Annotated in this window: 48 protein-coding genes, 1 tRNA gene and 1 other RNA gene; 26 read left to right on the forward strand and 24 right to left on the reverse strand. The window is 62.0% G+C overall.

Features of this window, described 5'->3' with window-relative positions; all coding sequences use genetic code 11:
- The 3 genes from CMN27_RS12750 to CMN27_RS12760 form a co-directional block, all read left to right on the forward strand.
- The coding region (locus CMN27_RS12750) for an NAD-binding protein (protein ID WP_293626974.1) at window positions 1-999 on the forward strand (999 nt) is incomplete at its 5' end.
- A 19-nt stretch (window positions 1,000-1,018) separates the two neighbouring features.
- Window positions 1,019-1,660 (forward strand): alpha/beta fold hydrolase, encoded by a 642-nt coding sequence (locus CMN27_RS12755; RefSeq protein WP_293626976.1) that lies wholly within the window; start codon window positions 1,019-1,021, stop codon window positions 1,658-1,660.
- Window positions 1,660-2,106: a TerB family tellurite resistance protein gene (locus CMN27_RS12760; protein WP_293626978.1), complete on the forward strand. Its 447-nt coding sequence runs from the start codon at window positions 1,660-1,662 to the stop codon at window positions 2,104-2,106. Before CMN27_RS12755 ends, CMN27_RS12760 begins: the two co-directional genes overlap by 1 nt.
- Window positions 2,107-2,139: 33 nt before the next feature.
- Here CMN27_RS12760 and CMN27_RS12765 read toward each other — a convergent pair whose 3' ends face one another.
- Genes CMN27_RS12765 through proC form a run of 5 tightly spaced genes read right to left on the reverse strand, consistent with a single transcriptional unit; the run spans window position 2,140 to window position 5,746 of the window.
- Complete coding sequence (locus CMN27_RS12765; protein WP_293626980.1) at window positions 2,140-2,532, reverse strand: DUF4426 domain-containing protein; 393 nt, start codon at window positions 2,530-2,532, stop codon at window positions 2,140-2,142.
- Between the two features lie 32 nt (window positions 2,533-2,564).
- On the reverse strand, window positions 2,565-3,200 hold the full coding sequence (gene metW / locus CMN27_RS12770) for a methionine biosynthesis protein MetW (protein WP_353224907.1): 636 nt from the start codon (window positions 3,198-3,200) through the stop codon (window positions 2,565-2,567).
- Window positions 3,197-4,348: a homoserine O-acetyltransferase gene (locus CMN27_RS12775; protein ID WP_293626982.1), complete on the reverse strand. Its 1,152-nt coding sequence runs from the start codon at window positions 4,346-4,348 to the stop codon at window positions 3,197-3,199. Before CMN27_RS12775 ends, metW begins: the two co-directional genes overlap by 4 nt.
- A gap of 4 nt (window positions 4,349-4,352) precedes the next feature.
- Window positions 4,353-4,916: a YggT family protein gene (locus tag CMN27_RS12780; protein WP_293626983.1), complete on the reverse strand. Its 564-nt coding sequence runs from the start codon at window positions 4,914-4,916 to the stop codon at window positions 4,353-4,355.
- A 5-nt stretch (window positions 4,917-4,921) separates the two neighbouring features.
- A complete protein-coding gene (gene proC, locus CMN27_RS12785) occupies window positions 4,922-5,746 on the reverse strand; it encodes a pyrroline-5-carboxylate reductase (protein ID WP_293626985.1) in 825 nt (274 codons plus the stop codon).
- Between the two features lie 145 nt (window positions 5,747-5,891).
- On the opposite strand from proC, the gene ilvA reads away from it, so the two are divergent.
- From ilvA to CMN27_RS12800, 3 genes are read left to right on the forward strand one after another with little or no spacing between them, the layout of a single operon-like run.
- Window positions 5,892-7,469 carry a threonine ammonia-lyase, biosynthetic gene (gene ilvA, locus CMN27_RS12790; RefSeq protein WP_293626986.1) on the forward strand — a complete coding sequence of 526 codons (1,578 nt, stop codon included), beginning with the start codon at window positions 5,892-5,894 and terminating at the stop codon, window positions 7,467-7,469.
- Between the two features lie 59 nt (window positions 7,470-7,528).
- Window positions 7,529-8,497, forward strand: a complete 969-nt coding sequence (locus CMN27_RS12795; RefSeq protein WP_293626988.1) for a cation diffusion facilitator family transporter — start codon at window positions 7,529-7,531, stop codon at window positions 8,495-8,497.
- Complete coding sequence (locus CMN27_RS12800) at window positions 8,494-9,555, forward strand: glycosyltransferase family 9 protein (RefSeq protein WP_293626990.1); 1,062 nt, start codon at window positions 8,494-8,496, stop codon at window positions 9,553-9,555. The genes CMN27_RS12795 and CMN27_RS12800 overlap by 4 nt, the downstream gene beginning before the upstream one ends.
- Here CMN27_RS12800 and CMN27_RS12805 read toward each other — a convergent pair.
- The 12 genes from CMN27_RS12805 to CMN27_RS12860 form a co-directional block, all read right to left on the reverse strand.
- Window positions 9,552-9,938: a nuclear transport factor 2 family protein gene (locus tag CMN27_RS12805; RefSeq protein WP_293626992.1), complete on the reverse strand. Its 387-nt coding sequence runs from the start codon at window positions 9,936-9,938 to the stop codon at window positions 9,552-9,554. The genes CMN27_RS12800 and CMN27_RS12805 overlap by 4 nt on opposite strands.
- A gap of 39 nt (window positions 9,939-9,977) precedes the next feature.
- Window positions 9,978-10,454 (reverse strand): EVE domain-containing protein, encoded by a 477-nt coding sequence (locus CMN27_RS12810; protein ID WP_293626994.1) that lies wholly within the window; start codon window positions 10,452-10,454, stop codon window positions 9,978-9,980.
- Window positions 10,455-10,499: 45 nt separating this feature from the next.
- Window positions 10,500-11,096 (reverse strand): 5-formyltetrahydrofolate cyclo-ligase, encoded by a 597-nt coding sequence (locus CMN27_RS12815; protein ID WP_293626996.1) that lies wholly within the window; start codon window positions 11,094-11,096, stop codon window positions 10,500-10,502.
- A gap of 43 nt (window positions 11,097-11,139) precedes the next feature.
- A non-coding RNA gene (ssrS, locus tag CMN27_RS12820) (6S RNA) lies at window positions 11,140-11,321 on the reverse strand.
- 130 nt (window positions 11,322-11,451) lie between these two features.
- Window positions 11,452-11,778, reverse strand: a complete 327-nt coding sequence (locus CMN27_RS12825; protein WP_293626998.1) for a cell division protein ZapA — start codon at window positions 11,776-11,778, stop codon at window positions 11,452-11,454.
- Window positions 11,779-11,790: 12 nt separating this feature from the next.
- Window positions 11,791-11,988, reverse strand: coding sequence for a hypothetical protein (locus tag CMN27_RS12830; protein WP_293627000.1), 198 nt, complete (start codon window positions 11,986-11,988; stop codon window positions 11,791-11,793).
- 122 nt (window positions 11,989-12,110) lie between these two features.
- Window positions 12,111-13,520 (reverse strand): DegQ family serine endoprotease, encoded by a 1,410-nt coding sequence (locus tag CMN27_RS12835; protein WP_293627002.1) that lies wholly within the window; start codon window positions 13,518-13,520, stop codon window positions 12,111-12,113.
- A 137-nt stretch (window positions 13,521-13,657) separates the two neighbouring features.
- Window positions 13,658-14,713 carry a protease SohB gene (gene sohB, locus CMN27_RS12840; protein WP_293627004.1) on the reverse strand — a complete coding sequence of 352 codons (1,056 nt, stop codon included), beginning with the start codon at window positions 14,711-14,713 and terminating at the stop codon, window positions 13,658-13,660.
- A gap of 58 nt (window positions 14,714-14,771) precedes the next feature.
- Window positions 14,772-15,773 (reverse strand): ferrochelatase, encoded by a 1,002-nt coding sequence (gene hemH / locus CMN27_RS12845; RefSeq protein WP_293627006.1) that lies wholly within the window; start codon window positions 15,771-15,773, stop codon window positions 14,772-14,774.
- Window positions 15,774-15,880: 107 nt separating this feature from the next.
- A complete protein-coding gene (locus tag CMN27_RS12850; RefSeq protein WP_293627007.1) occupies window positions 15,881-17,221 on the reverse strand; it encodes a sodium:alanine symporter family protein in 1,341 nt (446 codons plus the stop codon).
- A gap of 44 nt (window positions 17,222-17,265) precedes the next feature.
- Window positions 17,266-18,603 carry a sodium-dependent transporter gene (locus CMN27_RS12855; protein WP_293627008.1) on the reverse strand — a complete coding sequence of 446 codons (1,338 nt, stop codon included), beginning with the start codon at window positions 18,601-18,603 and terminating at the stop codon, window positions 17,266-17,268.
- Window positions 18,604-18,907: 304 nt separating this feature from the next.
- Window positions 18,908-20,194, reverse strand: coding sequence for an acetyl-CoA C-acetyltransferase (locus tag CMN27_RS12860; protein WP_293627009.1), 1,287 nt, complete (start codon window positions 20,192-20,194; stop codon window positions 18,908-18,910).
- Window positions 20,195-20,484: 290 nt separating this feature from the next.
- On the opposite strand from CMN27_RS12860, the gene groES reads away from it, so the two are divergent.
- The 4 genes from groES (at window position 20,485) to CMN27_RS12880 (ending at window position 26,632) form a co-directional block, all read left to right on the forward strand.
- Window positions 20,485-20,772, forward strand: a complete 288-nt coding sequence (gene groES, locus CMN27_RS12865; protein ID WP_006913560.1) for a co-chaperone GroES — start codon at window positions 20,485-20,487, stop codon at window positions 20,770-20,772.
- Between the two features lie 53 nt (window positions 20,773-20,825).
- On the forward strand, window positions 20,826-22,475 hold the full coding sequence (groL, locus tag CMN27_RS12870; protein WP_293627010.1) for a chaperonin GroEL: 1,650 nt from the start codon (window positions 20,826-20,828) through the stop codon (window positions 22,473-22,475).
- A 365-nt stretch (window positions 22,476-22,840) separates the two neighbouring features.
- A complete protein-coding gene (glnE, locus tag CMN27_RS12875; protein ID WP_293627011.1) occupies window positions 22,841-25,606 on the forward strand; it encodes a bifunctional [glutamate--ammonia ligase]-adenylyl-L-tyrosine phosphorylase/[glutamate--ammonia-ligase] adenylyltransferase in 2,766 nt (921 codons plus the stop codon).
- 66 nt (window positions 25,607-25,672) lie between these two features.
- On the forward strand, window positions 25,673-26,632 hold the full coding sequence (locus CMN27_RS12880) for a glycosyltransferase family A protein (RefSeq protein ID WP_293627013.1): 960 nt from the start codon (window positions 25,673-25,675) through the stop codon (window positions 26,630-26,632).
- A 131-nt stretch (window positions 26,633-26,763) separates the two neighbouring features.
- Here the strand turns inward: CMN27_RS12880 and CMN27_RS12885 are convergent, their stop codons facing one another.
- Both CMN27_RS12885 and CMN27_RS12890 read right to left on the reverse strand, forming a co-directional pair.
- Window positions 26,764-27,855, reverse strand: coding sequence for a glycosyltransferase family 2 protein (locus tag CMN27_RS12885; protein WP_293627015.1), 1,092 nt, complete (start codon window positions 27,853-27,855; stop codon window positions 26,764-26,766).
- Window positions 27,856-27,933: 78 nt separating this feature from the next.
- On the reverse strand, window positions 27,934-29,184 hold the full coding sequence (locus tag CMN27_RS12890) for a glycosyltransferase (RefSeq protein ID WP_293627017.1): 1,251 nt from the start codon (window positions 29,182-29,184) through the stop codon (window positions 27,934-27,936).
- A gap of 630 nt (window positions 29,185-29,814) precedes the next feature.
- On the opposite strand from CMN27_RS12890, the gene CMN27_RS12895 reads away from it, so the two are divergent.
- Window positions 29,815-30,789 carry a UDP-glucuronic acid decarboxylase family protein gene (locus tag CMN27_RS12895; protein WP_293627019.1) on the forward strand — a complete coding sequence of 325 codons (975 nt, stop codon included), beginning with the start codon at window positions 29,815-29,817 and terminating at the stop codon, window positions 30,787-30,789.
- Window positions 30,790-31,032: 243 nt separating this feature from the next.
- On the opposite strand, the gene CMN27_RS12900 is transcribed toward CMN27_RS12895, so the two are convergent.
- Window positions 31,033-31,857, reverse strand: coding sequence for a sulfotransferase family 2 domain-containing protein (locus CMN27_RS12900; protein ID WP_293627021.1), 825 nt, complete (start codon window positions 31,855-31,857; stop codon window positions 31,033-31,035).
- Window positions 31,858-32,468: 611 nt separating this feature from the next.
- Between CMN27_RS12900 and CMN27_RS12905 the strand changes: the two genes are divergently transcribed.
- Window positions 32,469-33,437: a glycosyltransferase family 2 protein gene (locus CMN27_RS12905; protein ID WP_293627023.1), complete on the forward strand. Its 969-nt coding sequence runs from the start codon at window positions 32,469-32,471 to the stop codon at window positions 33,435-33,437.
- Between the two features lie 30 nt (window positions 33,438-33,467).
- Entirely contained in the window at window positions 33,468-34,706 is a 1,239-nt protein-coding gene (locus tag CMN27_RS12910) for a glycosyltransferase family 4 protein (RefSeq protein WP_293627025.1), read from the forward strand.
- Here the strand turns inward: CMN27_RS12910 and asnB are convergent.
- Complete coding sequence (gene asnB, locus CMN27_RS12915) at window positions 34,703-36,616, reverse strand: asparagine synthase (glutamine-hydrolyzing) (RefSeq protein WP_293627027.1); 1,914 nt, start codon at window positions 36,614-36,616, stop codon at window positions 34,703-34,705. The two genes, CMN27_RS12910 and asnB, sit on opposite strands and share 4 nt — an antisense overlap.
- 176 nt (window positions 36,617-36,792) lie before the next feature.
- Between asnB and CMN27_RS12920 the strand changes: the two genes are divergently transcribed.
- The 9 genes from CMN27_RS12920 to CMN27_RS12960 all read left to right on the forward strand — a co-directional run bounded on the left by CMN27_RS12920 (window position 36,793) and on the right by CMN27_RS12960 (window position 45,591).
- Window positions 36,793-38,004, forward strand: a complete 1,212-nt coding sequence (locus CMN27_RS12920; RefSeq protein ID WP_293627029.1) for a glycosyltransferase family 4 protein — start codon at window positions 36,793-36,795, stop codon at window positions 38,002-38,004.
- Between the two features lie 11 nt (window positions 38,005-38,015).
- On the forward strand, window positions 38,016-38,849 hold the full coding sequence (locus CMN27_RS12925; RefSeq protein ID WP_293627031.1) for a sulfotransferase: 834 nt from the start codon (window positions 38,016-38,018) through the stop codon (window positions 38,847-38,849).
- A 141-nt stretch (window positions 38,850-38,990) separates the two neighbouring features.
- On the forward strand, window positions 38,991-40,127 hold the full coding sequence (locus CMN27_RS12930; RefSeq protein WP_293627033.1) for a glycosyltransferase family 4 protein: 1,137 nt from the start codon (window positions 38,991-38,993) through the stop codon (window positions 40,125-40,127).
- A gap of 79 nt (window positions 40,128-40,206) precedes the next feature.
- A complete protein-coding gene (locus CMN27_RS12935) occupies window positions 40,207-40,821 on the forward strand; it encodes a YrbL family protein (protein WP_293627035.1) in 615 nt (204 codons plus the stop codon).
- The gene (locus tag CMN27_RS12940) at window positions 40,775-41,641 is read left to right on the forward strand and encodes a lipopolysaccharide kinase InaA family protein (protein ID WP_293627037.1); all 867 of its coding nucleotides are present in this window, start codon (window positions 40,775-40,777) and stop codon (window positions 41,639-41,641) included. Before CMN27_RS12935 ends, CMN27_RS12940 begins: the two co-directional genes overlap by 47 nt.
- On the forward strand, window positions 41,631-42,725 hold the full coding sequence (locus tag CMN27_RS12945; protein WP_293627039.1) for a glycosyltransferase family 4 protein: 1,095 nt from the start codon (window positions 41,631-41,633) through the stop codon (window positions 42,723-42,725). The genes CMN27_RS12940 and CMN27_RS12945 overlap by 11 nt, the downstream gene beginning before the upstream one ends.
- A gap of 93 nt (window positions 42,726-42,818) precedes the next feature.
- Entirely contained in the window at window positions 42,819-43,793 is a 975-nt protein-coding gene (gene rfaD / locus CMN27_RS12950; protein WP_293627041.1) for an ADP-glyceromanno-heptose 6-epimerase, read from the forward strand.
- 111 nt (window positions 43,794-43,904) lie between these two features.
- The gene (locus CMN27_RS12955) at window positions 43,905-44,828 is read left to right on the forward strand and encodes a branched-chain amino acid transaminase (RefSeq protein WP_293627043.1); all 924 of its coding nucleotides are present in this window, start codon (window positions 43,905-43,907) and stop codon (window positions 44,826-44,828) included.
- Window positions 44,829-44,862: 34 nt separating this feature from the next.
- Window positions 44,863-45,591 carry a 3-deoxy-D-manno-octulosonic acid kinase gene (locus tag CMN27_RS12960; protein WP_293627045.1) on the forward strand — a complete coding sequence of 243 codons (729 nt, stop codon included), beginning with the start codon at window positions 44,863-44,865 and terminating at the stop codon, window positions 45,589-45,591.
- Here CMN27_RS12960 and CMN27_RS12965 read toward each other — a convergent pair.
- Entirely contained in the window at window positions 45,567-46,523 is a 957-nt protein-coding gene (locus CMN27_RS12965; protein ID WP_293627047.1) for a hypothetical protein, read from the reverse strand. The genes CMN27_RS12960 and CMN27_RS12965 overlap by 25 nt on opposite strands.
- 124 nt (window positions 46,524-46,647) lie before the next feature.
- Between CMN27_RS12965 and hldE the strand changes: the two genes are divergently transcribed.
- The 4 genes from hldE to putP all read left to right on the forward strand — a co-directional run bounded on the left by hldE (window position 46,648) and on the right by putP (window position 53,213).
- Window positions 46,648-48,090: a bifunctional D-glycero-beta-D-manno-heptose-7-phosphate kinase/D-glycero-beta-D-manno-heptose 1-phosphate adenylyltransferase HldE gene (gene hldE, locus CMN27_RS12970; RefSeq protein WP_293627049.1), complete on the forward strand. Its 1,443-nt coding sequence runs from the start codon at window positions 46,648-46,650 to the stop codon at window positions 48,088-48,090.
- 35 nt (window positions 48,091-48,125) lie between these two features.
- Complete coding sequence (locus tag CMN27_RS12975; protein ID WP_293627051.1) at window positions 48,126-49,421, forward strand: 3-deoxy-D-manno-octulosonic acid transferase; 1,296 nt, start codon at window positions 48,126-48,128, stop codon at window positions 49,419-49,421.
- 79 nt (window positions 49,422-49,500) lie between these two features.
- Window positions 49,501-51,426: a CotH kinase family protein gene (locus tag CMN27_RS12980; RefSeq protein WP_293627053.1), complete on the forward strand. Its 1,926-nt coding sequence runs from the start codon at window positions 49,501-49,503 to the stop codon at window positions 51,424-51,426.
- A 293-nt stretch (window positions 51,427-51,719) separates the two neighbouring features.
- Window positions 51,720-53,213 (forward strand): sodium/proline symporter PutP, encoded by a 1,494-nt coding sequence (putP, locus tag CMN27_RS12985; protein ID WP_293627055.1) that lies wholly within the window; start codon window positions 51,720-51,722, stop codon window positions 53,211-53,213.
- Between the two features lie 246 nt (window positions 53,214-53,459).
- Here putP and putA read toward each other — a convergent pair whose 3' ends face one another.
- Both putA and CMN27_RS12995 read right to left on the reverse strand, forming a co-directional pair.
- Complete coding sequence (gene putA, locus CMN27_RS12990; RefSeq protein WP_293627056.1) at window positions 53,460-56,657, reverse strand: bifunctional proline dehydrogenase/L-glutamate gamma-semialdehyde dehydrogenase PutA; 3,198 nt, start codon at window positions 56,655-56,657, stop codon at window positions 53,460-53,462.
- A gap of 334 nt (window positions 56,658-56,991) precedes the next feature.
- A tRNA-Glu gene (locus CMN27_RS12995) sits at window positions 56,992-57,067 on the reverse strand.

Raw genomic sequence — 57,067 nt, forward strand, 5'->3', positions numbered from 1 at the left:
ATATTCCTGGCCACCGCCTTCACCGACATGAACTGGCGCGACCGTACCCTGGTGGCCTGGATCGCGCCGCGCGGTATCGTCGCCGCGGCCGTGGCCGGCGTGTTTGGCCCGCGTATGGTTGAAGCGGGCTATGGCGGCGCCGAGCAGCTGTTGCCGCTGATCTTCGCCATCGTGTTCTCGACGGTCATCCTGCACGGCTTTTCGATCGGGCGCGTATCCCGCTGGCTGCGGTTGTCGGCCGAACCCAACGGCGTACTCATCGTGGGCGCATCGCCCTGGTCGACGGAGCTCGCACGCGCGCTCACCAACGAGCTCAATATGCAGGTGTTGCTGGTGGATTCGTCCTGGCACCGCCTGCGCACGGCTCGTCTGGCCGGTGTTCGCGTGCTCTATGGCGAGGTGCTGTCAGACCAGATCCAGCAATCGCTGGAGCTCAACGAAATATCCTGCCTGCTCGCGGCGACCAGCAACGACGCCTACAACGCACTGGTGTGCTCGCATTTCGTCACCAGCCTCGAGCACGACCGCGTGTTCCAGCTGCCGATGTATGCCGCCGACGAGGACAACGAATCCAAGGTGGTGGCCCGTCCGCTGCGCGGTCGCCCGGCCTTCCACGAAAATGCGCAGTACGAAGAGCTGTGGCGCAAGCATTTCCAGAGCTGGCAGTTCTACAAGACACGCCTGACCGAGGGTTATACGCGCGAGGATTTCCGTCGCGACTGCCCGCCCGATGCCGTGATCATCGCCACGCTCTTTGCCGACAACACCGTGCTGTTCCATGCCGCCGGCGCCACGCCGCGTCCGGAAGAGGGCGATACGGTGATCTACTACGCGCCCAAGAAGAGTGCGACTGAACGCCGCCGTGCCCGCGCCGAGCGCGCGGAAGCGGTAAGCGAACGCGCAGCGGCCGCTCAACTGTCGGCCGACGGCTCGCAGGCGCCCGAGGGCGGCCCGGCGGGCAGCGGCGCGCAGCGTAACGAAAGCTCCGACCCCACTTAACCAATCGCGACAGGATTTCATGCTCGAATGGCCCCAAGCCGGCGATAGCGCCAGCGGACAGATCGACGGCCCGGCCGGCGAACTGCAGATCGATATCGACATGCCGGAAGACACCGCGCGCGGTGTCGCGGTGATCTGCCACCCGCATCCACAGCACGGCGGCACCAAGGACAACAAGGTGGTATTCATGATCGCCCGGGCGGCCGTCATGGCCGGGCTGGCCGCGGTGCGGTTCAACTTCCGCGGCGTGGGCGAAAGCCAGGGCAGCTACGACGAGGGCGTGGGCGAGGTCGACGATGCCCAGGCCGTTCGCGACTGGGCGCTCGATGCCTCCGGCCTGCCGCTCGCCGCGCTGTGCGGCTTTTCCTTCGGCTCGGCGGTGGCACTGCGCCTGGCCGATCGTGAGGCGCCGCCCAAGCTGGTCACCGTGGGTTTTCCCAGCAGCTATTTCGATAAGGCACCGCCGCGTCCCTCGAGTGAATGGCTCGCGGTCTTCGGCGACGCCGACGACGTGATCGATGTCGATACCTCCATCGCCGCCGTGCGCGAACTCGAGCCGGCTGTCGATGTCCAGATTCTCGAAGGCGCCGGCCACTTTCTGCATGGCCGGCTCACGGACCTGAGAAAGCGCGTGGTCGCGCATTTGAACGAGAGTGACTGATGGGATTGTTTGAACGGTTGAGCCAGGCGCTCAACCCGCAGGTGGACGAGCCGCGCGACGTCGAGCGCGCCCAGCGCATCGCGGCCGCAGTGCTGCTGCTGGAAATGGCCCATGCCGATCATCGTCACGACGATGCCGAATACGCCGAGATACGGCGGCAGCTACAGGGCCACTTCGGACTCGACGCGGCCGAAACTGAAGAGCTCATTTCCGACGCTGCGCCCCGGGCCGAACAGTCGGTATCGCTCTATAAATACCTCAAGACGCTCAACGACGGCCTGAGCGAGGGCGAAAAGCGCCAGGTCATGGAAATGTTGTGGCGGGTGGCGTATGCCGACCACCATATCGATGCCCATGAAGAGCATCTGCTGCGCGAACTTTCGGAGTTGCTCTACCTGCCGCACGAACAGTTCATACGGGCCAAGCTCGCCGTTCTCGGCGAATGAGCAGTGCGACCATCGCGGGGCCGGCGCGTATAGCTAGCGCGTATAGAACGTCTGATTGAAGCGCACCGGAACCGTGGCCCGGCCGTCGGCGGCACGCACGTTCAGGTCGAAGGTGAGCGTCTGCTCATCGTCGATCGCCACCGGCGCCAGTGAATACACGCTGCCCGCGCTTTCCACGCGCTTGAAGGTCAGCGTCTTGCGTTCGCCCATGAGCGAGCGGGCCGTGCCGGTCACGTTGGCGGGCACGGCGTTCAGGGGCGCGTCGGCGGTTGGCTTTTGCAGCGTGATCATCACGATGGCCGTGTCGCCGGCACGCTCTATACCGTTGGCCTTGGCCACGGCCTGCGGGATCTGCAGGCTGTTCACCGCGCTGTAGTGCACGACGTAGTCGCCGCTGTTGATGCTGCCGCCGGCCAAGGCGGGCATTGTGAACAGCAGGGCCAGAATCGCGAATGCGATCAGGCCGTGTCGTGATGGCGCAGCTGATAGAGGGCGATTTCGCCGAGCAGATTGGGGAAGGTGCGCATGCCGATGTTGCTGCGATGCGCGTGATTGACCACGTGCCTGCGCACGATGTCCACCTGTTTTTGCCGACATAAGGTTTCGAAATCCCGCACGGTGCAAAGATGGATGTTCGGGGTATCGTACCACCGGTTCGGCAGTGAGCCGGATACCGGCATCAGCCCGCGCAGGCCAAGCGAAATGCGTGGCTTCCAGTGGCCGAAGTTGGGGAAGGTCACGATCGAGTCGCGGCCGATTCTAAGCATTTCGTCGATGAGTTCGTCGGGGCGCCGTACTTCCTGCAGCGCGCTGCTCATGACCACGAAGTCGAAGCTGTTGTCTTCGAACTGTTCCAGGCCGGCGTCGAGATCGAGCTGGAGCACGTTCACGCCCGCCGCCACGCATTCGATCACGTTGTCGGCATCGATCTCCAGGCCGTAGCCGCTGACCTGCTTGTGGGCCTGCAGATGGGCCAGCAGCGCGCCGTCGCCGCAGCCGAGGTCCAGCACCCGAGCGCCGGGGGTGATCCAGTTCGAAATCAGGGCCAGATCGTCGCGCAGGCCGTCGTGACTGTGGGTGGTCTGTGTGTTCATGCGCCGATCTCGACCGCCGCGCGGTTCAGATAGGCCCGCAGCGTGTTCACGTAGTGGGGCATGGTCAGCAGAAAGTCGTCGTGGCCGAGGTCGGAGGTGACTTCGGCATAGGAGACCTGCTTGCCGGCGTCCACCAGCGCGTCCACGATCTCGCGCGATCGCGCGGGGGCAAAGCGCCAGTCCGAGGTGAAGGAGATCACCATGAAGCGGGCGGTGACCGGGGCGAAGGCCTTGGCCAGATCGCCGCCGTGGGCATGGGCCGGATCGAAATAATCCAGCGCCTTGGTCATCAGCAGATAGGTGTTGGCATCGAACCGATCCACGAACGACGCCCCCTGGTAGCGCAGATAGGATTCCACCTGGAATTCCACGTCGAAGCCATAGGAAATACGCCCGTCGCGCAGATCGCGGCCGAACTTGGCGCGCATGGCCTCATCGGAGAGATAGGTGATGTGGCCGAGCATGCGCGCCAGCATCAGCCCGCGCCGGGGCACGACGTCGTGCTCGTAGTAGCGCCCGCCGTGGAATTCCGGGTCGGTGACGATGGCCTGGCGCGCGATTTCATTAAAGGCGATGTTCTGGGCGGAGAGCTTGGGCGCGGCGGCGATGACCACCGCATGGCGCAGGCGATCGGGAAAGTCGATCGACCACTGCATGACCTGCATGCCGCCCAGACTGCCCCCGATCACCGCACACCACTGTTCGATACCCAACGCGGCGCGCAGGATGTCCTGCGAACGTACCCAGTCGCCGACCGTGACCACGGGAAAATCCGGCCCGTAGTGGCGCCCGGTTTCCGGATGCGCGCTATGAGGGCCGGTGGAGCCGTTGTAGCCGCCCAGATTCGCCGGGCAGACGACGAAGAAGCGATCGGTATCGATCATCTTGCCGGGGCCGATGCATTTATCCCACCAGCCGGGCTTGGGATCGTCCTCGCTGTGATAGCCGGCCGCGTGGTGGTTGCCGGACAGCGCGTGGCAGATCAGCACCGCGTTCGAGGCATCGGCGTTGAGCCTGCCGTAGGTCTCGTAGACGAGATCGAACTGCGAAAGCTGCTTGCCGCAGTCCAGCGGCATCGGGCCGTCGACATGCAGGGTCTGGGGCTCGACCAGGCCGACCGAGCCGGGGAAATCCGCGTGCGTGGTCATATCGCTAACGGAACAGGCCCGGCAGCGGCAACAGGCGGCTGATGACCTGCAGGCCGATGATGACCACCAGCGGCGACAGGTCCAGCCCGCCCACCGCGGGTATGAGATTGCGCACCGGACGCAGCAGCGGCTCGTTGATGGTCCACAGAATCGCCGTGGCCGGCGAATGCTGCCCGGGCGATATCCAGGACATCAGCGCCTGAATGAGGATGGTGAAGAAGTAGAAGTTGCACAGCAGTACCGCGGCCTTGAGCACCGCCCACCATAGCGCCAGCACCGGTTGGGCACCGTACTGGGGCGCGGCCAGGGCCAGATCGATCTCGATGTTGATGAAGCAGAGGATGACCGCGAACACGAGCGCTGGAATATCCAGATTGCGCCAGCGCGGGATCACCTTGCCTAGCAGGCCGACCGGCATGCGCGTGGCCTGCCATACGAACTGCGAGATGGGGTTGCGAAAATCGGCATGCACCCACTGCAGCAGCACGCGCATGAGCACCACCACGATATACAGCGCAAAGACCGTATCGATGAGGAAAAGCAGGGCATCGTTGGCGTTGTTGAGCATGGGGTCTACTTATCGAGCAGTTCGGTGGCAAGGCTGTCGGCCCGGCCCGCGGCCGCCTGCATGGCGCGGGCGACGAGGGCGTTCAGGTCGCCGGCGGCATATTGTTCCAGCGCGGCCGCCGTGGTGCCGCCCGGCGAGGTGACTTTCTCGCGCAGGGTGGCCGGGTCGTCGCCGGATTCGATGGCCATGCGTGCAGCGCCGAGCGCGGTATGCAGTACCAGCTCGCGCGCGGCGGCTTCGTCCAGACCGAGTTCGACCGCGCCGGCCTGCATGGCTTCCATGAAGGCAAAGAAATAAGCCGGGCCGCTGCCGGAGGTCGCGGTGACCGCATCCAGCAGCGATTCCTCGGCCACCCAGGCCGTCATGCCGGCCGTTTCGAGAATGCTGTCGGCCAGGCTGCGCTGGGCATCGGTTACGCCGTTGTCGGCATACAGGCCGGTGGCGCCGGCGCCGATCAGCGAGGGGGTATTCGGCATGCAGCGCACATAGGCATGGTCTGCGCCCAGCCACTGGCGAAACGCGGCGATCGGTACGCCGGCCGCGATCGATACCACCAACGGCTTGCGATCGCCCAGTGGTTCGACCAGGCCTTCGCACACCTCGCGCATCATCTGCGGCTTGACCGCGAGCACGATCACATCGGCGTCCAGGCTCTGGGAATCCGCACTGGATGCCACGTTGACGCCGTAGTCTGCGCGCAGCTTTTGTGCCTTGGTATCGTCGGGTTCGATCACGGTGATGCGCTCGCCCGACCAGTCGGCGTGGCGCAGGCCGCTGATCAGGCTGGTGGCCATGTTGCCGCCGCCCACGAAAACGATGCTGGTGTTCATTTCGACCCCGGTCGATTAACTGGCCGCATGATACGCGATGGCCCACGCCTGTCGCGACCCGCCGGCCACCGGAAAGGGCATCGCCGCGATGGTCTGCAAGCACGCAAGGGTTTAGCATTACGGCTTGTTCTAACCCTTGCGATCCATGACCAGCAGCCTGAAACAGACCGCCGAATCATCGTCCGCGCCGGCCGTCGATATCGGCGATGCCGATTATCTCAAGCGCATCAATACCGCGCGTGTCTACGATGTGGCCATCGAGTCGCCGTTGATGCAGGCCAATCAGCTCAGCGCGCGTATCGGCAACGCCGTTTATCTCAAGCGCGAGGACCTGCAGCCGGTTCACTCGTTCAAGCTGCGCGGCGCCTATAACAAGATTTCCCAGCTCACGCCGGAAGAGCGCGAACGGGGCGTGATCTGTGCGTCGGCCGGCAACCATGCCCAGGGCGTGGCTCTTTCGGGGCGCAACATGGGCATTCGTGCGGTGATCGTCATGCCGCGCACGACGCCAGAGATCAAGGTGCGTGCCGTGGCCGGCTTCGGCGGCGAGATCGTGCTCCATGGCGACAGCTACGACGAAGCCGCCGCCCATGCCGCCGAGCTGCAGGCCCGCGACGGACTGGTCTATATCCACCCCTACGACGATCCGGACGTCATCGCCGGCCAGGGCACGATCGGTATGGAGATCGTGCGCCAGCACCCGCAGGATATTCATGCGGTGTTTGTCTGCGTGGGTGGCGGCGGCCTGCTGGCAGGCGTGGCGGCCTATATCAAGAGCGTGCGCCCGGATATCCGCGTGATCGGCGTCGAGCCCGAGGACGCGGCCAGCATGGGCGCGGCCCTGGCGGCCGGTGAACGCGTGGCGCTGCCCGAAGTCGGGCTGTTTGCCGACGGCGTGGCGGTCAAGCAGGCCGGCAAGGAGACTTTCCGCCTGTGCAGCAAGCATGTCGACGCGATGATGACGGTCAGTGTGGACGAAATCTGTGCCGCGGTGCGCGATATCTATGAAGATACGCGCGCGCTGGCCGAGCCGGCCGGCGCACTGGCGGTTGCGGGCGCCAAGAAATACGTCGCCGAAACCGGCATCGAAAACCAGGATCTGGTCGCCATCACCTCCGGGGCCAACGTCAACTTCGACCGGCTGAGCTATATCGCCGAGCGGGCCGAACTCGGCGAGCGCCGCGAAGCACTGCTGGCGGTCACCATCCCGGAGCGGCCCGGCTCGTTTCGCGAGTTCTGCATGCGCATCGGCGATCGCTCGATCAGCGAATTCAGCTATCGCTATGCCGACGCCCAGCGCGCCCAGGTTTTCTGTGGGGTCAAGCTGACCAACGGCGTCGCCGAGCGCGATGCATTGATCGCCGACCTCGAGGTCGACGGCTATGAAGTGGTCGACATGAGCCGCAACGAAATGGCCAAGCTGCATGTGCGCCATATGGTCGGCGGCCGGGCCCGCGGTGCCGGTGACGAAGTACTGTTTCGGGTTGAGTTCCCCGAGCGGCCCGGCGCGCTGCTGAAATTCCTCAACAGTGTGGGCGATCGCTGGAACATCTCGCTGTTTCATTATCGCAACCACGGCCATGCCCACGGGCTGGTCCTGGTGGGCATGCAGGTCGCCCCCGATCAGCAGGCCGACTGTCGGGCCGCGCTGGATGCGCTCGGCTACGACTATGCCGAAGAAAGCCAGAACCCGGCCTACCAGCTGTTTCTGCACTCGCACTGATCGATCGTTGAAGCCGTCGCCCTCACGGCGGCGGCCGTCTGCTTTTCAGGGATTACGCCATGGCCTCGGGCTCGAAAACCGTCATCATCGCCGCACTCACCGGCAATCTGCTGATTGCAGTGACCAAGTTCATCGCCGCCGCGTTCACCGGCAGTGCCGCGATGATGGCCGAAGGCATCCACTCCACCGTGGATACCGGCAATCAGGGGCTATTGCTCTATGGTATGAAGCGGGCCAAACGGCCGGCCGATGCCAAATTTCCCTTCGGCTACGGCAAGGAGATTTATTTCTGGAGCTTCATGGTCGCGGTGCTCATCTTCGCCGTGGGGTCCGGCATTTCGATCTATGAAGGCGTGAACCGGCTGCTGCATCCGCACCCCGTCGAAAGCCCGATGATCAACTACGTGGTGCTTGGTCTGGCAATGCTGTTCGAAGGCGCGGCATGGTTTGTCGCGGCCAAGGAATTCAATCGCGTGAAGGGCAAGTGGGGCGTGTTCGAGGCCGTGCGTCGCGGCAAGGATCCGGCCACGTTCCTGGTCTTGTTCGAAGACAGCGCGGCCATGCTCGGCCTGGTGATTGCCTTTACCGCGCTGCTGGCTGGCCAGCTGACCGGTATCGAGATCTTCGACGGGATCGCCTCGATCTGTATCGGCATCATTCTCGCCATCACGGCGGTGTGGCTGGCGATCGAAACCAAGGGGCTGCTTATTGGCGAGGCGGCCAACCAGCATGTGGTACGCGATATTCGCGACGTCGTGTCCGGCTACGAATCGGTCGCGAAGACCAACGAAGTGCTGACCATGCACGTCGGCCCCAACTTCATTCTGGTGAATATCAGCGTACGGTTTGCAAAGGGCCTGAGTGGCGAACAGATCCAGAACGAGATCGAACGCATGGACAGCGATATCAAGAAACGCTGCGAGAACGTCAAACGCATCTTCATCGAAGCCGAACGCTCGGCGGACCGGCCTGCGACAGCCAGCGACCAGGGCGGGGAGGGCACCACTTCGCCCAAGCCGGCTGAATGACGGCTAGAGGCCAGGCCGCGGCACCGCGTCGGGTATGTATTCTGCGGCTGTCGGCGTTGGGCGACTGCGCCAACGTGGTGCCGGCGATCCGCACGCTCCAAGCGGCCTATCCGGATGTCGAAATCACCTGGATCATCAACAAGGCCGAGGCCGGGCTGGTCGCCGATATCGCGGGCGTTGAATGCCTAGCCTATGATAAACGCGGCGGCCGGGCGGCGATCGCCGATCTCAAGCGCCAGCTCGCCGGCCGACGCTTCGATGCCCTGTTGAACATGCATGCCAGCTGGCGGGCGAATCGCATCAGCCTGCTGGTCAAGGCCGATCGGCGTATCGGCTTCGATGCACGCCGGGCCCGCGACGGCCAGCGCCTGTTCGTCCGCGAACGCATTCCAGCGGTGGAAAGCCGACACGTCGTCGATGGTTTTCTGGCCTTCGCGGCCATGCTGGGTGCCAGCGAGCCGGTCATGGACTGGCGTGTCCCGATCGCCGAGGCCGACCGTGCGCGGGCGGGCGAACTGCTCGGCGACGATGCCCGCGAAATCCTGTTCATCAGCCCCTGTTCGAGCCATACACGGCGCAACTGGCTGGCCGACCGCTATGCCGCGGTCGCCGATCACGCCGCTCAGGAGCACGGCTTGCGCGTCGTGCTTGTCGGCGGGCCGAGCGATCTGGAACGCCAGATGGGCGCCGATATCGAAACGGCGATGACAACGCCGGCCACCAATCTCATTGGCCAGACCAACCTCAAACAGCTGATTGCCCTGTTCGAACGGGGCCGGGTGCTGGTCACCCCCGACTCCGGGCCAGCGCATATGGCAAATGCGACCGACATCACCACGATCTCGCTCCACGCCGCGACCGACCCGCGCCGCAGCGGCGCCTATCGCTCCCGCCAATTCTGTGTGGATTATTTCGCCGAAGCCGCAGCCCGCTATCGCAACGCCACGCCGGACACGCTTAAATGGGGCACCCGTATCGAGGACGACGCGGGCGTAATGTCGCTGATTCCGGTGGAAGCAGTGACCGGGCGGGTCGATCAGGCCCTGGCGGCAGGCTAGCCGGCCTGCAGCATGGCCGCCATTTTCTGATGAATGAGGTTGACGGCCTTCAGCGGCCGTAGCATGACCTTGAACTCGGTGATCTGGCCGGCGTTGTTCCATTCGATCATGTCGACGCCGTTGATCTGTATGCCATCCAGTTCCAGCTCGAATTCCAGCACTGCGTTGCCCTCGGCCTGTAGTTCCCGCACGTAGCGAAAGCTATCGGTCCCGAACACCTGCAGGGCAGCTGCGAGATACTGCACGGTGATGGCTTTGCCCACCTGGGGCGTATGCACCACGGGCGAATGGAAGACCGCATCGTCGGCAATCAATGCCTCAAGGCCGTGGGCGCTACGGGCTTTGACGAGTTCGTGCCAGGTGGCGATGGGGTTTTGGTGCATGGACGGGCCTCTGCGGGGCGATGCGGGTGCGGCAGGCGCTTACTCGGGCGGCTGGTTTTCCAAGCCGAGGATGAAGTCCCAATGCTCCTTGTCCACCGGCATGACCGACAGCCGATTGCCCTTGCGTACCAGCGGGAAATCGCCGAGTTCATCGGCGTGATCCTTGATCTCGGCGAGTGAAATCACCCGGTCGAGTTCGCGCTCGAAGGTGACATCCACTCGATACCAGCGCGGCTTTTCGGGATCGGATTTGGGGTCGTAGTGGGCATCCTTCGGATCGAAGGCGGTGTCGTCGGGATAGCCGGCCCGCGAGATACGCATGATGCCGACCACGCCCGGTACCTTGGTGTTGGAGTGGTAGAAGAAAGCCAGATCGCCTTCCGACATATCGTCGCGCATGAAATTGCGCGCCTGATAGTTGCGTACGCCGTCCCAGCCTTCGGTCTGGTTCTTGCGCTGTTGCAGATCCTGAATGCTGAACTCGTCGGGTTCGGACTTCATCAACCAATAACGCATGCGTATCCGGTCCTTTGAAACTTGCTGAAAGCGTTGTCCGCGAGTTTAACGCAGCGAAGGCGGGCAGGTCGCCCGGCGATAGATCGCGGCTTCGCTTGCGACCGCGTCGAGCGGCACGTCCCATTCGCGGGTGGCGATATGGTCGACGCGCTGTACTTCGAACGCCAGGCCGAGCAGCCAAGGGCCGCGAAAACCCGACGCTCGCTGGCCGGCCAGGCTGCGATCGTAAAAGCCGCCGCCCATGCCGATACGCCGTGCGGCGGCATCGAACGCCGACAGGGGCATGATCAGCAGATCGAGTGTGGCCACGGGCCGTGCGTTGCCTGCGGTGGGCTCGACGATGCCAAGCGGACTGCGCCGTCGGCGAAAGTCGGGGCCGTAGACGGCGATGAACTCCAGCGTCTTGCCATGAACGCGGGGCAGAAAAGCCTGTTGGCCGCGGTTGAACCAGGGCAATAGCAGGCGCGGGTCGGCCTCGTGGCGCATGGGCCAGTACAGGCCGATACGGCGCGCACGACGGAATACGGGCAGGCGTGCAATGCGTTGGCAGGCCCGACGGCTGGCCATACGGCCCTGCTGGGGTGCGAGGCGGCGGCGTGCGCGAAGCGCGGCACGGCGCTGGTCGTCGATGGAAACGCTCATGGCGCCACAGCATCAACGAGTGGGGCAAAAAACGAAAGGGGCCGACACTCCCGCCTGTGCCGTCGACCGTCCACTATCCTTGAGACGAATGCTCAAGTGGGGCGTTCCACGCCGCATTAGGTTTCCCGCAGCAAGGCGGGCGTACTCACCTGCGACGTTTCCCACCCCGGTTTAGGTACTTAGGCTCAAGGGGAACCGGGAGGTCGTCGAACACCGCAGGAGTGCCGGCAGCATCGATGATACGCGGCTCGAAGCGGTGGTGCCAATCATGCGATTGAACGATCGCGTGTGCCGGGGCTGCCGGCGATTATTGCAGCGCGAGGACGGTCGTAGCGCGCCAAGGCGGGTTACGCGGCTAGTTCGGTTCCTTGAGCGCGGATTCGATATGCAGCTGCAGCTGCGACAGGCGTTCGGTAATCTCGCCGTCCGTGGCGGGCAGACCGGCTTCCTGACGCTCGAGCCGACGTTCGGCGGCGATCAGATCACGGGCAATATTGAGTGCGGCCATCACGGCGATCCGTTCCACGCCCAGTGTCTTGCCCTTGCGCTGGATCGCGTGCATGCGCCGCGACAGATACTCGGCCGAGTTGAGCAGCGCTTCGCGTTCGCCTTCCGGGCAGGCGATGGAGTAGTCGCGCCCCAGAATACGGATGGTCAGCGCGGATTGTTTTTCTGGCGGCATTAAGTGTATCCGTTAGGCGTTGTCGGCTTCCGCTTCGAGCGCGCGAATGCGTTCGATCACGCCGTTGAGGCGCTCGCGCGTTTCCCGGTTGCGGGCCTGTTCTTGCTCGTAGGAGGTCTTGAGTTCCTCGTAGTCGCGCAGCAGTGCGCGATAGGCCTCGATCAAGGCTTCGACGCGATCCTCGAAGTGGGTGATCTCGAACTGGCTCATAACGCTCCCTGGATGTGTACCCGAGTATAGCCGGCACCGGGCGCTGCGGGAAATATGCAAAAAGAAGGCCCGGCAAAATGCCGGGCCTTGCAAGAACGATCGCGAAGATCGTGGCGCGCTGGTTAGCGGATGAGCAAGAACAGCGCCCCGCCGCCGCGGCGAACGTGCAGCAGCAGCTGCTTGACGTCCGGGCCGGCCAGCTTGGACAGCTGTGAGACGTCCTTGACCGGCTGGCGGTTGATCGAGGTGATCACATCGCCCGGGCGCAGGCCGGCACGTGCCGCCGCGGAGCCGCGCTCGACGTCTTTGACCACCACGCCTTCGACTTCCCCGGCCAGCGGGTTGTCGTCGGTGAGCGGCCCGAAGTTTGCGCCATCGAGGCCCGAGGCGAGGTCGTTCTCGGCGCTGGCGCTGCCACCCGCGGCGTCCGGCGCGTCGGCCGCGTTGCCGAGCGTGGCCTTGACCTCGCGTTGCTTGCCGTTGCGCAACAGGGTGATCGAGACCTTGTCGCCCGGCGACTTCAGGCCGATGGCGTTGGCCAGCTGCGAGAAGTCGTCGATGTCCTTGCCGTTGACCTGCGTGATCACGTCACGCTCCTTGATGCCGGCCTTGGCCGCCGGCGAATCCGGCATGACCTGGGCCACGACCACGCCCTGATTGATGTCCAGATCGAAGGCCGAGGCCAGATCGGCAGTCAGATTCTGGCCGACCACGCCCAGACGACCGCGGCGCACCTCGCCATTCTCGGCAATTTGCTTGTAGACGCTGTTGACGAGGTTGCTCGGGATGGCGAAGCCGATCCCGATATTGCCGCCGGTGCGCGACAGGATGGCGCTGTTGATGCCCACCAGCTCGCCCTTGAGATTGACCAGGGCGCCGCCCGAGTTGCCGGGGTTGATGGAGGCATCGGTCTGGATGAAGTCTTCATAGCGGTTGCCGAGCCCGTGCCGGCCGAGCCCGCTGACAATGCCGGAAGTCACGGTCTGGCGCAGGCCGAACGGGTTGCCGATGGCGACCACGAAATCGCCGACGCGCAGATCGTCGGAGTTGGCGATGGGCAGTTCGGTGAGTTTGTCGTCGGTCTTGATCTGCAGCACCGCGATATCGGTTTCCGGGTCGTCGCCGATGAGCTTGGCGTCGTATTCGCGGTTGTCGTTGAGGCGGACCACGATCTTCTCGGCATCGGTGACCACATGGTGGTTGGTCAGCACATAGCCCTTGTCGGCATCGACGATCACGCCGGAACCCGCCGCGGTGGGCTGGCGCGGTGTCTGGCGCTGCTGTTGATCGGGCACGTCGAAAAAGCGACGGAAGAAGGGGTCGTTGAACAGCGGGTTGTCCGGCATCTGCTGGGGTTTGCCGGTGACGACCACGTTGACCACGGCCGGCAGCGCCTCGTCGAGCATGGGCGCGAGCGACGGGTTGTCGCCGGCCAGCATGCCGCTTGGCACTGCCGCATGGACGCTGCTCATGCATAACAGCAGCAGACAGGAAAGAAAGAGCGCGTTGATCCGCTTGTTCATTGGCGTCATAGGTCTTTTCTCGTTGGTGTGTTCACCATACGACCGGCGTACCCCGGGTCGTCCCGCAGCTAAGACCATCGCAGGGTGGTCGAGTTTCATGCCGCGCGCAGAAACATGGTTATTGCATGTAATTGACCGATGCATGCCTATTGCGCACGATGGACCACCTTGGCCAGTCCGCTTTCGCTCAGGCTGCGGCTGATGGCCAGCCGCGACTGTTCGGCAATCCGGGCCAGAAAGCCGCTGTTGTGCTTCATGGCCACGGTGAATACATCGCGACCGTCGCGGGCGGCGGTGAGCATGACGTCGTCGCTGGTGGCCACTTCATCGACCAGCGCCAGCGTGAGCGCCTGGCTGCCGTACCAGTGCTCGCCGGTCGCGACACGGTCGATATCGAGGTTCGGCCGATACCGCGATACAAAATGCTTGAACAGGCCATGCGTGTCTTCGAGTTCCTCGCGAAACTTGGCCCGGCCTTCTTCGGTGTTTTCGCCGAAAACGGTCAGCGTGCGCTTGTAGTCGCCGGCCGTATGCATTTCGAAATCGATCTGCTTGTCCTTGAGCAGCCGGTGAAAGTTGGGGATCTGCGCGACCACGCCGATGGAGCCGATAATGGAGAACGGCGCGGCGACGATACGCTCGCCTACGCAGGCCATCATGTAGCCGCCGCTGGCGGCCAGGCGATCCACGCAGATGGTCAGGCGCACGCCCGCGTCGCGCAGGCGGGCCAGCTGCGACGCGGCCAAACCGTAGCTGTGGACCATGCCGCCGGCGGACTCGAGCCGTACCAGCACCTCGTCGCCGGCCTCGGCCACCTGCATGACGGCGGTAATCTCGTCGCGCAGCGACTCCACCGCCGAGGCCCGGATATCGCCGTCGAAGTCGAGCACGAACAGGCGGGCCGGCTCATGCCGCTTGCCCAGCTTCTCCGCCTTGCGCTGCTGTTTGTCTTCTACCTTCTTGCGCTTGGCGCGGGCCTTGCGCTCGCTGTCGTTGAGCAGGGTGGCATTGAGCGTTTCGGCCATACGATCAAGACGATCGTTGACGTGGGTGATGCTCAGCCGGTCGCCGTCGCGTTCGGCCCGGGCCTGGCCGATCAGGCTCAGTATCCAGCCCACGGCCAGGGCGAGGGCGATGACCACGGTCACGGCCTTGGCCAGGAACAGGCCGTAATTCATGGCAAAGTCGGCGATCAACTCCATGGCGTCGATTATCCTCTGGGGGCAGGGCTCGGCGCCGGCGCGCGCCGGCGCCCGGCGGTCAGATCCAGCCCGAAAGTTCGCGCTTGATCAGGCGGGTGAACATGTCCACGTGATCGTCGCGGTCGTTGAGGGCGGGAATATAACGCAGCGAACCGCCACCGGCTTCTTCGAAATATTCGCGGTTTTCTTCCTTGATCTCTTCCAGCGTCTCCAGGCAGTCGGAAGAAAAGCCCGGGCACATCACGTCCACGCTCTTCATGCCGGCCTTGCCCCAGGCCTTCATGGTTTCGTCCAGATACGGCTGCAGCCAGGGCTCGCGGCCAAAGCGCGACTGAAAGCACACCTTGTATTCATTGCGCGACAGCCCGAGTTCGGCAGCCAGCAGCTGGGCGGTGATACCGCAGTCGCGCGGATAGGGATCGCCGTTTTTTACATAGCGCTTGGGGATGCCGTGAAAGGACAGCACCAGCTTTTCCGCGCGTCCGTGTTCGGCCCAGTGTTCACGCACCGATGCCGCCAGCGCTTCGATATAGGCCGGTTCGTCGTGATAGCGGTTGATCTGGCGCAGCGCGGGCGGCTCCGGCCACTCGGCCAGTACTTCGCCGATCTTGTCGAAGGTGGTCGCGACGGTGGTCGCGGAATACTGCGGATAGGCCGGTAGGACCAGCACCTGCTTGCAGCCGGCCGCATCCAGCTCGCGCAGGCCGGCCTCGATCGACGGATTGCCGTAGCGCATGGCAAGCGCCACATGCACCGGGCGCTCGACTTCCTGATCCAGCCGTTCCTGGATGCGCTCGGCCTGGCGGCGGGCGTAGACCAGCAACGGCGAGCCTTCATCGGTCCAGACGGAGCGATAGCCTTCGGCCGAGTTCTTGGGCCGAAAGGTCAGGATGATGCCGTAGAGAATGGGCAACCATAGCGCACGGTTGAGATCGACCACGCGGCGGTCGCTCAGAAATTCGGCCAGATAGCGGCGAACGGCAGGAACGGAGGTGTCGTCGGGGGTGCCCAGATTGGTGAAAAGCACACCGATCGGGCGCTGCGCGCGGCGGGAATTCATGATGTCCTCTCGCTATCGTTTCGCGGGCTACGATATTTAGGGGCAATGATACGGGATGCAACCGAACGGCTGCATCCCGTACCCGATTCTACCGCTTGTGCAGGTGCTTATGCTTTATCGAAATACGTGCGGGTCAGCTTGAACACCACCGGGGCGAGCAGAACCAGCGCGATGAGGTTGGGAATGGCCATGAGCGCGTTCATGACGTCGGCAATCAGCCAGACCAGATCAAGCTCGGCCACGGCGCCCACGAATACTGCCACCACCCAGATCAGCCGGTAGGGCGTGACGATACGCGAGCCGAACAGATACTCGGCGGTGCGTTCGCCGTAATAGCTCCAGGCCAGCATGGTCGAAAAGGCGAAGACCACCATGCCAAAGCTCACGATAAAGTGGCCGGGGCCGGGCATGCCGGCATTGAACGCTTCCGCAGACAGCTGCGCGCCGGTGGTACCGGACGACCAGGCCCCGGTGGCGATGATCACCAGCGCGGTCATGGTGCAGACGATGATCGTGTCGATGAAGGTGCCCAGCATGGCGACCACGCCCTGGCGCACCGGGCTGTCGGTACGCGCGGCGGCATGGGCGATCGGCGCGCTGCCCAGGCCGGCCTCGTTGGAGAAGATGCCGCGGGCCACGCCGAAACGAATCGCCATGAGGATGCCGGCGCCGGCGAAGCCGCCGGTTGCTGCGGTGCCGGTAAATGCGTCGGAGAAGATCAGGCCGATTGCGGCGGGAATCTCCCCGGCGTTGAGCAAGAGCACAAGCGCCGCGCCGATGACATAGATCACTGCCATCACCGGAACGAGCTTGTCGGTCACACTGGCCAGGCGCTTGAGCCCGCCGATGATCACCGCGAATACGGCGGTCGCCATCACCAGTCCGGTTACCCAGCGCGGTACCGACAGGGTTTCGTCGAAGACCTGCGATACCGAGTTGGACTGCACGGTGTTGCCGATGCCGAAGGCGGCCACGGTGGCAAACAGCGCGAACAGGAAGGCAAGCCATTTCCAGTTGGCGCCCAGGCCGTTGCGAATGTAGTACATGGGCCCGCCTACGTAGGCGCCCTCGGCGTTGGTTTCGCGGTACTTCACGGCCAGCACGGCTTCGCCGTACTTGGTTGCCATGCCGACGATCGCGGTCACCCACATCCAGAAGATCGCGCCCGGGCCGCCCAGGTGGATCGCGGTGGCCACGCCGGCAATGTTGCCGGTACCCACCGTGGCGGCCAGTGCGGTGGCCAGCGCCTGGAACGGGGTGATGTCACCGGGCTCCGTGCTTTGCTTGCGGCCCGCAAACAGCATGGAAAACCCGTAGCCGAGCTTGCGTTGCGGGACGCCACGCAGGCCCACGGTCAGATAGATACCGGTACCCAGCAGCAAAATCAGCATCACCGGGCCCCAAACCCAGCTACTGATCGTGCTCAGTGCGTTCGTGAGTGTTTCCATGATCGAATCCCCCTGAATGGGCTGCGTTCGCAGCCCGGATGACGTTACTCAAATAAGCCCTGGGCGAGAATCCATGCAATGCCCAGAGGTGCGACGAACCGAAGGATGAACAGCCACAGCCCGGCCAACGGCAAGCGTTGATCCGGATGCGACTTCAGCGCTTCGACGGCGCGCGGCCCCAAGCGCCAGCCAACGAATAGCGCGATCAGCAGACCGCCTATCGGCATCATGACCTGGGCGGTCAAGAAATCGGCGAAGTCGAGAAAGGTCATCCCGGCGATCGTGATTTCTTTCCAGACGCCCTGCGACAGCGAAATGGGGATGCCCAGCAAGAAGATCACGACGCCGGCCGTGCTGGCGGCGGTGGCGCGAGTGAAGCCCTTGTCGTCCACCAGATAGCTGACCACCACTTCCAGCAGCGATACCGCCGAGGTGAGGGCGGCGATCGCCAACAGCACAAAGAAGGCCAGCCCGAATATCGCACCGGCCGGCATTTCCGCGAATACCGTTGGCAGGGTCATGAAGGTCAGGCCGGCGCCGGCGCTGGGCTCCATGCCCGCCGAAAACACCGCCGGCAGGATGACCAGACCGGCGAGAAGGGCGACCAGCGTGTCCAGGCCTACGACCAGCGACGCATCGCGGGGCAGATTCTGTTCGCGCGACATATACGAGCCATAGGTGAGCATGGCGCCCATGCCCAGCGACAGCGAGAAGAAGGCCTGGCTGATCGCGCCGCCCCAGGTGCTCGCGGTGACCCGACTCCAGTCGGGCATCAGATAAAACGCCACCCCGTCACCGGCGCCCGGCAGGCTGACTGCACGGATAGCCAGCACCACGAGCAGAACGAACAGCAACGGCATGAGCCATTTGGACGCGCGCTCGATACCGGAGGCGACGCCGCCGAGCACCACGCCGACCATCAGCACGGTAAAGATCGCGGCATAGATGAGCGGCTGGATAGGCGCGGCGACAAAGCCGTTGAAGATTGCGGTGCTTTCATCGATGTTCAGCCCGCTGAAGGTGTTCTCGCCCATGAACAGGATATAGGCGAGGGTCCAGCCGGCCACGACGATATAGAACGACAGAATGATGAAGGCGGTCAGCACGCCCATCGCTCCAACCATCGGCCAACCGCGCCCGCCCAGCTTGCGAAACGCACCGACGGGGTTGCTCTGGGTCATGCGGCCGATGAGCAGTTCGGCCATCACCAGCGCGAAGCCGAAAAAGACGACGCAGCCCAGATAGATGATCAGAAACGCGCCGCCGCCGTTTTCGCCGGCCATGTAGGGGAATTTCCAGACGTTGCCGAGGCCGACGGCCGAGCCGGCCGAGGCCATGATGAAGCCCAGGCGACTGCCCCAGTGTTCGCGCGCCACAGTCATGGCTGTATGCAGCCGGAGATAAAGCGGGTCATCGTCTGGCTATCCTTCATTGTTCCCCCTGTGGTGTTGCCACGCATGGCGATCACAAGCGCCGTTACAGGCTTCGTGAGCGTCTTGCACTATTCGTGCCGAGTCTTGTTATAGGTAGGGCCGGCATCGTTTTGGGATCGTGCCAGCTTGATCGCGTACTGTCCCGTATCCATTCGGCGCAGACAAGTACCGGGCGCCCAAAAAAAAGACGGGCTCGAAAGCCCGTCTTTAATTCAGTGCAGGAGCGGGGCGCGCTGATCGCGCGCCCGTACTGCTAGGGCTTTTCCAGAATCGCGGTTACGCCCTGACCGCCGGCCGCACAGATCGAGATCAGGCCGCGCCCGCCACCGTTCTCGTCGAGAATCTTGGCCAGGGTGGCCACGATACGGGTGCCGGTGGCAGCAAACGGATGGCCGAGTGCGACCGAGGAACCCTTGACGTTGAGTTTGCTGGTATCGATCGAGCCCAGCGGCGTGTCGCGTCCCAGACGCTCCTTGCAGTATTTCTTGGATTCCCACGCCTTGAGCGTGCACAGAACCTGTGCAGCAAAGGCTTCGTGAATTTCGTAGAAATCGAAGTCCTGCAGGGTCAGCCCGGCGGCGTCGAGCATGTCGGCCACGGCATAGGTGGGCGACATCAGCAGGCCTTCGCCGCCGTCGACGAAGTCCACGGCCGCGGTGCGCGAATAGGGCGTGAAGAACGCCTGCACCGGCAGGCCGTTGGCCTCGGCATACTCTTCGCTGCACAGAAACACCGAAGACGCGCCGTCGGTCAGCGGCGTGGAGTTGGCCGCGGTGAGCGTGCCGTTTTCCTTGTCGAAGGCCGGCTTGAGGTTGGCCAGCTTCTCCACGCTGGTATCCGGGCGCAGGTTGTTGTCGCGTTCCACGCCAAGATAGGGGAAGACCAGGTCGTCGTAGAAGCCGTCGACGTAGGCCTGGGCCGCCGCCTTGTGGCTGGCCACGGCCAATTCATCCTGGGCCTTGCGCGAGATCTTCCATTCCTTGGCCATGAGCTCGCAGTGCTCGCCCATGGACAGGCCGGTGCGCGGCTCGGACACGCCGGGGAAGTTCGGCACCAGATGGCGCGGGCGCAGTTTGGCCAGCAGCTTGGCGCGTTCGCCGCCGGTCTTGGCGCGGTTGACGTCGAGCAGGATCTTGCGCAGATCCTCGTTGATGGCGATCGGGGCATCGGAGGTGGTGTCCACGCCGCCGGCGATGCCGCAATCGATCTGGCCCATGGCGATCTTGTTGGCGATCAGCAGGGTGGCCTCGAGACTGGTGCCGCAGGCCTGCTGTACGTCGAAGGCGGGCGTATGCGGATCGAGATCGGTACCGAGAACCGCTTCACGCGTCAGGTTGAAGTCGCGTGCGTGCTTGAGCACGGCGCCGCCGGCGACTTCGCCGATCTTCTTGCCGGCGAGTTTGTATTTTTCGGACAGCGCCTTGAGCGAGGCGGTCAGCAGGTCCTGATTGGACTGATGCGAATATTTGGTGTTCGAGCGGCAGAACGGAATACGGGCACCGCCGACGATGGCGACCCGGCGTGGCATGTTCTCGGCCATTGATCCCTCCAGTTTCGCCAGCGTCGTGCCGGCGAGGTGATTGACGGTCACAAGATAATTGCTGCAGTGCAAAGTGACAAGAAGCCCTTTCAAATCCGGCCTCGATCGGGTCGCTGCGTGGACCGCCGGAAATAAAAAAATAGAGGCGCGCTCTTGAAAGGCGATCCCACGGCCGCATCAATGGCCGTGATTGAGATCGTCAATGGTGGCGGTTTCTCCCGGCGGCCGAAAACGGCACGTCGGCATGAAGTTTTTTGATCAACAACCTACGTTTCGAGGAGAAGGGTGGCATGAATATCCGTCCTTTACATGACCGTGTCGTCATCAAGCGGCTCGAGGAAGAGCAGAAGACGGCCGGGGGTATCGTCATTCCCGATACGGCGGCCGAGAAGCCCCAGCGCGGCGAAGTGGTCGCGGTTGGCAACGGCAAGCCGCTGGACAACGGTGAAACGCGCAAGCCGGAAGTCAAGGTCGGCGATAAGGTCATGTTCGGCAAGTTCTCGGGCACCGAAATCAAGGTCGACGGTGACGAAGTCGTCGTGATGCGCGAAGACGACATCCTGGCGGTGCTGGGCTAAGCCCACCGCTTACGTCCACCGTTTACGAACACAGTATTTAGGGGAAGCTAGCAATGGCAGCTAAAGAAGTACGTTTTGGCGAAGACGCACGCTCGCGTCTGGTACGCGGCGTCAACACGCTCGCGAACGCCGTCAAGGTGACGCTGGGCCCGAAGGGCCGCAACGTCGTGCTCGACAAGAGCTTCGGCGCGCCGACGATCACCAAGGACGGTGTCTCGGTCGCCAAGGAAATCGAACTGGACGACAAGTTCGAGAACATGGGCGTGCAGATGGTCAAGGAAGTCGCTTCCAAGACCTCCGACATCGCCGGTGACGGCACCACCACCGCCACGGTCCTGGCCCAGGCCATCGTCCGTGAAGGCGTGAAGGCCGTGTCCGCGGGCATGAACCCGATGGACCTCAAGCGCGGTATCGACAAGGCCGTGGACGCGGCGGTCAAGGAATTGGCCAACCTGTCCAAGCCCTGCGACGACGAGAAGGCGATCGCCCAGGTCGGCTCCATCTCGGCCAACTCCGATGAAGACATCGGCAAGATCATCGCCGATGCGATGAACAAGGTCGGCAAGGAAGGCGTGATCACGGTCGAGGAAGGCTCCGGCCTGTCCAACGAGCTGGACGTCGTCGAAGGCATGCAGTTCGACCGCGGCTATCTCTCGCCGTATTTCGTCACTGATAACCAGACGATGCAGGCCGAGCTGGATAACCCCTACATCCTGCTCCACGACAAGAAGATCTCCAACATCCGCGACATGCTGCCGCTGCTGGAGAACGTCGCCAAGGCCAACCGGCCGCTGATGATCATCTCCGAAGACGTCGAGGGCGAAGCCCTGGCGACGCTGGTGGTCAACAACATGCGCGGCATCGTCAAGGTCGCCGCCGTCAAGGCGCCTGGTTTCGGCGATCGTCGCAAGGCGATGCTCGAAGACATGGCCGTGCTCACCGGCGGTACCGTGATCTCGGAAGATCTCGGCATGAGCCTCGAGAAGGCCACGCTGGATGATCTGGGCGAAGCCAAGAAGGTGCAGATTTCGAAAGAGAACACCACCATCATCGATGGCTCGGGTTCCAACAACGATATCGAAGCCCGTATCAAGCAGATCCGTGCGCAGATCGAGGAAAGCTCCTCGGACTACGACAAGGAGAAGCTGCAGGAACGCGTGGCCAAGCTCGCCGGCGGTGTGGCACTGATCAAGGTCGGTGCGGCCACCGAAGTCGAGATGAAAGAGAAGAAGGCGCGTGTCGAAGACGCCCTGCACGCCACGCGTGCAGCCGTCGAAGAAGGCATCGTGCCCGGCGGCGGCGTGGCCCTGCTGCGTACGCTCAAGGCGATTGAACAGGCCAAGGGCGACAACCCGGATCAGGAAGCGGGCATCCGCATCCTGCGTCGCGCGGTCGAAGAACCCCTGCGCCAGATCGTCTACAACAGCGGCGCCGAGCCGTCCGTGGTCGTCAACGAAGTGCTTTCCAAGGAAGGCAACTACGGCTACAACGCCGCCACCGGCGAATACGGCGACATGGTTGCCATGGGTATTCTCGACCCGACCAAGGTCAGCCGTACCGCGCTGCAGAACGCCGCTTCCATCGCCAGCCTCATGCTGACGACCGAAGCCGCCGTGACCGACGTCCCCGAGGACGACGACAAGGGCGGTGCCCCCGATATGGGTGGCATGGGTGGCATGGGCGGAATGGGCGGCATGATGTAAATCATGCGGTCCACGCCCGGGATGCCTATCCCTGCGTGAACGAAGAGCCCCGCCTCGTGCGGGGCTTTTTTTTGCCCATAAGTCAGTGGAAGACGGTTCGGCGCAAAGCGTGAGCGCCGAACCGTGACATATACATAATCGCGATGCCGCCGGCTATCGCCACGCAATGTCGGCACCCTAGGCGAATCCCGTGCCCATACGCTCGATGATTTAAGCGCGCTGATTGCCCGGTTCGGTTGGCGGCAGCTGCTATCACGAGCGCGCGACGTGTCGGGCTCGGCGCGTCGTCGCCACAGGAAAGGCTGGCACAATGGGACAACAGCGCTACCATGCGGGCTGTCGACGGCCTAATCGGAGCGTTTTAAGTGCCTCAACCCGAAAAAGATACGCGTGTTCGCCAGTGGAGTCGTTTTCTCGACGCCTGGTGTGCACACAATCCGGAGCGCTTGGCAGCTCTATCGGAAGAAGGGCAATTAAGTCGTTCTGACACGGCGTTGGTTGGTGTGCCGCCGGAGCCCGCGCCCACACCCGCGTTCGAGGCCGCATTGCGAAGCTATCGTAATGAAACGATGGCGGTAATTGCCTGGCGTGATCTGGCCGGGGTCGACGCGCTGGAAACAACGCTCGCTGCCCTGTCGACATTGGCCGATCGGTGTATCGAAGCGGCACTGGCCGCGGCCGAGCAGGCCGTGCATGAGCGCCACGGCGTGTTGCGTGATACCGACGCTCATGCGCAGCGGCTTATCGTCATCGGCATGGGCAAGCTGGGCGGCGGCGAGCTCAATTTCTCGTCGGATATCGATTTGATATTCGGCTATCGCGCCGTGGGTGAGTCTGATGGCGATAAGCCGTTGGATGCCGAGGGCTATACCAAACGTGTTGCACGACGGTTGGTTCAAGTCCTTAGCGAATCCACTGCTGATGGGTTCGTGTATCGGGTCGATACCCGGCTGCGCCCGTTCGGCGACGCGGGCGCGCTGACGGCCAGTATCACGGCGATGGAAAATTATTATCAGGCGCATGGACGCGAATGGGAACGTTATGCCTGGGTTAAGGCACGCCCCGTCGCAGGGGATATCGAGGGCGGTCGACGTCTGATCAGCGCGCTGCGCCCATTCGTATATCGGCGCTATCTCGATTACGGCACCTTTGAGTCCATTCGCGATATGAAGGCGCTGATCGATCGCCAAGTCATTAAAGCCGAGCTACAGAACAACATCAAACTTGGCAGCGGCGGCATTCGTGAAATCGAATTCATCGTTCAGGCATTCCAGCTGATCCGCGGCGGCCAGGAGCCGTCACTGCAGGATACGCGTCTGCTTCCCACGCTCGCGCGCCTCGCCAGCGACGGTCATCTGCCGTCGCACCGGGCACAGGAGCTGGAACGGGCGTACCGCTTTCTGCGGCGCGCCGAAAATCGGTTGCAGATGGTTGACGATCGACAAACGCATGACCTGCCGGAAGAGAACGACGAGCGGGCAGCATTGGCCGAATCCTTGGGTTTTGACAACTGGGAGGCGTTTAGCCTCGCAATGCGCGACACGCGGGATGGGGTCCATCAGGCTTTCGAGCAGGTATTCGTATCGCCCCAGGCCGACGACAGTGCGAACGATCGAGAAACCCAGCGCCTGAGCGCCTTCTGGGACGGCGAACTCGATGAGTCTGACGCGAAAACCTTGCTTGGCGAATACGGTATCGAAGACGTATCGGCTGTGCGGGAGGCGCTGGCCGACATCCAGGGCCAGAGCCTTTACCGTGGGCTGGAGGATCGTGGTCGACGCTGGATTGCCCGCCTGATACCGCTGCTTTTCGGGGCCGCTGCAAGAGCCGACAATCCCGACCGCGCGTTGACCCGCACGATTAGCGTGCTCGCAGCAATCGTCGGACGTAGTACGTACATGGCCCTGTTAGTGGAACATCCGGCGGCGCTGTCGACGTTGATGCGCCTGTGCTCCGCGAGCGAATGGATCACCAGCCGCATTCGTGCCCAACCGGCGCTGCTGGATAGTCTGCTCGACCCGCGCCAGCTATATCGGCCACCGCGGCGCGCGCAGCTGACGGCCGATCTGGACGCCGACATGGCCGCGATCGATGCCGATGACCTTGAGCTGCGCATGGATACGCTGCGTCGCTTCAAGCAGAGCGCGACATTGCGTATCGCCGCAGCCGACGTCAGCAACTCTATGCCGTTGATGATCGTCTCCGATCATCTCACCGAACTTGCCGAGCTCGTACTCGATGTTGCGCTTGAAATGGCGTGGCATCAAATGATCAAGCGCTATGGCACGCCGCAGGATGAGAACGGCAATCGCGCGCCCTTTGCGGTGATTGCCTATGGCAAGCTCGGCGGATTGGAACTCGGTTATACGTCGGATCTCGATCTCGTATTCGTCTATAGCGGCAAGATCGACGCGATGACGGATGGCGATCGCAGCCTCACCTATCAAGCGTTTTTCACCCGGTTGGCACAGCGCCTGATTCATGTGCTCAGTACGCAGACCGCGGCTGGACGCGTCTACGAGATCGATATGCGACTACGCCCGAGCGGCAAGGCCGGCATGATGGTTTCGCATATCGATGCCTTCGAGCGCTACCAGCAGGAACAAGCCTGGACCTGGGAGCACCAGGCCCTGGTCAGGGCGCGGCCGGTCAGTGGCCATGCAGACCTGGCTGCGCGTTTTGACGAAATTCGGCGGGCCGTTTTGGCAAAGCGCCGCGATATCACTGAGCTTGCGCGCGACGTGTGCGACATGCGCGATCGGATGCGTCACGTCAAGGACGAAAGCCGAGATGGCCGACTCGACGTCAAACAGATGCCTGGCGGACTGATCGACATCGAGTTTTTGGCGCAGTTCGTCGCACTTGCTCATGGTGCCGAGCGTGCCGAACTTCTGCTGTTCACTGATGCCATTCGGATTCTGGAAACACTCGAGTCGGCCGGCATGGCTGACTACGACGACATCAAGACGCTAACCGACGCCTATCGGCGTTACCGTCGTATTATCCATGCGCAGTCGCTGCAGCGGCAACGCGCAATGATTGTGGTTGATGAATTGCCGGATGAGCGCGAGCGAGTAATGGACATTTGGCAGGGGTGGCTCTCAATACATAAGAACAATTTCACGACTTAATCGCGTTGCGTCGTTTGCTCTGAAATGAGTGTCGGCATTCTTGTGTGGACATGAAATCGTTTAAAAATGCCAAAATATCCTGTTAAGCTTTCGATCGTAATACCGTTTTCCAACGCGGAACGTACGCTCGAACGTACCCTGAAAAGTATCCTATTTGCTGATTCAGCCGGTGTTGATTTCGAGGTCATTGGAATTAACGACGGAAGTACGGATAAGTCTTCCGAAATTTTCGGAAATTACGAGCGTCGGGACGAGCGTCTTACGTTGGTCCACTGCCCTAACAGAGGGCCAGGTTATGCCCGGAACCGAGGTATCGTTGAATCCCACGGCGAGTACCTGTTTTTCATCGATGCTGATGACGAACTCACAAAGAACTTCTTCGCGGTTCTCTATATGCATTTGTGTTCGCGCGACATCGATATGCTGCTTTTTTCGCAAGAAATAATATTAAACGAAAGAGAGCCTTTAGAACCAGCCGCAATCGATTATTACTTAAGAAGAACAACGTGGGTTCAATGTGCACCCACCGCAAAGATGCTTCCGCAACTCGTAAGTGTCGGCGGCTGCTCGGTGCAGGTGTCAGGCTATGTCACGTCGCGCGAGCTTTGGAGCGAAAATGCGCTGTGGTTTCCAGAGTTCTATTACGAGGATGAGGTGCCGTTTCTCATGCTCTTATGGTATAGCCGGCGATCCACGTGCATCAGCGACCAACTAGTTCGCCACCACGTAACTGCGGGCTCCATAACCAGGCGTGACGTGTCCAAGCGTCATATTGAGGGTGTTCTAGCAAACGCATCTGAGTTTTCTCGCATGAGAGCAAGCTTTGCTAAGTCCGAGAAGACCTATGCCGGCCTCTTTCAACGATATTGCGACCGGCGCGTCATAATATTGATGTCTAAATATTTTGATTTATGCCGCAGCAACAGGATAAAAGTCTCGCGCAAGTCGTTGATAAATATTTTAAAGAAGAATTTACTGAGGCGGCGCGTCTACAAGCTCTATTATCGCGAAATGAGGAAAGTGTAGGGCCGGGCGGCTGGCAATTAATATTGCTTACGCGATCGTTTGCGTATTGAAGTTCTAGCAGTGAAGGTCGAGGATGGCAGCTTAGGGCGATAGAGTTAAAAATCTTGCCAAGGCATATCGCTTCCCGAGCTTCAGTAACGCGCGCCGCGTCCGCGTGCTGCTCGCTGAGTGTCACGTATGCGTACGGGGTGCGCGATTGCAATACGGGTGAGTCTGGAGATAGCGAGTTCCTTGAGTACAGCAGGTAGCCCCGCGAGGCGTATTGACTTGCGGGCGGTGAAGACCCAGCAGGCAGATAGCATGTAGGAAAAAGCTGGCTCTGGATAAAGCTGGGCACTTGCGTTGCCCCGATGTAAAGCTTCTAGCCAACGGTGAGCCCAACGAAGATAATGTATGTCCATTGGTGCTCCCGTCTGATCTAGGACCGACTCCCGACTGGAAAACTTGAGTAGTCGTTCATGGCGGATCAGGTCCGCTTGATCGTGCCTCACGCCCAGTCTGCCGAGCTGCGACGACTGAATTATCTGCTGAACATTATTTTGTTCTCGTCTATGTACCGAAAGCGACTGTTCGGGGTGACGACGGTACAAGGTCAGCGGCGCTGGCAGATTGGCGAACCGTGTCGTCTTGATCATTCGAGACCACAGTTCGTAGTCTTCGGCAAACTCGAACGAGGTATCGTAGCGATAGTTTGCTATTGCGGTGCGACGCAGCATGAGTGAGCCTTGAGCTACGGCGCATTCACGCAACATCTGCCAAGCGATCGTATCCGCATTGAGCGAAAGCTTGAGTACTTTTTCGGCTAGCGGTTGCCCATCGGCCTCGATCCAGGCCATCCAGCTACCGACGCCGCCTATATCGGGATTGCGATCGAGATAATCTACCTGTCTAGCCAGTCGATCGGGCGCACAACAATCGTCGGCATCGAGGAACGCGATGTAATCGCCGTACGCTAAATCCAGACCGTGATTACGAGTGCGGGCACGCCCCAGGTTTCGTGGTTGCTCGACCAGTCGAAGGCGTTGATCCGATGCAAAGCGCTTTACGATATCGACCGTACGGTCGGTCGATGCATCGTCGATAACGAGAAGTTCGAAGTCTGTGAAGGTTTGAGCCAGAACGCTATTTACGGCTGCGGCGACGTAACGTTCGACGTTGAACGCCGGTATGAAAACGGTGACCCGCGGGCGCCGGGCAGCAAGCGATGCTGAATGGGATTGCATACTGGGAAATTTATGTTGGTGCTGGTTAGCGGAGTCTGACGCTGACGCGCGGTGAACTCGTTCGATTTCCACCTTGCCCTAGCGATCTTGGTATCGAGCGCTTCGGCTAAGAAGCGGTTCGATCATTGCTTCGTATGCGTCGACCGAGCGTGCTAGCGAGAAATAGGCGGCGCGTTTCTGAAGGGTGGCCACAGGCGGTGGTTCGGCCAGCGCCGACGCCATCGCCTTGGCGAGCGCGGCCACATCGCCCACGGGTACCAGCCGTCCGAAACGTCCGTTATCGAGAATCTCGCTGGGCCCACCTGGGCAATCTGTTGCAACGACGGGACAGCCGCAGGCCATCGCTTCGATCAGCGTATTACAAAACCCTTCAAACTCGGAGGCCACAACACATAACGCACTGCGCGCCATCCAACTATATGGGTTATCGACCCAGCCCGGCATCCGCACATCAGCTTCAAGACCATATTCCTTGATACGCGACATTAGCTGCTTGCGCTCTGGGCCTTCGCCAAGAATAACCAGCCGGGCCGTGCAATTTCGCGTGCGCAGTTGTGCAAACGCATCGATCAATACGTCGTAGCCTTTCTCCGGCGCCAGCCGGCCGGCGGCTAATATCACGGGCGGCGCTCCAGCGTTAAACCACGCATCGTCGAACGGGGCCGCGACATTTTCTGCGATTTCGTCGACCATTACGGGGTTGTATATCGTCTCAATCTCTCTTCGTGGTATGCGCAAAGTTGCGGCCATATCGTCGGCCGCAGAGCGGGAAACCGTCACGACCCGATCGGCTTTTGGATACAGCCGTCGCATCACGTCCAAACGTTGCTGTGCGCGGCGATAGGATCGTTCAACGGTACGCGCAGCTTCCACGGCAGGCGATATAACGCTGTGCTCGATAATTACAGTCGCCACCGCGTGCTTCGCCACGCCGGCTGCCCAAACGGCAAGCAACGGCACATGGCCATGCGCGCTGAGCAATACGTCGGGCCGAGTGGACTCCAATTGATCAACTAGGGCAACGAAGCGATGTAGCGCGATCGAACGCTCGGTAATTCCAAGAGCGCCTTTTAGATGCTCCCAGCCCTCCGTCGGCCAGCGCGTGAGCAACTTGGGATAGCCGCTCCAGCGTGATCGGCGACTTAGTTCGCGAATCACGATCGTGTCAGGTACCCGTGATAGATAATCGCCTACGCGATGTTCAAGCCATAGCTCGACTCGGTGACCGCGTTGGGCAAGCTCACGCATTAGCACGAGCGTAGTGTGCTCCTGGCCCCCCGCACGAAATGCCGGGAGGAAAAACGCGATATGACGTTTGTTAATCGGCATGGTTGTAGGCGATTAATACGGCTGACGGTTATGGTTTTGCGATCTGGACTTGTCTTGAATGCCCATGCTTAGGCGATAACCACGTACTCTCGATTGCTCGGCCGCGCTTACAGAACGCACCCAGGCCGCCCGAATTCTGCTAGCCATTATGATATTGAACTTTATGGCCAATGGCGATTCCCAGGCTCCATGCGTGTCATCGTTGAAAAAGTAACTATAGCTGGAAGCTGAATTAATCGATGCTCTCAGTCAGTTTGCATGTGCACTGCTGAACCGACCTAATCGGTGCAAGCGCCGCGACAGATCTAGGCCGTATCGAACAGCGTGGCCGAATTACAGAATTCCCCAAACTTCTAAGTGGGCGCTGCGGCACGCGTGTGTACCCTTCTGCCGTACACGGAGCGATCCCAGAAGCCTAGTGGACTCGAACATTATCAGTCGGGCGGTGCTACGGGCATGTGCGTAGCATTCCTGCTTCCAGCTTCCCAGGGCGATGAGGGGCGCCGAGGCGGGAAACGGTTGCCTGGTTAATCAGCACGCTTAGCCGCTACACTAGGCGCCTTGCGCGATAGGATCGTCGGGCCATAGCGACTGGCCCTCATCGCTATGACACGTACTACTGGATTGACTATGAAGGATTTGCTCAGAAAACGAGTGTTGGTTACCGGTGGCGCCGGCTTCGTGGGCTCGCACCTATGCGATCGACTGCTCGAGCAAGGGCACGATGTGATCTGCGTCGATAATTTCTTTACGGGGCGCAAGGCGAATATTGCACACCTCGCCGGCGATCCCTTCTTCGAAGTTATTCGCCATGATGTCTGCCTGCCGCTTTACGTAGAAGTGGACGAAATCTACAACCTGGCGTGCCCCGCTTCGCCCGTGCATTACCAGCACGATCCAGTACAGACGACGAAAACGAGCGTGCACGGTGCGATAAACATGCTCGGGCTAGCCAAACGCACGGGCGCTCGTATCCTGCAGGCGTCGACCAGCGAGGTATATGGTGATCCCGAAATTCATCCGCAGCCGGAGTCCTACTGGGGACGCGTCAACCCGATAGGTCGGCGATCCTGCTACGACGAGGGTAAGCGGTGCGCTGAAACGCTGTTCTTCGATTACCGCCGGCAGTACGGCTTACCGATCAAGGTCGCGCGTATATTCAATACATATGGCCCCCGCATGCATCCCCAGGATGGGCGCGTGGTGTCCAATTTCATCATGCAGGCGCTCTCGGCCGAGCCGATCACGCTCTATGGCAACGGCCAGCAAACGCGCTCGTTTTGCTACGTAGACGACCTCGTTGATGGCCTCATTCGGCTTATGGCGTCTCCAGACGAGGTCACTGGCCCGATAAATCTTGGGAATCCGAACGAATTTACGATTCGTGAATTGGCCGAACGAGTGATCGCGCAGACCAGCTCTGAATCGGAAATTTGTTTCGAGCCGCTGCCTGAGGACGACCCACGGCAACGCCAGCCGGACGTAGCTCACGCTCAAAAGATATTGGGTTGGAACGCGACGACCGAACTTGCGGAGGGCCTGCCGAAAACGATCGACTATTTCCAGAGCCTGTTGGAGCAGTCGCAGTCTAAGGCCACCCTATAACAGCTAGCTTGAGGCGCGACACGTTGACTCGCACACCGCAAGCGAATAGGCGCGCGGCTTTGTAGCAATCGGCTGCAACGCCGGCGAAACAGCCGGCGTTAGCGCGCGTAATAATCGTTACAGTAGCCGCTATTAGCCGCGAAGCGGTTGGCATCAAGCCGCTCCAACGCGGACTGCCGAGCGTACGCCGCAACCGCTTAGGCGTCGGTTAGAACGCCTATCGGCTGAATGGGGGTGGCTGTTTCACCTACCGATTATCGGCAACGAGCTGCGGGCGGCGTACCGGCGACCGTATAGCGCTGGCTTATAGACCGCGTGGTGATAAAGCTTGTAGCTGGCGTAACGAACATTGTAAGCCGGCCAGGACGCTTCCGCTGGCGGCGTCGTCTTTGCCGGATCTATGCCCATGCGTTCGAGCTGCCTCGGGTAAACGACGTCACGAGCGTGGCGGTACAGCTCTATATCGAGCTCGTTAGCTTTGTGCAGCGTCTTGAGTACCTCAGGGTCCGCAAGCAGGCTATCGCGTATCTCGTTGGATTCCGCCGTGTTCCGCTGGCTCGCGCGCGGTACGAGGTTCGGCAGATCCAGCATTGGCCCCATTAAAGCGAGGGATTCATTGAATCGCTCGATCAGCCCAGTGAACGCGACATCGTTTTCGAGTCGTTCGATGGCAACATCCAGGTCTTCCTTGCCCGCTAAAGCTTGGACCTGAACATTGCGATAGCGTGGATCGAGAATCCAGCTATCGAAAGTATTCGGGCGGTACCGGCCACGCAGCACGTAATACTGGTACTCGGAGACGCATCGACGGATCGGCTCACGTAGAAACGTGTAGTACTTGAGATCCGACACCTGGTCACGCAAGTCGCTGTGCGGCGCAATCATATGGCCCGCGATGCTCTGCAACCATGGATAGACCCGCATTAGTTGCTTCAAGTGCGCAGCACTATAGACTTTGTGCTCCTTCTCCCACGGTTTGACGTCGCAATGAGCTGCGCCGAAATGCGACCTTAGGAGGTACTTGATGCTGTTGCCGGCAGTTTTTTTGATATGTATGAATGCAATCATTCGTAGTGCAGCGTTTCGTATGCTGAAAGGTTAATGATCCGCGATGTTTGATCGCCTAGATGACCGTGATTGGCTTAGCGTCCATTCGTCGCCTCACTGTCAGTATGAATGCTACCTAATTAAGAAACCGTTAGAAGCTTGGTTGCTTGGGGAGCAGATGACGCTCTATCGTGTGCGCCAGCACCAAGCGGCGGATGAGTTTGAAACGCCCTGGTGTGGGTGTTCAGATTGGTCGATCAACTCATCAGCCGCGAAAGAGCGGCGGCGGTGCGTGCGTGAGGTGTATGCCCGGCGTGATGGTATTGGGCCTAATGCGGTTCCGCTGGCGTTGAAATTGATCGCGCGTTTTCGGCTAACCCTGGTCGGTGGCGTGGCCCGTAGGTACGCAGTTCGGCGGCCACCGGGTAAAGTGGCTTTGGATTACCGATGCCCGTGCTGCGTTTTTTGGCTCTCGTTAGCGTTGTGGAGCCGTAGTTTAGGGTTCGCCGTGCCACCCAAGAGGACGCAGCCATACGCTATTATCGCGCCGCTCGGTAATCTGTATCCGGACTAAGCAATGGTACAAAAGCGACAGTGATGAGACAGCAATGGTGTGCTAAAGGGTGGCCCACGTGACGGTGGCCGAAGAAGTGGTTGTGGTGATTGCGACCGCGAATAGAGCTGATTCCTTGCGGCGCACACTGGAAAGCCTAAGCGCGCTCGATACGAGCCAGGTGCGCTGGCGTCTAATTGTTGTGAACAACGCAAGCGAAGATGATACTGCCAGTGTTCTTGCAGAATACGAGGCACGTCACCACTTGCCGCTCGTTGCTTTGTACGAGCCCCGCCGCGGGAAGTCGCGCGCTTTGAATCGGGCCCTAGAATTGATCGAGCAGGGGCTCGTGATTTTCGTCGACGACGATGTCGCGCTGTCTGAGCATTGGCTGCAAGCTTATGTTCGAGGCGCGGCTCGATGGCCTGACGTCGGGATGTTCGGTGGCCGAATCGTTCCTGTTTTTCCGGCGGATGCACCGGCGTGGATGCAAAGCGAGCGGTATGTACATCAAGCCGCCATATTCGGCGCGTACGAGCCGTTCGACCACGAGGGCATTACCGATGCATGGCCGCATGGCGCGAATGCCGGGATCCGCCGCGAGCTGATCGGTAACTCGCGATTCGATCCGCGTTTCGGGCCAGGGGGCGATTACAGTGCGATGGGTGATGAAACTGAGTTCGTGTCCCGACTTATCGAAGAGAAAGGGGCGGAAATCGTTTATCTACCGGAGGCGTGTGCGCACCACACCGTTAGGGAAGAAGAGCTCAGCCGGGCTGCTATATGGGCGCGTGCATTCAAGTGGGGGCGCACCCGCGGTCTGGTAGAAGAGGGGGATAAACAGAAGCTGCGTTTGCGTGGTGTGCCGATCAACATATGGTTGTCCGCCGCACGCGCTTTTCTACGCTTCGCCCCTTATTGTTTCGGCCCGGAAGACGGCTACCTCAAGTATGGATGGCAGTGGCAAGTACGATCAGGTCGCGTTGCGGGGTATCGTGAACTGCGTCGCAGACGTCGAGGCGAACCGAACGACGACGGCGCACGGTAAACTGGATATTGAACCCAAAATCTGAAATTGATGAGTGAATCAACCTATACCAAGCCGATGCTGCATCGCGTCAATCTGGATGCTGTCGGTGGTGTGGAAGTTTCTTTTCTGCAATACGCGTTATTTCGTCGTGCGAAGGGAACGGCCGATACGGTTATACCCGGCGAGGCGGTGCACGAACGTTTCGTCGAGGCAATCGGAGCGCCGCTCAATACCCTCTGGCGCGCGTCACTCAAGCGCGGATACGGGATCCGGCTGCCGCGTGCCTTTCGCCGATTGAGAGCGCGCCGCGCAGCGCAACTGATCCGGCCTTACCACCCTTCGGTCATTCTTGCCTGGAATCATATTGGCAACCGCGACATTGCCGATATCGCGCGTTCCACTGGCCTACCGCTCATTCACTACGAACATGGCGAGGCGTGGCGTCCACACGCACCCTATGCAGCCGATTTTTTCCGCCAGGTGAACGGCGCCATCGTGAACAGCTTCGCAGCCGAGCGCATGCTCGCATTGCGCTGGGGCTGGCAAGGCCCGGTCGAGCGGGTTTACTACAGCTGTGACGGCGTACGTGCTATCGATGCGGCGCGTGCGGCGCCGCCGAGCGATCGGCCGCTACGCATTGGCGCGGCGGCGCGCATGATCGAGCTCAAGGGGCATCGGATCGCCTTGCATACACTTAAGCTACTACGCGAGGCCCATGGTCTCGACGTGACGCTGGCCATAGCCGGCACCGGGGCCGAAGAGAATGTGCTGCATGCCGAATCCAAGCGGCTCGGCCTGGATGATGTTGTCGATTTCAAGGGCTCAGTGCCGAATATGGCGGCCTTTTACGACGAGATTGACCTGATGCTCGTACCATCGATGGTCGAACCGTTCGGGCGTACCAGCATGGAGGCCCAGGCCCGTGGTTGCCCCTTGATCGTGAGCGCGGTGGATGGCTTGCCGGAGACGCTCGAGGAGGGCAACACGGCCGCACAGGTGGTACCCGACTGGTCACTCGACGAGTACCAGAAAGAGCTTGGCGGCAACGTCGAAAGTGTCTTGCCGTGGGCATACGATCCAGCCAAGGACGAGTTGGTTCAACCGAAGGCTGTATCGCCGGATCGTCTTGCCGCTGCAGTGCAACGGCTTGTCACGGACGATAAGGCGTATCGAGAAGCCAGCCTGAGCGGGCTGCGCAACGCTAACGCCCGATTCCTGCCGGAGCTTTACGGGCCAGCGGTGGATGCCGCCGTCGCCAATCTCGTTCGAAGCGGCGAGCGGACCTAGTGCGCGCTCGCACTCGGCTCCGGTTTGAAGAAATCCTCTAGCCATGCCTGGAACATCAGGATGCACCAAAGCCGCCAATGCCAGTCATGGCTACCGGCCAGGTGGGTGTGCCATGTCCAGCGTACGAGTGCGACATCGAAATACCCCTCCCGGCGGAGGCGTTGCGGCTCCAGCAGGGCCTCGGCCCATTCACGCAGTGGGCCGCGCAGCCAGTTCGCAAGGGGCACATTAAACCCATGTTTGGGGCGTTCGACCGTTTCGCGTGGCAGATAACGATAAAGCAGCTGGCGTGACAGCCATTTGGGCTTGCCATCGCGGAACTGTTGTTCCGGCGGTAGGCTGAATGCGAATGCCGCCAGCTTTGAATCGAGAAAAGGCGCGCGTGTTTCGAGACTTGATGCCATCGCGGCACGGTCGACCTTCACCATGATGTCGTCGGGTAAATAGCAAAGCGCATCGGTGGCTTGTAGCCAGCGCTGCGGGTCTTGCGCGGCGATGGCCGGCGTATCGCGCAGAAACGCTGTGAAGACCGACGGCGCGTCGGCTACCAGCGCTCGCGGATCGTGCCAATAACTCATCGAGTTGCGGTAGAAACAGCGCAAGTCGTTGCCGGCGCGTTTCATGGCGCGCTGTTGGAGATACTTGGCGCTTTTGGCGGGGCGTGCGCGCGCTTGCGCGGTAAGCCAGGCAGCTTGACCTGCTCTGAGCACAGGCGGCGTGCGCTGATGTCGGCGCCAGCGACGCGCGATACCTTCGTATCGGTCATAGCCCGCCATCATTTCATCGCCGCCGTCGCCGGACAGGGCCACCGTGACCTGATCGCGCGCCATCCGGGAGACCAGGGTTGTAGGAATCTGAGATGGGTCGGCGAACGGTTCGTCGTATATCGCGGGCAGGCGTGGAACCGTGGCGAGCAGATCGGCTTCGGATACATACAATTCATGGTGATCGGTACCCAGCACTGTGGCGGTCTCGCGCGCCTGTTCGGCTTCGTTGAGGCCGGGTTCGTCGAAGCCGATGGTGAACGTACGCACGGGGCGGTCGGTATGTGTGCGCATCAGCGATACGATCAGCGAGGAATCGATGCCGCCCGACAGAAATGCGCCCACGGGCACGTCGGCGACCATTCGCTCGGCAATGGAATGCGACAACAAGCGTTCGAGTTCGTCAACAGCGGCGTTATCGGACCGCCTTTCGGGCTGGGCGTCAGCCAGCTTGTCGACATCGAAATAAGCGGTAGGCTCGGTGGGCTCAAGATCTGTTCCAATCCGTAACCAAGTGCCGGGCGGCAATTTTCGATAGTGGCGGAAAATGCTGCTTGGCCCGGGAATGTAGGACAAACGCATCAGCTCGGCGAGGGCGCCGCGGTCGATTTCCCCAACGAAGCGCTCGTGCCGCGCCAACGCCTTGAGTTCGGAGCCGAACAGCAGAACGCCGTCGTTTACGCCGTAATAGAGAGGCTTCTCGCCGAACCGATCACGCGCAAGATAGAGCATCCGATCACGCCGATCCCAGACTGCGATCGCGAACATGCCTTCAAATGCCGGCAGTGCCGCAGCGATGCCCCACTCCACGAATGCGGCCAGCACCACTTCGGTATCCGAACTGCCGTTGAAGTCGTGGCCACGCGCGCGCAAGTTTTCGCGCAGCCGACGAAAGTTATAGATTTCGCCATTGAATACCAGCACATACCGCCCGTCGCTTGAATGCATCGGTTGGGCACCGCGCGGCGACAGATCGACGATCGAAAGACGGCGGTGGCCAAGTGCAACGTGCGGCGCGTCGCTATCGATCCAGCTGCCGCGATCATCAGGGCCCCGGTGCGACAGGGCATCGCGCATGCGATCAATATTGCGTTCGTGCGCTTGTGCGTCGGGGACGCGCTGTAGAATGCCGGTAATGCCGCACATGCGTGGCCTCGCCGATTGTAGAAGGGCGTGTTGGAACACGGCAGGCGCAAACCGGCCGCAACCGAGTAGGATACTCGCCAAAGCCAGCCCGCGACATCTACACTACGCGACCTTTATCCATTTGTTTGCGGCGCGCTGAGCGGATGCCCGGCCTTATATCTCCGGATCTTTGTTGAATGAAAATCGTGCATCGGATAAATCTCGATGTTGCCGGCGGCGTCGAGAACCAGTTTCTGGCGTTCTTGCAGCACCCGCTCGCAAAAGCGCCCGTTCGCCACGATCTGATTTATGCCAGCGGCATCGTGGCTTCGCTGGCCGATGAAATCCGGCCCCACATCGACCACGCAACGAGTTACAAGCGTTGGCGCGGGGTCAAGCTGCCGCGCCGCCCGCAGCGATTACGTGAGGCGCGGATGGCAGCGCTGGTCGAAGCAAGTGCCGCGGATGTGTTGTTGTCGTGGAGCGGCTTTGCCCGCGAGGCGCTGGTGGTCGCCGCTCGCCAAACTAAGACGCCCCTTGTTTATCGCGAGGGCGGCGGAGCTTGGTTCGAGCACGATCCCGATGCAGCCGAGCGGTTCATGAAAGAAATGCGCGGCGCAATCTGCAATACCCGCGCCTCAATGCGAATGCTACAGCTCAAATGGGGCTATTCCGGGCCGGCTAAGGTATGCATGGGTGGTATTCGGCCCTTAGTCATGGCGGCCGCGGATGGATCCGGCCGAACCGCGGCCTGCGGTGAGCGCAAACGGATTGGCGTAGCCGCGCGCCTCGCGTCGGAGAAAGGCGTATGCCTTGCCCTGCACACCTTGAAGCACCTGCGTGATGCGGGGCTGGATTGCGTGCTGGATATTGCCGGCGACGGGCCTGACCGAGCGGCACTTGAGTCCTTGGCCGAGGATCTTGCGTTGGAGGATTCGGTGCGGTTTCGCGGCCTCGTTCGTGACATGCCGGCGTTCTATCGCTCGCTGGATCTTCTGCTTCATCCTGCGCTGCAGGAGCCCCTGGGGAACGTGACCATTGAAGCCCAGGCTTTCGGAGTGCCGGTGGTTGCAACCCGGGTCGACGGTATGGCGGAAACTATTCTGGAAGATCAGACCGGACGAACCGTAGCGGCCGACCAGCCTTATAGTCGTTATCCGAAGTTTGGCGGCGCCCGCTCGGTCATGCAGTCGGCGCGGGTCTACGATCCGGATACCGACGCACTGCGCCCGGTCGATTTCGCACACCCGCAGGCGTTGGCCGATGCGGTTGCCGACATCCTGGGCGACGCCGGACGAGCACAGGCGATGTCGGCGACGGCCAGAGCGCATGCGCGCAAGACGTTCAGCTTCGATCGTTATATGGCCGGCTTTATGGACTCGATCAAAGAATACGTCGCCACCGAATAGGAGGCTTGCTCATGGCCGCATCGCAATACAGTCAGGTTGCCGCCCCCCCGATCCCCGACGATGCCTACGTCATGATCATTGGCGCCATGAAATGTGGCACGACGTCCCTTTTCGAATATCTCAAGGCGCACCCGGCGATCTGCCCGGCGATCGACAAGGAGCCGGAATACTTCAGCGACAATCAGGCCCATGGGGTGGCGGTGCCGTATTACCAGCATCTGTGGCATTTCGACGCTGGTCGGCATCGTTATGCGATGGAAGCCTCGACGGGCTATACCAAATTCCCCGAAGAGCCGGACGTGCCGCGTAAGATTCATGCATCCGGAATCCAGCCGCGTTTCATCTATATGGTGCGCGATCCGTTTCAGCGTATCGAATCGGAATACGACTTCCTCCAGCGCCTCTATCCGCAGGAACGATTCGATATCGAGAGCGATCTGCTGCTGCAGAAGAGCAATTATTATCGCCAGCTGGAGCGATTCAGAGCGTTTTTCCCGCGCGAGCACTTTCTTGTGTTGGACTTCGCCGAATTCACGGCCGACCCGCGGGCTGTGCTGATGCGTGTATACGACTTTCTCGGTCTCGACAAGCACTATTTTCCCAAGCGCTTCAAGGTGCGTAACCCGACTCAGCGTAAAGTCGGTTCTTTGGGCCGCTTGAAGCAGCGCTGGTCCGCGTTTAGAAAAGGCGCCCGACAGGCGAAACAGCGTGACTTTTCGCCCAAGGCCCGGGTGTCGCTGACGGCAGCTCAGAAATCCGAGATCCATTCGGCGCTGGCCCACGATATGCAGCGTTTCCAGCAGGAATACGGTATCGATGTCACCAAGTGGGGCTTTACCGACTAACGCGCACCGATAAGCCGAAAGGAAACCGCGCCGTCGGTAACGACGCCACGCAACGGCGTTAAGGCGCCTGTATGCCAGGCCGGTCGGATTGCCCGACACACTCCGGTATAGTGCGCCGCATCTGCTCAATCATCTCAATTCATGCGCATAGGCTTGGTCTTCAACCGATTCCGCAGCGATGGCGGCACCGAGCGCATTACGCTCAATGCCTTCCAGGCGCTCGCGCAGGACAACGTCGACTGGGTCGTGCTTGCGCGCAATTGGGGCGGGCCGGCCGAGGAAGGCATCGAGTTCGTGCGGTGCAATCCGTTTTCGATCGGACGCGCCTGGCGGCTGCTGGCATTCGTGCGCGGGGTGCGTAAAGAACTCAAACGCATACAGGTGGACTGGGTTCAGGCCCAGGTGCATATCCCGGAAGCCGATATATTTCGTGCCGATGGGGGCGCGCATGCTGAATGGATTCGCCAGCGCCGTCGCGTCGATCGAGGAGTGAGGGGCTGGTTGCGAGAGGTCGGGCCGTATCACCGCCTCAAGCAACGCATGGAACGACGGATGTATGCCAGCGATCGGTTACAGGCGGTTATCTGTAACTCCGAAATGGTCAAGGCCGATATTGAACGTCATTATCCGGATTGCCGCGCCACCCTGCACGTCATCGACTACGGCATTGATCTTGAGCACTTTGAGCGCAGCGACGCACGGGCAAACCAGGGCCGAGAGTTGCGTCGCGAACTCGGTATCGCGCAGAACGCCCCGGTATTTACCTACGTGGGGTCCGGCTTCGAACGCAAGGGGCTCGCCACGGCGATTCGCGCGCTCGCGAAGGCCACCGAAAGCGCGCATCTGATCGTGGTGGGGCGTGATAGCCGCCTTGCCGGCTACCGGCACCTGGCGGAACGTTTGGGTATTCCGACGCGGGTCCATTTCATGCAGGCGCAGTCCGATGTGCGGCCGTATCTATGGGCTGCCGATGCGCTGGTACACCCAGCGCTCTACGAAGCGTTCGGCCTGGTGATCCTCGAGGCGATGGCCGCCGGATTGCCGGTTATCGCGTCGACGCGCACCGGCGCGGCGCTGGCGCTTGTGGACGCCCCGGAGAAAGGCAGCCTGCACGACGCGCTCGATGTCGATGGCTTTGCCGGGGCGATGACGGCGATACACAATCGCGATGAAGCGGCCAGGGCGGCTGCCCGCAGCGCCTGCGAACAGGCCGCCGCGCCCTACACCATCGATCGCATGCGTTCGAATCTGCTGGCTTTCTATGCCGGCTTGCAGTAGTAATGATTTGGCGCGCACCAAATCGCGTTTTGCCGAGCTTTAGCTTCGCCGCGAATTGCTGTTTGTGGATGCACGGGCCTTGAGTGCTTCCCAGTGCGACCTGTCAGCGCTCACGCTGATCGGCCGAGGCTCCAAGCGTGACTGTTATACGCACCCGCACGATGACGGCTTGTGTCTGAAGGTGGCGCGTGATGCGAATTCCGCGGCCTGCCACGAACAGAACGAAGTGGAGTGGCGCTATGGTCAGTGGCTCGAAGCCAGGGGCGTGCCGTTCAGACACGCTGCACGCTGCACGGGCTGGATACAAACGCAGCGCGGGGCTGCGCTGGTCGTCGAACGTGTGCGTAATAGTGACGGTACCTTCGCACTCACGTTACGTGACGCGTTACTCTCGCAACGGCTGACACTCCATAACGCATACGCAATGCTGGCAGAGCTTCGCCACTGGGCGCTGACGCACGCGGTAGTGGTGTCGGATCTGCGTAGTACCAATCTCATGGTACGCCAAGCTGATGATATGCATCTGGTGTTCATCGATGGCCTGGGCGCGCGGCGTCTGGGGCCCGCATTTAAACGGCAGATGCGAATGCCACTGCTCGCGCGCCTCAAGACACTGCGCCAGTGGCGACGACAGAAAACAAAGACCTATGCTGCACTGGCAGCTTACAGTCGTGGGGAAAGCACGCATCAATGAGTCTGAAAGCGTCTGGAATATGCTTTTGGCCCAGTCGCCTCGGGCGCGCGGCGGAGCGTGGCTGATGAGGTTTCATCTCGAGCGTGCGCTGGTCGAGCCGGGCGACACCTGGATGATGTCGTTTGATGAACCCGTGCCCGATTTCTCGCAGGCGCAGGAAATCTATCGCGGCGAGCATACGCGTGTATGCCTGCACCCCGACCGGCTCGCGTTGGTCAGCAAACTGTCGATCGTCCAGGCGGTGCCGCGAGACCCGTTTCGCAAGTACCGCTATTGTCAGGCGGCACGTGAGATCGCCGCCGCCGATGTTCTGGTTCGTCTTGGGTTGCGTACGCCGACCATGCGTGGCTTCGGCTATACGCTCATGCCGTGGGCTCGCCACGAGTCGATATTATTCATGGACGAGTTTCCACCGAGTCGGCCGTTACGGTTTGTCTTTCGGGAAGATCTGTCCGAGCCGCGACGCCATGGTCTGCTCGCCGGCGTGGCGACGGGTCTTGGCCGGGTGTATGCCGCGGGCTATCACCTCAAGGATTTCCACTTTGAAAACATTTTGAGCGACCGCGAAAATCGCCTGATATGGATCGACAACGATCTGCGCCATACCAATAGATATAGCCTGGCGGCGCGCCGCTTTGCCGACGCGTTACGGCGACTACACAAAACCAGCGAACGCTTTTTGTTTACGTCCGAGTGGCATTACCTGCTCGACGGTCTCGGTAGGGCACTTAATACCAGCGCGCTTGGCCAGCACCTCGCTGGCAAGGTGTTGCCGCGTTTTCGAATCGATACCAGCGCGTGTCACTTCGATGTCTTCTGAAATCGTACGCCAGGAAAGTGCGGGCAAACCGGCCGGCAAGTCGGTGACGCTGAAGCGTGCGCTGTGTCATATCAACCTTGCCCGCGGTTATCGTGGCGGCGAGCGCCAGACCGAATTGCTGATCAAAGCGCTAGCGGCCCGCGGCGTCGTCCAACGCCTGATCGTGCGTCGCGGCCAGCCGCTCGTCGAGCGGCTGCGTGGTACCCCAGGGCTCACGATCGTCGAGATCGACAAGCCGTTCGCGTTGCATGCCAGGCACGCGCGCGGCTATCTGTTACACGCCCATGACGGCCACGGGGCCAAGTTCGCTGCGGCGGCGTCGCTGCTCGTGGGGGCGCCGTATATCGTCACTCGCCGAATCAGCAAACAGCCGAGCCGCAACATCTGGACGCGAACGGTTTATCGTCGTGCCGCAGCCGTGGTGGCGGTAGCCGGCTCGGTCGCACGCGATATGCACGCTTATATGCCACGGCTGGAGCCGGTCGTAATACACAGCGCGCTGGGCGCCTTCAAGGTGGATCGCGGGCGTCGAGACGCTATTCGCGAGCGGTGGGCCGGGCGTTTTCTCGTCGTCAATGTCGCTGCACTCGTGCACTCACAAAAAGGTCAGCGTCATCTCATCGCAGTGGCCCGACGTTTGGCGTCGGCCCGGCCCGATATGGTGTTCGTACTGCTCGGTGAAGGCGCGGATCGCGCTGCGCTCGAGGCCCTGGCCGCGGATTTGCCGAATGTGGTGTTTGAAGGCTTCGTGGAAAACGTCGGCGACTATCTCGACGCGGCAGACGCCTTTGTGTTGCCCTCCCTGCATGAAGGCATCGGCGGCGCCTGCCTGGATGCCATGTATTTCGGTTTGCCAATCGTCGCGAGTGCGGTCGACGGCGTGCCGGAGATAGTCGGTCACGAAGACAACGGCCTGCTGGTGGCACCGGCCGATGAGCAGGCGCTTTTCGATGCGTTATGCCGTGTGTATGACGAACGCGTATTGGCCGACGAGCTCGGCCGCCGGGGACGCGTGCTCTCCGAGCGTTATACGCCGGATCAAATGGCCGAACGCTATCTCGAAGTCTATGCCCGGGTCGGCTAGGGTGACTTCGGCGGCCGCGGGCTTTTCGCGAAGACGGCTTGAGCACTTCCTCGAGGCGTGCGGCACACAAAACCATCTGGAGTTTCAAGCGCAATGATCATCGTCACCGGAGCCGCCGGCTTTATCGGCAGCAATATCGTGGCCGGGCTCAACGCCCGTGGCGAGCGCGATATCCTCATCGTCGACGATATGTCGGACGGCCAGAAATGCCTGAACCTCGCCGACCTGGATTTCAGCGACTACCTCGAATACGACGACCTGCTCGCCCGGGTTGAAGCCGGCGAGGACCTCGGTGAGATTCGCGCGGTGTTTCACCAGGGGGCCTGTTCGGACACCACCGAGTGGGATGGCCGCTACGTGATGGCGCGTAACTACCGCTACTCGAAAAGCCTGCACGACTGGTGCGTGGCGCGCTCCATTCCGTTCATTTATGCCTCGTCGGCTTCGGTCTATGGCATGGGGCCGGACTTCGTCGAACAGCGCGATGCCGAGCGCCCGCTCAATATGTATGCGTTTTCGAAGTTCGCCTTCGACCAGTACGTGCGTGCCCAATCGGCCACCACCGGCTCGCAGGTGGCGGGGCTGCGTTACTTCAACGTCTACGGCCCGCGCGAACAGCACAAGGGCAAGATGGCGAGCGTGGCCTGGCATTTCTCGCGCCAGATCGAAGCCGAGGGTGAATGCCGGCTGTTCGAGGGCTCGGAAGGCTACGACGACGGCGAGCAGCGCCGGGATTTTGTCTATGTCGGCGACTGTGTGGACGTCAATCTCTGGCTGCTGGACTCCGGCGTATCCGGCATCTTCAACTGTGGCACCGGTCGCAGTCAGACCTTCAACGACGTGGCCGACGCGGTGATCGCCTGGTACGGCCGCGGCGAAAAACGTTATATCGAATTTCCGCAATCGCTGGTCGGGCGGTATCAGAGCTTCACCCAGGCGAGCGTTGATGCGCTCCGGGCAGCCGGCTACGGGCCCGCCTTCGCTACCGTGGCCGAGGGCGTGTCCCGCTATCTCGACTGGCTGGCCGCACGCGGCCAGGCCGACCGACAGCCCGACGCCACCGACTAGCTGGCCCATGCAGCCAAGCGGCTGGCCTGCATGGGCGCCGGTGTGGTCAAATAGTCGGCTTCGCCGTGCTCGCACGGCAGCGCAGTTGCACGCGTAACAGGAGAAAAGCGCATGACTTCGATGGCCGACCGCGATGGCCTGATCTGGTTCGACGGCGAACTCGTCGACTGGCGCGATGCCAAGGTCCACGTACTCACCCATACCCTGCATTACGGCATGGGTGCGTTCGAGGGCGTACGCGCCTACAACACCGATCGCGGTACGGCGATTTTCCGGCTGGCCGACCATACCCGCCGGCTGTGCCGCTCGGCCAAGATTCTCGGCATGCCCATGCCGTACACCGAAGACGAGCTGAACGCCGCACAGATCGAAGTGGTGCGCGAGAACAAGCTCGAGTCGGCCTATATCCGGCCGGTGATTTTCTATGGTTCGGAGGCCATGGGTCTGCACGCCCACGACCTGACCAGCCATGTGGCCATCGCCGCATGGACCTGGGGCAGCTATCTGGGCGAAGAGAACATGACCCGCGGTATTCGCGTGAAGACGTCTTCCTTCTCGCGTCATCACGTCAATTCCGCGATGACCAAGGCCAAGGCGAACGGCCCGTACTTCAACTCCATGCTCGCGGTCACCGAAGCCAACAAGGCCGGCTACGACGAAGCCCTGTTGCTGGACTGCAACGGCTTCGTCTCGGAAGGCAGCGGCGAGAATCTGTTCATCGTGCGCGACGGCGTGCTCTATACGCCGGATCTCACCAGCGCGCTCGACGGTATCACCCGGCGCACGATCCTGACTTACGCCGAGGAAATGGGCATTCCCTATCGGGAAAAGACCATCACCCGCGACGAGGTCTATATCGCCGATGAAGCGTTTCTCACCGGGACCGCGGCCGAAGTCACGCCCATGCGCGAACTCGACGATCGGCCGATTGGCGAGGGTAAGCGTGGCCCGATCACCGAGGCGATGCAGTCGCGCTATTTCGATCAGGTGACCGGCAAGCGCGACGATCACGCCGACTGGCTGACGTTCGTATAAAACGGGCGCCGCTGATCGGCGCCGCGGGTCGGATATGACGCTGCAGATCAAACGTGGCGACAGTGGCGAACACATGGTGTGGAACGATGCCGTTCTGGACCATGTGGATGGCCACTGTTTTGATCCGGCCTGGTGGCGTGAACGCAACGGGCTGCTGGGCGAAGCCCAGGGGCGCGGCGCGGCCTATTTTCTGCAGGGCATGGGCGGCCACGAATGGGTGTTGCGCCACAATCGCCGCGGCGGCGCGCTCGCACGCATCAACCACGACCGTTTTCTCTACACCGGCGTCGAACGCGCACGCCCGGTACGGGAACTGCGGCTGCTCGCTGACCTGCAGGCGCGCGACCTGCCCGTACCGACGCCGATTGCGGCGCGGGTGGTGCCGGGGCTGGGCTCCTATCGTGGTGATGTGATCACCCGGCGTATCCTCGACGCCGAGCCGCTTGCCGAGCGGCTGGCCCGCCAGGCCGTGCCGTCGACCGCCTGGCAGAATCTGGGCGCCGTGCTCGCGCGTTTTCATCGTGTCGGCCTGTGGCATGCCGACCTGAACGCGCGCAACGTCCTCATCGACGCGCAAGACGATTTCTACCTGATCGATTTCGACAAGGCGCGGCTGCGCACGCCCGGGAAATGGCGCCAGGCCAACCTGGAGCGTTTTCATCGCTCGCTGGCGAAATTCCGCGATGCGTCGCTCGCCTTCAACTTCCTCGACGCCGACTGGAGCGCGCTGCGCGGCGGCTATGTCTCGGCGTCGGCCTTGTAGGGGTTGTAGCCGGAGCGCTTGAAGCGCTGGTGCAGCCAGAAATACTGCTCGGGCGCCTGACGGGCGACCGATTCGATCATCTGGTTGATGGTGCGGGCGTCTTCGTTTTCGTCGCCGCCCAGCTGGTCTTCGATTGCCGGCAGTATGATGAGCCGGTAGCCGCTGCCGTCCTCGCAGCGCAGGGTGAAGAACGGCACGACGCTGGCCTTGCTCATCTTCGCCAGACGGCTGAGCGCGATATGGGTGCGTGCCGGCTGGCCGAAGAAATCCACCACCGTGCCCAGACGCTTCGGCGGTTTCTGGTCGGCGGCATACCAGACGGCGTCCTTGCGGCGCAGGGCTTTGAGCAGGCCCTTGACGTCGTCATCGCGAATGCTCGATCCGCCGATATGCGCCTCGCGGCGGGTGCGCATGACGTGGTCGACCACCGGATCGTGCGGTGCCTTGTACATTGCCGTGGTGATATATCCGAGTTCGCGCAGCGGGCGCTTGGCCATGCGAACACCCAGTTCCAGCGAGGTGAAATGCGCGGACAGCAGAATGATGCCGCGTCCTCGCGCGCAGGCCGCTTCGAGGTTTTCCTGGCCTTCGATATGGGCCAGCGATTCGATCTTGTCGGTCGGCCCCCACCAGCACAGCGCTGTTTCGATCGCCCCCATGCCCACGGATTGAAAATGCGCGCGCAGAAGACGCTGACGTGCCTCGGCATCGAGTTCCGGAAAGCACAGACGCAGATTCACCTCGGCCACCCGGCGGCGCTCGCGAATGACGTGGTAGGCCAGATCGCCGAAGCGTTTGCCCAGCCACATCTGCAGGCGGTAAGGCAGACGCGCGAGCAGCCAGCCCAGCCCCATCAGCACCCAGCTTGGCCAGTGGCGTGGGCTGTTGAGCGTGGGCGTATCGGAATCTTTCGACGGGGCGGGGCTAGCCATGCGAATAAAGCCCCTGCGGTCGGTCGGCAGTCATAGGCACGAACGCGTATCAGGTCGCGGATTGCGCGCTACACAGCACGCAGCAGGGTTTGTATGATGCGCGAATTGTTCGCCCGGTGAAAGCATGCTCACGGTTCCTTCGTTCGAAAACGCGCGCGTCCTGGTGGTGGGTGACATCATGCTCGACCGCTACTGGTACGGCGACACGGGCCGTATTTCGCCGGAAGCGCCGGTGCCGGTGGTACGTATCGCCGACGAGGAGCGCCGTCTGGGCGGTGCGGCCAACGTTGCGCTCAACCTTGCACGTGTGGGCGCACAGACCCGCCTGCTGGGCGTCATCGGTCAGGACGAACCGGGCGAAGCCACCCGCGCAATGCTCGAAGACGCGGGCGTGGTCGCCGACCTGATCGCCAGCGACAGCCACCCCACGATCGCCAAGCTGCGCGTGATGAGCCGCAACCAGCAGCTCATTCGCCTGGATTTCGAGAAGTCGTTTGCCCTGGACGGCGCCTTCGAGCGCGAGCGCCTGATCGAGCGCTATCGTGCAGCGCTCGATCATGTTGATGTCGTGGTGTGCTCCGATTACGGCAAGGGCACCCTCGCCGATGTGGATGCGATCATTGCCATCGCGGGCGAGCGGCATATTCCGGTGCTTGTCGACCCCAAGGGCGCCGACTGGCAGCGCTATGCGGGCGCGCACCTGATCACCCCCAATCTGCACGAGTTCGAGGCGGTGGTGGGGCCGGTAGGCGACGAGGCATCGCTCACACGCGAAGCAGCGGCGCTGCGCACGCGGCTGGATATCGATGCGCTACTGGTCACACGCAGCGAAAAAGGCATGAGCCTGTTCGCGCACGCCGGGAATCTGCATCTGCCTGCCCAGGCCCAGGAGGTCTTCGATGTGACCGGCGCGGGCGATACCGTTATCGCGCTGCTGGCGGCCGGGCTTGGCGCCAGGCTGGCGCTGGCCGATGCCGCGGCCATCGCCAATCTTGGCGCGGGTATCGTCGTCGCCAAACTGGGTACGGCGACGGTCACGCCCGGCGAACTCAAGCAGGCGGCCCACGGTCAGCGCAATGGCCCCCGCGGGCTGGTCGACGAAGAGGCGCTGGCGGCCATCGTGGCCGAGCGTCGCACGCGGGGCGAACGCGTGGTGATGACCAACGGCTGTTTCGATTTGCTGCACCCGGGCCATATCGCCTATCTCGAAGCGGCCCGCGCGTTGGGCGACTATCTGGTGGTCGCCGTCAACGACGATGCGTCCGTTCGCCGCCTCAAGGGCCCTTCGCGGCCGCTCAACGATCTCGACCATCGCATGCAGGTGTTGCGCGGGCTGAGTGCCGTGGACTGGGTTGTGGCGTTTTCCGAGGATACCCCGGAACGCCTGATCTGCCGCATCCTGCCGGATGTGCTGGTCAAGGGCGGGGATTACACGCCCGAGCAGATCGCCGGCGGTCAATGCGTACGTGATGCCGGCGGCGAGGTGCGAGTACTCGAGTTCGTCGATGGCTACTCGACCACGTCGATCATCGAGCGCATGCATGGCGATGCGGCTGCGCCGCGGTGAAAAAACGCCCGGCTAGAGGCGCGTTCGCGGCGCGCATGGCCGATCTGATCGTGCGCGGCATCTATCGCCTGGCCACCTGGGCAGCGCTGCCTTTCGTGCTGGCTTATTTCTACTGGCGCGGCCGGCGTGAGCCGGCCTATCGCCGGTACTGGAAGGAACGCCTGGGCTGGATTGGCGACGTACCTGCCCGCGCGATCTGGATTCATGCCGCATCGGTGGGCGAAGCGATCCTGGTTACGCCGCTGATTCGCCGGCTCGAGCAGGCATACCCGGATCGCGCCATTCTGGTGACCACCATGACGCCCACCGGGCGGGAACGTATCGAGCGGACCTTCGCGGACGATGTCTACTGCCGGTACGTGCCGCTCGACACCCTGGGTGCAACACGCCGATTCATGCGCCGCGCGCGTCCCGGCCTGGGCGTGATCGCCGAAACCGAGCTGTGGCCGCATCTGCTGGCTGCCGCCGATCGATACGAAGTGCCCATCGCGCTGGTCAACGCGAGCGTGTCGCAACGTTCGGCTGCACGTTATCAAAACCCGCTATGGCGCCATACCATCGCCCGCATGCTCGCTTCGCTGGCCGCTATCGGTGCGGCCAGCCAGGCCCATGCAGAGCGCTTCGTTGCCCTCGGCGCGTCGGCCGAGCGGGTCCATGCAGTCGGCAATCTCAAATACGACAATATTCCAGCCGGCGCCGACGAATCCCTTGCCACGGCGCTGCGCGACGACTGGCAGGCCCCTGATCGGCCCATCTGGGTCGCGGCCAGCACGCATGAAGGCGAAGAGGCCCGGGTACTCGATGCCTGGGCCGAGCTGCGTGCCCGTCATCCCGAACTGCTGCTCGTCATCGCACCGCGTCACCCGCAGCGTTTCGATGCGGTGGCCGAATTGCTCGAAGCGCGCGGCATCGTTTTTGCCCGCCGCAGTACCGGCCAGTTGGTCGGCGACGATACCGGTGTAGTGCTTGCCGATACGCTGGGCGAAGTGCCGCTGTTCTATGCCGCGGCCAACGTGGTGCTGGTCGGTGGTAGTCTGGTGCCCGGTATCGAGGGGCACAACGTACTCGAAGCCGCCGCTCTTGCACGTGCGTTCTGCGTGGGACCGTACGTGCGCGAATGGCAGGACATCGTCGACGCGCTGGTCGCGGTCGAGGCGGCCTGCGTCTGCGATACGCCCGCTGCGCTGGTTGCGACACTGGATGAATGGCTTGCCGACCCCGACCTCGCCGCGGCGGCCGGCCGAGCGGGGCGACAGCTGGTCCACGAGCGCTCCGGTGCACTCGAGCGGAGCATGCAGATGATCGAAACGCTGGCGCACGACAGGGCCTAGCAGAACACTATTCGCGTCATGCACGCCGTGATATAGAAGGCGGTGGCGCGGTGCTGATTACAACCCTTGGGGGAACGAAATGCTGGAACGTTTGCTGAGCCGGGCACATGCCCGATCGTTAATAACGGCCGCGGTGGTCGCAAGCTTGAGCGCCTGCGGCAGCGGCGGCGACGGCTCGGGCTCCGACGATGGCGGCGGTAGTAATGGTGGCGGGGGTAACGCCGGCGGTGGAACGACGGTGCCGGATCCGGATTTTGCCAGCGTTCGCGGCTTGAGCGCGGATGGCGTGATGCAGGATCCGGCAACAGCCGCGATCTACCAGAGCCCGGACGACAGCGGGATCATCAATATCTACGTCGAGATCGATCCGCCCGTAGGCGATATCTGTCGCGGCGATGACCCGACCACGCCCGAGGACGAAGAGAACTACGCCGGCTGTACTCTCGACGATCTCGATGATGATGACGATGGCAGCGATGCGTTCGATCCCGAGCTAAAGGGCACGGTGCGCATCGGCAGCCTGGCAGCGGGCGACGATCTGACCTTCAGGTCGGACGAGATCGAGGTACGCGGTGCATCCAGCCGGCAAGCGCGACAGAAATCCTACAAGGTCGAATTCGAAGACGGCGACTGGTTCGGCATGGAACGGCTCCAGCTCAACAAGCATCCCTTCGATCTGAGCCGGATACGCAACAAGCTGTCCTTCGATCTATTCAAACAGATCGAGAATTTTCCGAGTCTGCGCACGCAGTTCGTGCATGTCTTCGTGAAGGAAGAAACGGACGCGGACTACCAGGACGGTGGCCTGTTCACCAATATCGAGTATATGGACGACGACTGGGCGGATAATCACGGCCAGGAGGAGCAGTCCAACATATTCAAGACCGAGCAGTTCTCCTTCCAGTCGCTCGAGGACACCCCCGAACTCACAGAAGATGTCGACTCCGACGCGTTCGAAACCGTGCTGGAATCCAAGGGCGACGATGAAAGCACCGAAACCCTCATCGCCATGCTCAATGCGCTCAACGATGACGACGTGCCGTTCGATAACGTGCTCAAACAGTACTTCCAGGCCGACAATTTCCGTACCTGGCTGGGCATCAACATCCTGTTGTCCAACGACGATACGAATTCGCAGAATTTCTATCTGTATCGCCCGAGCCAGATCGACAACTTCTATTTCACCCCGTGGGACTACGACGGCGCCTGGGATTTCTTCGGCCAGCCGGCCGAGCAGCTGGATTTCCCGCAGCGCCCGCGCTGGACGCAGGGCATTGCCAACTGGTGGGCCATGCCGTTGGTCAGCCGGTACGTGCGTAACGGTGGCATCCCGGCGCTACAGGCGAAGCTGGACGCGCTTCAGGCAGGCGCGCTTGCCCCGGCAAACGTAGAGACGTTGATCGATAGTTATCCAATCGACGACATAGTCGGTATTTTGGTCAACCGCGCGGGCCCGGACCTGGATGGTCTGCCGACCGTAAACGATGGTCGAAGCGCGGAACCGCAAATCCGGGAAGAGATCGAGCGGCTGCCCGGCACGATCGCCACCGCGCGCGAAGAGTTCGACAGCACGCTGGATCGTCCGATGCCGGTCTATACCGCGGCTTCGCTGCAAAACGGCAACGTGGTTTTGCGCTGGGACGAGTCCTACGACATCCAGAACAACGCGCTGAGCTATGACGTGCGCCTGGCGACCAGCCCGCTGCTTAACGGCACGCGCGACGCCTGTACCAGTGAAGACGACGCCATGCCAATGCTGAATACCAACGTCGTGTTCAGCCGCAACGGTATTCAAGGCACGACGGTCGTACCGACAACCGCGTTGACCCCCGGCCAGCGCTACTACGCCCAGGTCATCGTGCGCGACAGCGACGGCTATTGCCAGAGCTCGTTCGACGAGTACTACGATCAAGCCAACGACGAAACCTACTACGGTGTGTTCGGCTTCACGTATACGGGCACCGAAATCGTCACAGCCTATGAGGAACAGGCGGACGCTGAATAATCCGTAGCTGACGTTTGTGCAGCCAATCAAGGCGGGCCGGCTAACGGTCCGCCTTTTTTAATGCCTATCAGCTGAATCAGCGACGCCGGGCATGCCGAGCTCGCGTCGGGCTGGCAGGAGACGGGGCCAGATCGGCTAGGCTGTCTCAAGCGAGCCTCAGCGTGTTTCTCCGGGGCTACATGGCCCCGGTTCGTATCGAATAGGCGCAAGGCTCGACCTAAGTCGACCTTCCCACCCCGGGTTGGATGTGAAAGGGTTGTTACAGGGGAAAGCCATTTTATCTGGGGGACGTGATGGCGATTGGTGTATGGATCAGTCTGATCCTGTATTTCTGCCTGATGCTGGGTATCGGCTTCTACGCGTGGCGCAAGTCCACGGCATCGTCCGAGGAATACATGCTGGGCGGGCGCAATCTCAGCCCGGCGGTTGCCGCACTGTCGGCGGGCGCTTCGGACATGAGCGGCTGGCTGCTGCTGGGGCTGCCCGGCGCGCTCTACGCCTCCGGCCTGGTCGAGGCCTGGATCGGCATCGGCCTGTTCGTGGGGGCATTCGCGAACTGGATGATTGTCGCGCCGCGCCTGCGCGAGCAGACCGAACGCTACGACAATAGCCTCACGATTCCCCAGTTCCTGTCCAAACGCTTTCCCTCCCGCGCGATGGCGTTACGCACGGTGTCCGCGGTGATCATCGTGATCTTCTTCGCGGTCTATACCGCCTCCGGTCTGGTCGCCGGCGGCAAACTCGTACAGAGCGCGTTTGGCGACGTGGTCACGCTGGCCTCGCTCAGCGACTACCAGGTCGGGGTCTGGGGCACGCTGGCGGTGGTGCTGGCCTACACCGTGGTCGGCGGCTTTCTGGCCGTGAGCCTCACTGATTTCTGCCAGGGTGTGATCATGATGCTCGCGCTGATCATCATGCCTGCGGTCGTGTTGTTCGGCAGCGGTGGCGGCGGTTTCTCGCAGGCCTCCGAGACGCTGGCCGGCGTGGATCCTAACTTCCTGTCCCTGGGCAATGGGCTGACGATCGTCGGCTTTCTATCGGCGGTGACCTGGGGCTTGGGTTATTTCGGCCAGCCGCATATCGTCGTGCGCTTCATGGCCATTCGTACCGTCGGTGAGGTCCCCAAGGCACGCAATATCGGCATGACCTGGATGGGTATTTCCCTGATCGGCGCGATCTGTGTGGGCGTATTCGGTCGTGCCTATGCCGAACGCAACGGCCTGAACGTCGAGGACAAGGAAACGATCTTCATCGTTCTGGCGGATCTGCTGTTCCACCCCTTGGTGACCGGTTTTCTCTTTGCGGCGTTGCTGGCCGCGATCATGAGCACCATATCGAGCCAGCTGCTGGTGGCCTCGTCCTCGCTCACCGAGGATTTCTATCGCCTGTTTCTGCGGCGCGAAGCCGGTGAGGGCGAAAGCGTGACTATTGGCCGCATCAGCGTGCTGATCGTGGGTCTGGTCGCAGCGTTCATCGCCCGCGATCCCGAATCGCAGGTGCTGGGGCTGGTCAGTAACGCCTGGGCCGGCTTCGGGGCGGCGTTCGGGCCGTTGATCATCCTGTCGCTGACCTGGCCGCGCATGTCGGGCACCGGGGCGGTGGCCGGCCTCGTTGCCGGTGCGGCAACCGTGCTGGCCTGGATCTTACTCGGCTTCAACAATAGTTTTCTGGGCGGGCCGGGCGTGTATGAAATCATTCCCGGATTCATCGTGGCCTGGCTCGCCATCTATGGCGTGAGCCTGGCAACGCAAACCAGCGGCGAATACCGCGCGATCGAGACGAACTGACCGGGCAAGGCCCGTCCAGAGCCACTGAAACGAAAAGCCGGGCCGGCAGGCCCGGTTTTTTTATGTCACGCCGCGCGGTGTAGGGCGATCGGCGGGCAGGGCGGGCGAAGGGGCTTCCAGCGGCCGCGGACGCCCCGAATCTCTGCGAGCGCTCGTGTCGGCGCATGTCGGTCTATACCGTATATGCGGCCATACGCCGGCCGCTCTGGGGCGCCGCGTGCGTGGCTGCGCCGGCGGGCCGGCTGGCTAGGCGTAGCGCTGCGGTTCGGGTGTGACCAGAACATTGTCGGCCGGCTCGTCTTCTTCCAGCGACATGAGAGAGGCATTGCCGCCGGCTGCCGTGGTATCGCGGCTGATCGCACGTTCGGTCGCGAAGCGGTGTAGATAATGCGGGCCGCCGGCTTTCGGGCCCGTGCCCGACAGGCCTTCACCGCCGAACGGATGCACGCCCACGACCGCGCCGATCATGTTGCGATTGACGTAGGCGTTGCCCACCTTGATACGGCGCACCACGCGCTCGACCGTGGTATCGATGCGGCTATGAATGCCGAAGGTCAGGCCATAGCCGAGCCCGTTGATCTGATCGACGACGTTGTCGATATCCTTCGCCTCGTAACGAATCACGTGCACGATCGGGCCGAACTGTTCCTCACCAAGATCGTCGATGCTGTTGAGCTCGACGGCGCGGGGGGCGAAGTAGGTGCCATTGCCTTCGGGGAGCTTGCAGGCATGGATCGTGTCCAGCTTCTCCTTCGCCTTGTCGACATAGTCGGCCAGGCCAGCCCGCGCATCGGCGTCGATTACCGGCGTAACGTCCGTGGAGAGCTTCCAGGGATCGCCGATCGAGAGTTCCGCCATCGCACCGGAGAGCATGGTGAGCAGGGTCTCGGCGATATCGGTCTGGACATAGAGCACGCGCAGCGCCGAGCAACGCTGGCCGGCGCTCTGAAAGCCGGAGCGGATGACGTCGGCCACCACCTGTTCGATCAGCGCCGACGAATCCACGATCATCGCGTTCTGGCCGCCGGTTTCGGCGATCATGGGAATGAGCGGGCCCTTGCGCTCGGCCAGGGTTCGGTTGATCGCCTTGGCGGTTGCAAATGATCCGGTGAAGGCGATGCCGGCAATGCGGGGATCGGCGACCAGCTTTGCGCCGACCGACGGGCCGTCGCCCGGGAGGAAGTAGAGTACGTCCCGCGGTACGCCGGCCTCGTGCATGAGCTGGATCGCACGATGGCCGATCAAGCAGGTCTGTTCTGCCGGCTTGGCAATCACGGCATTGCCCGCTGCCAGCGCTGCGGCGACCTGGCCGGTAAAGATGGCCAACGGAAAATTCCACGGGCAGATGCACACGAACACGCCGCGGCCGACGAGCCGATAGGTATTGCGCTCGCCGGTCGGCCCGGGCAGCAGGGTTTCGCCGTCGAACTCGTCTTCCACCTGGCAGGCATAGTAGCGACAGAAATCCACCGCCTCGCGCACCTCGGCCACGCCGTCGCCGATATTCTTGCCGGCCTCGCGTGCACACAGGGCGATCAGCTCGGCCATATGGCTTTCCAGCAGATCGGCATAGCGGCGCAGCACGGCCGCGCGTTCGCGACCGGGGGTCGCGCTCCAGCGATCCGCCGCGGCCGCCGCGCCGGCCAGCGCGGCTTCGATATCCTCATCGTTCGCCCACACCACGTCGCCCACGCTGATGTCGTTATCCGCCGGGGATTTCACTGCGATTGCGCTGCGATTATCGAAGTCGATGCGCGTGTCGCCGATCAGCGGCGCGGCCCGCCAGGTTTGGGCATCGGCCTCGCGCATGCCCTGGGCGAGGGCGTCCAGCTCGCGTACATCGGACAGATCCACGCCTTTCGCGTTCGGGCGCCGTTCGCCGTAGAGGTCGTGGGGCAGGGGAATACGCGGATGCCGCGCCTGCTGCTGTTTTTCGGCCGCGAAGACCGGGTCGGCCACGATATCTTCCACTGGCTCGCTTTCGTCCACGAGGCGATTGACGAAGGAGCTGTTGGCGCCGTTTTCAAGCAGGCGGCGTACCAGGTAGGCGAGCAGATCCTCGTGCGCGCCGACCGGCGCATAGATACGACAGGCCGCAGGGCGTTCGCCTTTTTCGACTATCTCCTCGTAGAGATCCTCGCCCATGCCGTGCAGGCGCTGGAACTCGAAGTCGGTACGCTCGCCGACCGCCTGACGGATATAGGCCAGGGTATGCGCATTGTGGGTGGCGAACTGGCCGTAGAAAACGTCCGAGGCCTCCAGAATGTGGTTTGCACAGGCCAGGAACGATACGTCCGTATTCATCTTGCGGGTGAACACCGGATAGCCGTCGATGCCGGCCTCCTGGGCTCGTTTGATCTCGGTATCCCAGTAGGCGCCCTTCACCAGCCGGATCATGATGCGGCGGTTATGGCGGCGGCCCAGATCGGCGAGCCAGTCGATCACATCGAGCGCGCGCTTCTGATAGGCCTGTACCGCCAGGCCGAGGCCCTGCCAGTTGGCGAGATCGGGTTCCTGCGACACGCAGGCGAACAGCTCCAGCGACAGATCCAGGCGCGCGGCTTCTTCCGCGTCGATGGTCATGTTGATGTTGTGCTTCGCGGCCAGGCGCGCGAGTTTGAGCAGACGCGGCAGCAGCTCTCTATGCACTCGTACCCGGTGGCTGAGTTCGTAGCGGGCGTGCAGGGCGGACAGCTTGACCGACACACCGGGCGATTTTTCCGGGCCGAGGCCGCGGCTGGCCTTGCCGCATTCTTCGATGGCATGCCAGTAGTCGTCGAAATAGCGCTGGGCGTCGCGATCGGTACGCGCGGCCTCTCCCAGCATGTCGTAGGAATAGCTATAGCCGCGTTTTTCCAGCGACCGGGCATTGTCGATGGCTTCTTCGATGGTGCGCCCCATCACGAATTGCCGGCCCATGATGCGCATCGCCTGGCTGACCGCCTGGCGGATGAACGGCTCGCCGCTGCGTTTGACCAGCCGTTGCAGCACGCTGCGGAAGTTGCGCTGGGGCGAATCCTCGTAGCGCAGAATCCGACCGGTGAGCATCAGGCCCCAGGTGGAGGCATTCACGAACCAGGACTTGGACTCGCCGAGATGCGATTCCCAGTTCGAACCGCCGATCTTGTCGTCGATCAGTCGATCAACCGTCGTGGCATCGGGAATACGCAGCAGGGCTTCGGCCAGGCACATCAGCACCACGCCTTCCTGGCTCGACAACTCGTATTCGTGCATGAAGGCGTCGATGCCGCTGCCGTGGGCATTCTTCTTGCGCACGGCCTCGACGAGCTTGCCGGCTTCGGCTTCAACGCGCCGGCTGCTATGCGGCGAAAGCCGAGCGATCTCGATCAGCCGATTGACCTGCGCCGCCTCGTCGCAGCGATAGGTTTCCAGCACACCGCGATAGGCGGGCTCGTCGATCTGACTCGGGCGGGAATAGTCCATGGCTACAGCGCGTCGGCGTGGGTGAACGAAACCAACTTAGCGTGGCCGCAGCGCAGGTGTCGATTAGCCAGACGGTGGCAATAAGTCGCATACGTCCAGGGTGCCGGGCCGTGTGCAAACCTGCGCCGACGTACTTGTCGACGTTTTTCAGCCGATTACCGATCGCCTGTGCCGTGTCCGGCGTAGGCGGGACGAACGGCGTGTGAAGCGGCGTACCGCCTGCTTGCCGAATTACCCGCTCGAAATCGGGCCGACTGTGCGCTCGGGCCTGCGCGAAAATCGCGGGCATAAAAAAAGCCGCCCGACCTTGCGGTGGGCGGCTTTCCTGCCGTAATGGCGTCCCCAAGGGGATTCGAACCCCTGTCGCTGCCGTGAAAGGGCAGTGTCCTAGGCCTCTAGACGATGGGGAC

The organism is Salinisphaera sp. (assembly GCF_002729955.1).
In the GTDB taxonomy this organism is placed as follows: domain Bacteria; phylum Pseudomonadota; class Gammaproteobacteria; order Nevskiales; family Salinisphaeraceae; genus Salinisphaera.

What these genes read in the sequence shown, in the direction of transcription:
- CMN27_RS12755 (WP_293626976.1), top strand. Translation starts at nt 1,019, where the DNA reads ATGCTCGAATGGCCCCAAGCCGGCGATAGCGCCAGCGGACAGATCGAC.
- CMN27_RS12760 (WP_293626978.1), top strand. Translation starts at nt 1,660, where the DNA reads ATGGGATTGTTTGAACGGTTGAGCCAGGCGCTCAACCCGCAGGTGGAC.
- CMN27_RS12765 (WP_293626980.1), bottom strand. Translation starts at nt 2,532, where the DNA reads ATGCCCGCCTTGGCCGGCGGCAGCATCAACAGCGGCGACTACGTCGTG.
- metW (WP_353224907.1), bottom strand. Translation starts at nt 3,200, where the DNA reads ATGAACACACAGACCACCCACAGTCACGACGGCCTGCGCGACGATCTG.
- CMN27_RS12775 (WP_293626982.1), bottom strand. Translation starts at nt 4,348, where the DNA reads ATGACCACGCACGCGGATTTCCCCGGCTCGGTCGGCCTGGTCGAGCCC.
- CMN27_RS12780 (WP_293626983.1), bottom strand. Translation starts at nt 4,916, where the DNA reads ATGCTCAACAACGCCAACGATGCCCTGCTTTTCCTCATCGATACGGTC.
- proC (WP_293626985.1), bottom strand. Translation starts at nt 5,746, where the DNA reads ATGAACACCAGCATCGTTTTCGTGGGCGGCGGCAACATGGCCACCAGC.
- ilvA (WP_293626986.1), top strand. Translation starts at nt 5,892, where the DNA reads ATGACCAGCAGCCTGAAACAGACCGCCGAATCATCGTCCGCGCCGGCC.
- CMN27_RS12795 (WP_293626988.1), top strand. Translation starts at nt 7,529, where the DNA reads ATGGCCTCGGGCTCGAAAACCGTCATCATCGCCGCACTCACCGGCAAT.
- CMN27_RS12800 (WP_293626990.1), top strand. Translation starts at nt 8,494, where the DNA reads ATGACGGCTAGAGGCCAGGCCGCGGCACCGCGTCGGGTATGTATTCTG.
- CMN27_RS12805 (WP_293626992.1), bottom strand. Translation starts at nt 9,938, where the DNA reads ATGCACCAAAACCCCATCGCCACCTGGCACGAACTCGTCAAAGCCCGT.
- CMN27_RS12810 (WP_293626994.1), bottom strand. Translation starts at nt 10,454, where the DNA reads ATGCGTTATTGGTTGATGAAGTCCGAACCCGACGAGTTCAGCATTCAG.
- CMN27_RS12815 (WP_293626996.1), bottom strand. Translation starts at nt 11,096, where the DNA reads ATGAGCGTTTCCATCGACGACCAGCGCCGTGCCGCGCTTCGCGCACGC.
- CMN27_RS12825 (WP_293626998.1), bottom strand. Translation starts at nt 11,778, where the DNA reads ATGCCGCCAGAAAAACAATCCGCGCTGACCATCCGTATTCTGGGGCGC.
- CMN27_RS12830 (WP_293627000.1), bottom strand. Translation starts at nt 11,988, where the DNA reads ATGAGCCAGTTCGAGATCACCCACTTCGAGGATCGCGTCGAAGCCTTG.
- CMN27_RS12835 (WP_293627002.1), bottom strand. Translation starts at nt 13,520, where the DNA reads ATGACGCCAATGAACAAGCGGATCAACGCGCTCTTTCTTTCCTGTCTG.
- sohB (WP_293627004.1), bottom strand. Translation starts at nt 14,713, where the DNA reads ATGGAGTTGATCGCCGACTTTGCCATGAATTACGGCCTGTTCCTGGCC.
- hemH (WP_293627006.1), bottom strand. Translation starts at nt 15,773, where the DNA reads ATGAATTCCCGCCGCGCGCAGCGCCCGATCGGTGTGCTTTTCACCAAT.
- CMN27_RS12850 (WP_293627007.1), bottom strand. Translation starts at nt 17,221, where the DNA reads ATGGAAACACTCACGAACGCACTGAGCACGATCAGTAGCTGGGTTTGG.
- CMN27_RS12855 (WP_293627008.1), bottom strand. Translation starts at nt 18,603, where the DNA reads ATGACTGTGGCGCGCGAACACTGGGGCAGTCGCCTGGGCTTCATCATG.
- CMN27_RS12860 (WP_293627009.1), bottom strand. Translation starts at nt 20,194, where the DNA reads ATGGCCGAGAACATGCCACGCCGGGTCGCCATCGTCGGCGGTGCCCGT.
- groES (WP_006913560.1), top strand. Translation starts at nt 20,485, where the DNA reads ATGAATATCCGTCCTTTACATGACCGTGTCGTCATCAAGCGGCTCGAG.
- groL (WP_293627010.1), top strand. Translation starts at nt 20,826, where the DNA reads ATGGCAGCTAAAGAAGTACGTTTTGGCGAAGACGCACGCTCGCGTCTG.
- CMN27_RS12880 (WP_293627013.1), top strand. Translation starts at nt 25,673, where the DNA reads ATGCCAAAATATCCTGTTAAGCTTTCGATCGTAATACCGTTTTCCAAC.
- CMN27_RS12885 (WP_293627015.1), bottom strand. Translation starts at nt 27,855, where the DNA reads ATGCAATCCCATTCAGCATCGCTTGCTGCCCGGCGCCCGCGGGTCACC.
- CMN27_RS12890 (WP_293627017.1), bottom strand. Translation starts at nt 29,184, where the DNA reads ATGCCGATTAACAAACGTCATATCGCGTTTTTCCTCCCGGCATTTCGT.
- CMN27_RS12895 (WP_293627019.1), top strand. Translation starts at nt 29,815, where the DNA reads ATGAAGGATTTGCTCAGAAAACGAGTGTTGGTTACCGGTGGCGCCGGC.
- CMN27_RS12900 (WP_293627021.1), bottom strand. Translation starts at nt 31,857, where the DNA reads ATGATTGCATTCATACATATCAAAAAAACTGCCGGCAACAGCATCAAG.
- CMN27_RS12910 (WP_293627025.1), top strand. Translation starts at nt 33,468, where the DNA reads ATGAGTGAATCAACCTATACCAAGCCGATGCTGCATCGCGTCAATCTG.
- asnB (WP_293627027.1), bottom strand. Translation starts at nt 36,616, where the DNA reads ATGTGCGGCATTACCGGCATTCTACAGCGCGTCCCCGACGCACAAGCG.
- CMN27_RS12920 (WP_293627029.1), top strand. Translation starts at nt 36,793, where the DNA reads ATGAAAATCGTGCATCGGATAAATCTCGATGTTGCCGGCGGCGTCGAG.
- CMN27_RS12925 (WP_293627031.1), top strand. Translation starts at nt 38,016, where the DNA reads ATGGCCGCATCGCAATACAGTCAGGTTGCCGCCCCCCCGATCCCCGAC.
- CMN27_RS12930 (WP_293627033.1), top strand. Translation starts at nt 38,991, where the DNA reads ATGCGCATAGGCTTGGTCTTCAACCGATTCCGCAGCGATGGCGGCACC.
- CMN27_RS12940 (WP_293627037.1), top strand. Translation starts at nt 40,775, where the DNA reads ATGCTGCACTGGCAGCTTACAGTCGTGGGGAAAGCACGCATCAATGAG.
- CMN27_RS12945 (WP_293627039.1), top strand. Translation starts at nt 41,631, where the DNA reads ATGTCTTCTGAAATCGTACGCCAGGAAAGTGCGGGCAAACCGGCCGGC.
- rfaD (WP_293627041.1), top strand. Translation starts at nt 42,819, where the DNA reads ATGATCATCGTCACCGGAGCCGCCGGCTTTATCGGCAGCAATATCGTG.
- CMN27_RS12955 (WP_293627043.1), top strand. Translation starts at nt 43,905, where the DNA reads ATGACTTCGATGGCCGACCGCGATGGCCTGATCTGGTTCGACGGCGAA.
- CMN27_RS12960 (WP_293627045.1), top strand. Translation starts at nt 44,863, where the DNA reads ATGACGCTGCAGATCAAACGTGGCGACAGTGGCGAACACATGGTGTGG.
- CMN27_RS12965 (WP_293627047.1), bottom strand. Translation starts at nt 46,523, where the DNA reads ATGGCTAGCCCCGCCCCGTCGAAAGATTCCGATACGCCCACGCTCAAC.
- hldE (WP_293627049.1), top strand. Translation starts at nt 46,648, where the DNA reads ATGCTCACGGTTCCTTCGTTCGAAAACGCGCGCGTCCTGGTGGTGGGT.
- CMN27_RS12975 (WP_293627051.1), top strand. Translation starts at nt 48,126, where the DNA reads ATGGCCGATCTGATCGTGCGCGGCATCTATCGCCTGGCCACCTGGGCA.
- CMN27_RS12980 (WP_293627053.1), top strand. Translation starts at nt 49,501, where the DNA reads ATGCTGGAACGTTTGCTGAGCCGGGCACATGCCCGATCGTTAATAACG.
- putP (WP_293627055.1), top strand. Translation starts at nt 51,720, where the DNA reads ATGGCGATTGGTGTATGGATCAGTCTGATCCTGTATTTCTGCCTGATG.
- putA (WP_293627056.1), bottom strand. Translation starts at nt 56,657, where the DNA reads ATGGACTATTCCCGCCCGAGTCAGATCGACGAGCCCGCCTATCGCGGT.